Source organism: Halorubrum distributum JCM 10118, assembly GCF_000337335.1.
GTDB classification, from domain to species: Archaea; Halobacteriota; Halobacteria; order Halobacteriales; family Haloferacaceae; genus Halorubrum; species Halorubrum distributum.
Map to the genome: position 1 here is coordinate 1 of NZ_AOJN01000013.1, position 55,787 is coordinate 55,787.

Annotated in this window: 54 protein-coding genes, 1 other RNA gene and 2 pseudogenes (1 of these 57 running past the window's edge); 38 read left to right on the forward strand and 19 right to left on the reverse strand. The window is 69.5% G+C overall.

Features of this window, described 5'->3' with window-relative positions; all coding sequences use genetic code 11:
- Window positions 1–365 precede the first annotated feature (365 nt).
- From C466_RS00700 to C466_RS00710, 3 genes are all read right to left on the reverse strand, one after another.
- Window positions 366–800 (reverse strand): hypothetical protein, encoded by a 435-nt coding sequence (locus tag C466_RS00700; RefSeq protein WP_049902418.1) that lies wholly within the window; start codon window positions 798–800, stop codon window positions 366–368.
- Between the two features lie 560 nt (window positions 801–1,360).
- A complete protein-coding gene (locus C466_RS00705) occupies window positions 1,361–2,203 on the reverse strand; it encodes a BKACE family enzyme (protein ID WP_004597635.1) in 843 nt (280 codons plus the stop codon).
- Window positions 2,200–2,418 (reverse strand): hypothetical protein, encoded by a 219-nt coding sequence (locus tag C466_RS00710; protein WP_004597633.1) that lies wholly within the window; start codon window positions 2,416–2,418, stop codon window positions 2,200–2,202. The genes C466_RS00705 and C466_RS00710 overlap by 4 nt, the downstream gene beginning before the upstream one ends.
- Before the next feature lie 132 nt (window positions 2,419–2,550).
- Between C466_RS00710 and C466_RS00715 the strand changes: the two genes are divergently transcribed.
- The 3 genes from C466_RS00715 to C466_RS00725 all read left to right on the forward strand — a co-directional run bounded on the left by C466_RS00715 (window position 2,551) and on the right by C466_RS00725 (window position 4,148).
- On the forward strand, window positions 2,551–2,898 hold the full coding sequence (locus tag C466_RS00715; RefSeq protein ID WP_004597631.1) for a hypothetical protein: 348 nt from the start codon (window positions 2,551–2,553) through the stop codon (window positions 2,896–2,898).
- A gap of 145 nt (window positions 2,899–3,043) precedes the next feature.
- Window positions 3,044–3,526 carry a TRAM domain-containing protein gene (locus tag C466_RS00720; RefSeq protein ID WP_004597630.1) on the forward strand — a complete coding sequence of 161 codons (483 nt, stop codon included), beginning with the start codon at window positions 3,044–3,046 and terminating at the stop codon, window positions 3,524–3,526.
- Window positions 3,527–3,662: 136 nt separating this feature from the next.
- The gene (locus C466_RS00725) at window positions 3,663–4,148 is read left to right on the forward strand and encodes a Tfx family DNA-binding protein (protein ID WP_004597628.1); all 486 of its coding nucleotides are present in this window, start codon (window positions 3,663–3,665) and stop codon (window positions 4,146–4,148) included.
- A gap of 25 nt (window positions 4,149–4,173) precedes the next feature.
- Here C466_RS00725 and C466_RS00730 read toward each other — a convergent pair whose 3' ends face one another.
- Window positions 4,174–5,217 (reverse strand): succinylglutamate desuccinylase/aspartoacylase family protein, encoded by a 1,044-nt coding sequence (locus C466_RS00730; RefSeq protein ID WP_004597626.1) that lies wholly within the window; start codon window positions 5,215–5,217, stop codon window positions 4,174–4,176.
- A gap of 156 nt (window positions 5,218–5,373) precedes the next feature.
- Between C466_RS00730 and C466_RS00735 the strand changes: the two genes are divergently transcribed.
- Entirely contained in the window at window positions 5,374–6,201 is an 828-nt protein-coding gene (locus C466_RS00735; protein ID WP_004597624.1) for an MBL fold metallo-hydrolase, read from the forward strand.
- Between the two features lie 61 nt (window positions 6,202–6,262).
- Window positions 6,263–7,384 carry a molybdopterin-dependent oxidoreductase gene (locus tag C466_RS00740; protein WP_004597622.1) on the forward strand — a complete coding sequence of 374 codons (1,122 nt, stop codon included), beginning with the start codon at window positions 6,263–6,265 and terminating at the stop codon, window positions 7,382–7,384.
- A gap of 33 nt (window positions 7,385–7,417) precedes the next feature.
- On the opposite strand, the gene C466_RS00745 is transcribed toward C466_RS00740, so the two are convergent.
- Complete coding sequence (locus tag C466_RS00745) at window positions 7,418–9,895, reverse strand: DEAD/DEAH box helicase (RefSeq protein WP_004597619.1); 2,478 nt, start codon at window positions 9,893–9,895, stop codon at window positions 7,418–7,420.
- A 336-nt stretch (window positions 9,896–10,231) separates the two neighbouring features.
- On the opposite strand from C466_RS00745, the gene C466_RS00750 reads away from it, so the two are divergent.
- Entirely contained in the window at window positions 10,232–10,678 is a 447-nt protein-coding gene (locus C466_RS00750) for a DUF5807 family protein (protein WP_004597615.1), read from the forward strand.
- A gap of 19 nt (window positions 10,679–10,697) precedes the next feature.
- On the opposite strand, the gene C466_RS00755 is transcribed toward C466_RS00750, so the two are convergent.
- From C466_RS00755 to C466_RS00765, 3 genes are all read right to left on the reverse strand, one after another.
- Complete coding sequence (locus C466_RS00755; RefSeq protein WP_004597613.1) at window positions 10,698–12,347, reverse strand: long-chain fatty acid--CoA ligase; 1,650 nt, start codon at window positions 12,345–12,347, stop codon at window positions 10,698–10,700.
- A gap of 477 nt (window positions 12,348–12,824) precedes the next feature.
- Complete coding sequence (gene metX / locus C466_RS00760) at window positions 12,825–14,123, reverse strand: homoserine O-acetyltransferase MetX (RefSeq protein WP_004597611.1); 1,299 nt, start codon at window positions 14,121–14,123, stop codon at window positions 12,825–12,827.
- Between the two features lies 1 nt (window position 14,124).
- A complete protein-coding gene (locus tag C466_RS00765; protein ID WP_004597609.1) occupies window positions 14,125–15,417 on the reverse strand; it encodes an O-acetylhomoserine aminocarboxypropyltransferase/cysteine synthase family protein in 1,293 nt (430 codons plus the stop codon).
- A 159-nt stretch (window positions 15,418–15,576) separates the two neighbouring features.
- On the opposite strand from C466_RS00765, the gene C466_RS00770 reads away from it, so the two are divergent.
- Complete coding sequence (locus tag C466_RS00770; protein ID WP_004597607.1) at window positions 15,577–16,995, forward strand: single-stranded-DNA-specific exonuclease RecJ; 1,419 nt, start codon at window positions 15,577–15,579, stop codon at window positions 16,993–16,995.
- A 46-nt stretch (window positions 16,996–17,041) separates the two neighbouring features.
- Here C466_RS00770 and C466_RS00775 read toward each other — a convergent pair whose 3' ends face one another.
- From C466_RS00775 to C466_RS00795, 5 genes are all read right to left on the reverse strand, one after another.
- Window positions 17,042–17,341 carry a hypothetical protein gene (locus C466_RS00775; protein ID WP_004597605.1) on the reverse strand — a complete coding sequence of 100 codons (300 nt, stop codon included), beginning with the start codon at window positions 17,339–17,341 and terminating at the stop codon, window positions 17,042–17,044.
- A complete protein-coding gene (locus C466_RS00780; protein WP_004597602.1) occupies window positions 17,338–17,619 on the reverse strand; it encodes a winged helix-turn-helix domain-containing protein in 282 nt (93 codons plus the stop codon). Before C466_RS00780 ends, C466_RS00775 begins: the two co-directional genes overlap by 4 nt.
- Before the next feature lie 86 nt (window positions 17,620–17,705).
- The gene (locus tag C466_RS00785; RefSeq protein WP_004597600.1) at window positions 17,706–19,223 is read right to left on the reverse strand and encodes a molybdopterin-dependent oxidoreductase; all 1,518 of its coding nucleotides are present in this window, start codon (window positions 19,221–19,223) and stop codon (window positions 17,706–17,708) included.
- Between the two features lie 3 nt (window positions 19,224–19,226).
- Entirely contained in the window at window positions 19,227–20,174 is a 948-nt protein-coding gene (locus C466_RS00790; RefSeq protein ID WP_004597597.1) for a spondin domain-containing protein, read from the reverse strand.
- Between the two features lie 199 nt (window positions 20,175–20,373).
- Window positions 20,374–20,937: a HalX domain-containing protein gene (locus tag C466_RS00795; protein WP_004597595.1), complete on the reverse strand. Its 564-nt coding sequence runs from the start codon at window positions 20,935–20,937 to the stop codon at window positions 20,374–20,376.
- A gap of 188 nt (window positions 20,938–21,125) precedes the next feature.
- Here C466_RS00795 and C466_RS00800 point away from each other — a divergent pair, with 188 nt between their 5' ends.
- Entirely contained in the window at window positions 21,126–21,857 is a 732-nt protein-coding gene (locus tag C466_RS00800; RefSeq protein WP_004597593.1) for an RAD55 family ATPase, read from the forward strand.
- Window positions 21,858–21,884: 27 nt separating this feature from the next.
- Here C466_RS00800 and C466_RS00805 read toward each other — a convergent pair whose 3' ends face one another.
- Window positions 21,885–22,223, reverse strand: coding sequence for a helix-turn-helix domain-containing protein (locus tag C466_RS00805; RefSeq protein ID WP_004597591.1), 339 nt, complete (start codon window positions 22,221–22,223; stop codon window positions 21,885–21,887).
- Window positions 22,224–22,408: 185 nt separating this feature from the next.
- On the opposite strand from C466_RS00805, the gene C466_RS00810 reads away from it, so the two are divergent.
- From C466_RS00810 to C466_RS17250, 4 genes and pseudogenes are all read left to right on the forward strand, one after another.
- Entirely contained in the window at window positions 22,409–22,747 is a 339-nt protein-coding gene (locus C466_RS00810; RefSeq protein ID WP_004597587.1) for a hypothetical protein, read from the forward strand.
- A gap of 364 nt (window positions 22,748–23,111) precedes the next feature.
- The gene (locus C466_RS00815; protein ID WP_004597585.1) at window positions 23,112–23,693 is read left to right on the forward strand and encodes an archaellin/type IV pilin N-terminal domain-containing protein; all 582 of its coding nucleotides are present in this window, start codon (window positions 23,112–23,114) and stop codon (window positions 23,691–23,693) included.
- A 2-nt stretch (window positions 23,694–23,695) separates the two neighbouring features.
- Complete coding sequence (locus tag C466_RS15775; protein WP_004597583.1) at window positions 23,696–24,319, forward strand: archaellin/type IV pilin N-terminal domain-containing protein; 624 nt, start codon at window positions 23,696–23,698, stop codon at window positions 24,317–24,319.
- A gap of 84 nt (window positions 24,320–24,403) precedes the next feature.
- Window positions 24,404–25,108: pseudogene (locus C466_RS17250) on the forward strand (DUF7500 family protein).
- A gap of 769 nt (window positions 25,109–25,877) precedes the next feature.
- Here the strand turns inward: C466_RS17250 and C466_RS00830 are convergent.
- On the reverse strand, window positions 25,878–26,327 hold the full coding sequence (locus C466_RS00830) for a zinc ribbon domain-containing protein (protein WP_004597568.1): 450 nt from the start codon (window positions 26,325–26,327) through the stop codon (window positions 25,878–25,880).
- A 359-nt stretch (window positions 26,328–26,686) separates the two neighbouring features.
- Between C466_RS00830 and C466_RS00835 the strand changes: the two genes are divergently transcribed.
- The 11 genes and pseudogenes from C466_RS00835 to C466_RS00885 all read left to right on the forward strand — a co-directional run.
- A complete protein-coding gene (locus C466_RS00835) occupies window positions 26,687–28,912 on the forward strand; it encodes a BGTF surface domain-containing protein (RefSeq protein ID WP_004597562.1) in 2,226 nt (741 codons plus the stop codon).
- 106 nt (window positions 28,913–29,018) lie between these two features.
- Entirely contained in the window at window positions 29,019–29,375 is a 357-nt protein-coding gene (gene cheY, locus C466_RS00840; protein WP_004597560.1) for a chemotaxis protein CheY, read from the forward strand.
- Entirely contained in the window at window positions 29,375–30,565 is a 1,191-nt protein-coding gene (locus C466_RS00845; RefSeq protein WP_004597558.1) for a chemotaxis protein CheC, read from the forward strand. The genes cheY and C466_RS00845 overlap by 1 nt, the downstream gene beginning before the upstream one ends.
- A complete protein-coding gene (locus C466_RS00850) occupies window positions 30,562–31,149 on the forward strand; it encodes a chemotaxis protein CheD (RefSeq protein ID WP_004597556.1) in 588 nt (195 codons plus the stop codon). The genes C466_RS00845 and C466_RS00850 overlap by 4 nt, the downstream gene beginning before the upstream one ends.
- A gap of 151 nt (window positions 31,150–31,300) precedes the next feature.
- Window positions 31,301–33,295 (forward strand): FlaD/FlaE family flagellar protein, encoded by a 1,995-nt coding sequence (locus C466_RS00855; RefSeq protein WP_004597554.1) that lies wholly within the window; start codon window positions 31,301–31,303, stop codon window positions 33,293–33,295.
- The gene (locus C466_RS00860; protein WP_004597553.1) at window positions 33,285–33,758 is read left to right on the forward strand and encodes a flagellin; all 474 of its coding nucleotides are present in this window, start codon (window positions 33,285–33,287) and stop codon (window positions 33,756–33,758) included. The genes C466_RS00855 and C466_RS00860 overlap by 11 nt, the downstream gene beginning before the upstream one ends.
- Window positions 33,759–34,256 carry a flagellin gene (locus C466_RS00865; RefSeq protein WP_004597552.1) on the forward strand — a complete coding sequence of 166 codons (498 nt, stop codon included), beginning with the start codon at window positions 33,759–33,761 and terminating at the stop codon, window positions 34,254–34,256.
- A gap of 1 nt (window position 34,257) precedes the next feature.
- Window positions 34,258–35,007 (forward strand): ATPase domain-containing protein, encoded by a 750-nt coding sequence (locus tag C466_RS00870; protein WP_004597551.1) that lies wholly within the window; start codon window positions 34,258–34,260, stop codon window positions 35,005–35,007.
- A gap of 71 nt (window positions 35,008–35,078) precedes the next feature.
- Entirely contained in the window at window positions 35,079–36,752 is a 1,674-nt protein-coding gene (locus tag C466_RS00875; protein WP_004597550.1) for a type II/IV secretion system ATPase subunit, read from the forward strand.
- 23 nt (window positions 36,753–36,775) lie between these two features.
- Window positions 36,776–38,512 (forward strand): archaellar assembly protein FlaJ, encoded by a 1,737-nt coding sequence (gene flaJ / locus C466_RS00880; RefSeq protein WP_004597549.1) that lies wholly within the window; start codon window positions 36,776–36,778, stop codon window positions 38,510–38,512.
- Window positions 38,513–38,631: 119 nt separating this feature from the next.
- A pseudogene (locus C466_RS00885) lies at window positions 38,632–39,003 on the forward strand (MarR family transcriptional regulator); the annotation flags it as partial.
- A gap of 386 nt (window positions 39,004–39,389) precedes the next feature.
- On the opposite strand, the gene C466_RS00895 reads toward C466_RS00885, so the two are convergent.
- Window positions 39,390–40,328, reverse strand: a complete 939-nt coding sequence (locus C466_RS00895) for an NAD-dependent epimerase/dehydratase family protein (RefSeq protein ID WP_004597547.1) — start codon at window positions 40,326–40,328, stop codon at window positions 39,390–39,392.
- Between the two features lie 140 nt (window positions 40,329–40,468).
- Here C466_RS00895 and htpX point away from each other — a divergent pair, with 140 nt between their 5' ends.
- Entirely contained in the window at window positions 40,469–41,338 is an 870-nt protein-coding gene (htpX, locus tag C466_RS00900; protein ID WP_004597546.1) for a zinc metalloprotease HtpX, read from the forward strand.
- A gap of 647 nt (window positions 41,339–41,985) precedes the next feature.
- Here htpX and rnpB read toward each other — a convergent pair.
- Window positions 41,986–42,298: RNase P RNA component (rnpB, locus tag C466_RS01290), an RNA gene on the reverse strand.
- 164 nt (window positions 42,299–42,462) lie between these two features.
- Here rnpB and C466_RS00905 point away from each other — a divergent pair.
- Complete coding sequence (locus C466_RS00905) at window positions 42,463–43,065, forward strand: TIGR00296 family protein (RefSeq protein ID WP_004597545.1); 603 nt, start codon at window positions 42,463–42,465, stop codon at window positions 43,063–43,065.
- A gap of 21 nt (window positions 43,066–43,086) precedes the next feature.
- On the opposite strand, the gene C466_RS00910 is transcribed toward C466_RS00905, so the two are convergent.
- Together C466_RS00910 and C466_RS00915 are read right to left on the reverse strand one after the other, a co-directional pair.
- Entirely contained in the window at window positions 43,087–44,247 is a 1,161-nt protein-coding gene (locus C466_RS00910) for a nicotinate phosphoribosyltransferase (RefSeq protein WP_004597544.1), read from the reverse strand.
- Window positions 44,248–44,343: 96 nt separating this feature from the next.
- Window positions 44,344–46,116 (reverse strand): Hvo_1808 family surface protein, encoded by a 1,773-nt coding sequence (locus C466_RS00915; RefSeq protein WP_004597543.1) that lies wholly within the window; start codon window positions 46,114–46,116, stop codon window positions 44,344–44,346.
- Between the two features lie 158 nt (window positions 46,117–46,274).
- On the opposite strand from C466_RS00915, the gene C466_RS00920 reads away from it, so the two are divergent.
- The 13 genes from C466_RS00920 to C466_RS00975 all read left to right on the forward strand — a co-directional run.
- Window positions 46,275–46,853, forward strand: coding sequence for a cysteine hydrolase family protein (locus C466_RS00920; protein ID WP_004597542.1), 579 nt, complete (start codon window positions 46,275–46,277; stop codon window positions 46,851–46,853).
- A gap of 137 nt (window positions 46,854–46,990) precedes the next feature.
- Window positions 46,991–47,545: a hypothetical protein gene (locus tag C466_RS00925; protein ID WP_004597541.1), complete on the forward strand. Its 555-nt coding sequence runs from the start codon at window positions 46,991–46,993 to the stop codon at window positions 47,543–47,545.
- A gap of 126 nt (window positions 47,546–47,671) precedes the next feature.
- Window positions 47,672–47,803, forward strand: coding sequence for an HVO_2523 family zinc finger protein (locus C466_RS17425; RefSeq protein WP_004597540.1), 132 nt, complete (start codon window positions 47,672–47,674; stop codon window positions 47,801–47,803).
- Window positions 47,804–48,005: 202 nt separating this feature from the next.
- The gene (locus C466_RS00930) at window positions 48,006–48,971 is read left to right on the forward strand and encodes a phytoene/squalene synthase family protein (RefSeq protein WP_004597538.1); all 966 of its coding nucleotides are present in this window, start codon (window positions 48,006–48,008) and stop codon (window positions 48,969–48,971) included.
- A gap of 8 nt (window positions 48,972–48,979) precedes the next feature.
- Window positions 48,980–49,189 carry a hypothetical protein gene (locus tag C466_RS00935; RefSeq protein ID WP_004597536.1) on the forward strand — a complete coding sequence of 70 codons (210 nt, stop codon included), beginning with the start codon at window positions 48,980–48,982 and terminating at the stop codon, window positions 49,187–49,189.
- A 67-nt stretch (window positions 49,190–49,256) separates the two neighbouring features.
- Window positions 49,257–50,534, forward strand: coding sequence for a histidinol dehydrogenase (gene hisD / locus C466_RS00940; RefSeq protein ID WP_004597534.1), 1,278 nt, complete (start codon window positions 49,257–49,259; stop codon window positions 50,532–50,534).
- 56 nt (window positions 50,535–50,590) lie between these two features.
- Complete coding sequence (locus C466_RS00945; RefSeq protein WP_004597532.1) at window positions 50,591–51,736, forward strand: mechanosensitive ion channel family protein; 1,146 nt, start codon at window positions 50,591–50,593, stop codon at window positions 51,734–51,736.
- Window positions 51,737–51,811: 75 nt separating this feature from the next.
- Entirely contained in the window at window positions 51,812–52,186 is a 375-nt protein-coding gene (locus C466_RS00950) for a HesB/IscA family protein (protein ID WP_004597530.1), read from the forward strand.
- 88 nt (window positions 52,187–52,274) lie between these two features.
- The gene (locus tag C466_RS00955) at window positions 52,275–52,520 is read left to right on the forward strand and encodes a DUF5816 domain-containing protein (RefSeq protein ID WP_004597528.1); all 246 of its coding nucleotides are present in this window, start codon (window positions 52,275–52,277) and stop codon (window positions 52,518–52,520) included.
- Between the two features lie 103 nt (window positions 52,521–52,623).
- Window positions 52,624–52,962 (forward strand): DUF7116 family protein, encoded by a 339-nt coding sequence (locus C466_RS00960; RefSeq protein ID WP_004597526.1) that lies wholly within the window; start codon window positions 52,624–52,626, stop codon window positions 52,960–52,962.
- A gap of 78 nt (window positions 52,963–53,040) precedes the next feature.
- Complete coding sequence (locus tag C466_RS00965; protein WP_004597524.1) at window positions 53,041–53,241, forward strand: dodecin; 201 nt, start codon at window positions 53,041–53,043, stop codon at window positions 53,239–53,241.
- A gap of 588 nt (window positions 53,242–53,829) precedes the next feature.
- On the forward strand, window positions 53,830–55,074 hold the full coding sequence (locus C466_RS00970; RefSeq protein WP_004597522.1) for an alanyl-tRNA editing protein: 1,245 nt from the start codon (window positions 53,830–53,832) through the stop codon (window positions 55,072–55,074).
- Window positions 55,071–55,787 carry the 5' portion of an AIR synthase family protein gene (locus C466_RS00975; RefSeq protein ID WP_004597520.1) on the forward strand. The gene runs 309 nt beyond the window's last position, so the window shows 717 of its 1,026 coding nt (coding positions 1–717); its start codon is at window positions 55,071–55,073; its stop codon lies off the right edge, out of view. Before C466_RS00970 ends, C466_RS00975 begins: the two co-directional genes overlap by 4 nt.

Consider the following 55,787-nt stretch of genomic DNA (forward strand, 5'->3'; position numbering starts at 1 on the left):
ACGCGGTGAGCGCTCGGAGAGCGCGAACCGCGAGGCTGGGGAGGCGTGAGGTGTGGGTGCTGTGCGGGGCGGGTGGGAATCAAAGGGGCAGCCGTCGAGGCGGGCGGAGGCGAAGTAAGCACCGCAGGAACGAGCGAAGCGAGTGACGAGGAGCACAGCGAGCGTCCGCCCGCCTCGACGGCTGGGGCTTTGTAGGCCGTCATCTCAGCAATCTCAATCATTTATAAACAGCCAACGGCAACACCGAAATTCCACTTATAAATTGCCTCACTCACGACGTACTACACGTACTCCCGCTACCGATCAGGAAACGAGCGCTTTTGCGGTTGACTCAGTCGCGCAACCCCGGAAGTGTCAAATATAGATTATTCCGTACGGAGAGCATATCCAGCAATTCGTCGGACCGCGGTTCCGATGGCAAATCCGAGCGTCCCCACGATCGCCGCAGCGACTGCGCTTCCGATGATGGCGTATCCGATGAGCCGTAGCAGTCCCGGTCTCCCCATAGTTAACGCGATACCACCGAAGTTCAGGATGACTCCGGCAACCGCAGCGAACACGAGCAACCAACTTACTCCGATTCCCCCGTTTGAGTACGCTTGGGCCGCAACGAAAATCGTGAGCAGAACAGCGTACCCCTGCCACCACAGCACCGAATCGAGCAGGCGAACGTCCGCTATTCGTACCACCGCGAAGTAGCAGAGCGACGCAACAAAGAGTATTCCGGCACCGATACTCCACTGTCTCGCTCGCTTTCGATCTTCACCCAGTAGGAGAGTTCGAGTGTCGACGGGGACCATACGCAATCCACCTTTCTAGGCCCGGAAAACTAAGAAATTACGACGTGACTGATTCGCACTCCTCATCGACCGGCTGTTTCAGTCGAAAACACATCTGAAAATCGGACCTCAACGGAAACATTCGTTTATAAATGGCCGCTGGCGGATCGACGGCAAGCACCGCCGAAGCCCCAGCCGGGAGGACCGCGCACGCTCGTTGCGCGCTTCAGTCGCTCGCGATGCTCGCTCCTTCCAGTGCTTACGTCGCCTGCGCGGTCCTCCCGGCTGCCCCTTCGAGTCCCACCCGACCGCGACCGCACAGCACCTCTCACCTCCCCAGCCTCGCCGCTCGCTCGGGGCTCCCTTCGGTCGCCCGCGTCGTCGCCGGCGCTTTGCGCCGGCTGCCCGTGGCGCGTCGCGCCACGCTGCTCGCGGCGTCCCTCGCGCGTGCTCCTCGCGGCCGCCTTCGGCGGCCACTCGGAGGCACGCGCCACCGCGTCGTTCATTTATAAATAGTCGTCGCCGTCCCTCGCTATCTTAAAATATTGTATCGCTATCGACGTTCCTGACCCAAATTCTCGTTATCGACCCCGCAATCCCAGCATCTCGCGCGTCTGCTCGGGCGTCGCCACGGGCCGCCCCAGCTCCTCGGCGAGCCGCGCCGCGCGCGCCACCAGTTGCTCGTTCGTCGCCAGCTCGCCCCGCTCGTAGTACCGGTTGTCCTCCAGCCCGACCCGGACGTGCCCGCCGAGCAGCAGCGACTGGGTCGTCATCGGGAGCTGATGCGGGCCGAACCCGATTACGTTGAACTCGACGCCCTCCGGGAGCGCCTCGACTCGGTTGACCAGGTTCCGGGGATGCGGCGGCGACGTGGTCCCGCCGCCGAACAGGAAGTTGAGGTACGGCGGCTCGTCGAGGTCGTCGAGGATCGCCAGCGACTCGTTGAGGTGGCCGTCGTTGAACACCTCCAGCTCGGGCTTGATACCCCGCTCTTTCATTTCCGCGTGGAGCGACGAGACGAGCTCGCGGGTGTTCTCCGAGGTGAGCCGGTCGTAGCGGTTCAGCGGCCCCATGTCGAGCGACGCCATCTCGGGGGCGGGGTCGGTCCGCAGGGGCTCGTGGCGGAGGGCGTCGGGGGCGGCGGTCCCGCCGGTGGAGTGCTGGAGGACGGCGTCGTCGGTGGCCTCGCGGACCGCGTCCGTCACTTCCTGAAAGCGCTCGGTCGAGAAGGCGCGCTCCCCGTTGTCGCGGCGCGCGTGGAGGTGGAGCACGCTCGCGCCCGCGTCCTCGCAGGCGGCCGCGGCCGCCGCGATCTCTTCGGGCGTCTCCGGGAGGTCCGGGTGGGCCTCCTTCCCGTGGACGCCGCCGGTGAGCGCCGCGGTGATGATCGCGGGCTTCCCGTCGAGGTAATCGTCGTACGTCATCGGTCGGCGTCGGGCGCGTCGTCGGTCGGCGCTGATTCCGGCTCCTCGTAGAACTCGCAGTCCGTCTCGGGGTCGAGTCCGTACCGCGCGTTACAGATGTCCGCGCGCATCGGTTGGACGAACGACCCCGTCACGGTACAGAACGCGCGGGCGGTCTCGAACGACTTCCCGTCGCCCGCCTCGCGGTACGACAAGTACTGGCACGCCTCGTCCATGGCGGACGGAGGCGGGGAAGCGGCTTGAAACCACGCGTTGGAAGCGTCGACCAGACCCAACACCGCCTGGTCCGGCCGACCCACCCCGATCCGACCGACGCTGTTTAACCGACCGCCCGAGAACGGGGGACCATGGAGCCGGTCGACGACTGGCGCGCCGCGATCGAGGAGGCCGGAGAGCTGACCGGCCCGATCGCCGCGGCCATCGTCGACGAACACGGCGACCGCGGGCAGCGCGCCATCGAGGCGGTCGGCGAGGGGCGCGTGAAGCGCTACCGGGATTTCACCGTCGTCGTGGGCCACGAGGACGAGTACGTCGTCGAGGACGGGGAGTGCAACTGCGCGGACGCGACGTACAACCTCGACGCCGACGACCCCGACCAGCGCTGCTGGCACGCCATCGCGGTCGACGTCGCGGACGGGCTCGACGCCGTCGACCATCACGACATGTGGTACTCCGAGGTCCGCGAGTTCCTGTGAGGCCGTCGCGGTCCGCGCCCCGAGGGATCTCTCGTTCGTCTCCGTTTCGAAGCAGCCGCCGCTCGGCCGCGTGAATCGGCCGTTTTCGCAAATTTCGGTCTGAGAGTCGAAAACGTTTACAACCGCGGCCGGTTTCCCCTACGGTATGGCGGACTGTCCACTCGCCGACGACTGCCCCAGCTTCGACGAACGAATCGAGGGGATGGGGTGTCAACACTACGGCAACAAAGGCGGCGCGGAGTGGTGTAACCACTACGACATGCCGATCTACGAGCTGAAACAGCAGCCGGTCCAGCCCGGCGAGGCGGTCGTCGTCGAGGTCGACGACATCCACGAGAGCGGCGCCGGCGTCGGCCGCACCGACGACGGGTTCATCGTCCTCGTCGACGGGCTGCTCCCCCCGGCGCGCGCGGAGGTCAAGATCCACCGCGTGAAGTCGAGCCACGCGACGGCCCAGGAAGTGGTCGAGCGACTCCCCGACGACCCGGAGGACGACGAGGCGCCCGACGGCGAGGCCGCGGACGGCGAGGAGGGAGACGACGACGAGGACGCGGACGACGAGCGGAGTCGCCGCGACCGCACGGACCGCGAACGGCTCGGCAGCCGCGAGAACTTCTGGGGCAAGTGACGGCGTCCCGGGGGAGCCCCGCCCCACGGACAGTCCGGACGCCGTCGATTTCTCGGGCGACCCGCGCCCGATCTCTTCGCTCGCGCCCGCCGCGCGAATCCACCGTTTTTTGAGCGACCGGCCCGTCGGTGGTCACATGGCCGCAGACGACGAGCAGCCGGACCCAGCGGACGTCGATGCCGACTCGATCCTGGAGCGAGCCGGCTTCGACGCCGACGAGAGCGTGCTCACCCGCCGACAGGCGGAGGTGCTGGCGCTCCGCGAGCGCGGGCTCCGGCAGTCGGACATCGCCGACCGGCTCGGCACCTCGCGCGCGAACGTCTCCAGCGTGGAGTCGAGCGCCCGCGACAACGTCGAGCGCGCCCGCGAGACGGTCGCGTTCGCCGAGGCGCTGTCTGCGCCGGTCCGCGTCGAGATCGAGGCCGGAACCGACCTCTACGACGCGCCGAAGCAGGTGTACGACGCCTGCGACGAGGCGGGCGTGAAGGTGAACCAGACCGCGCCCGAGCTGATGAAAACGATCGGCGACCGCGCGGGCGACGCGGTCCGCGGCCGCGAGGTCCGCAACCGCCTCTTCGTCACGGTCGCCGCGGACGGACAGATCCGCGTCCGACATTCGTAACCCCGGTTTCTCGGCCGTTCTCCCGTCACTCCTCGTCGATCCGCTCCGCGACGCCGACCAGCGTCGCGCCCGCCGTGACGGTCGCCTCCCGCGCGACCGAGTAGGCGATCCCGTCGCGATCGGCGCGCGCGACCTGGAGCGTCTCGAACGCCGTCGGGTCGAACACCTCGCCGACGCGCTCGCCCTCCGTCACCCGGTCCCCGACGGCGAGGTCGGGCTCGGGGACGAACAGCCCGGAGTCGTCGGCGATGGCGCGCCCGAGGTGGTTGCGCGCGACGACCCCGTCCCACGCGTCGGGCTCGCCCGCCAGGAGCCCCTCGTGCCGCAGCGCGCCGACCATCCCGGACACGCCCGCCGCGACCGCCTCCGGGACGATCTCCTTGCTGTGCGCGAGCTCGGGCGTGATCGTCGGGATCCCCTCGCGGGTGGCGGCGACCCGGAGCTTCCCGGCGAAGCCGCGCTCGTCCCACTCGGTGTCGGCGTCGTCGCCCGCCGCCTCCGCAAGCAGGAGGTCCGCGCCGAACGCCTCCGCGAGCCCGCGGCAGGCCTCGTCGCCGCGCATGTACACCGTATGCGTCGCCATCGACGGCGACCCGGTGTGGAGGTCGACGATCGCGTCCGCCTCGCCGGCGAACCGCCACAGCCGGGCCGCCATCCGCTCGTGGAGCGACCCCTCCGGGTCGCCGGGCCAGCAGCGGTTCATGTTCGGCTGCCGCGAGTCGAGCGACTCGGGCGTCGTGTACGAGACGCGGTCGAAGGTGAGGGGGTCGGCGACCGGCACCGCCACGAGCGTGCCGTCGAGGTCGGCGGCCGACGGCCCGCCCTCGGCTCCGGTCTCGGACGCCTCGCCGACGAGGCGCTCGTGGAGTCGCCTGAGGACCGCGGTCCCGTTCACCTCCCGGCCGTGTTGGGCCGCTTGCGTGTACACCACGGGCGCGTCCTCGGGCGCGTCGAGTTCGGGGCCGTCGCCGCCGTCGACGAGTTCGCCCTCGCCGTACGCGTGGACGGTCGTCCGGATCGGCACGCCCGAGGGGAGCCGCGCGAGCGTCAGTTCTCGGCTGGTGTGCATGGTCCGGATCGGGGCGGATCGGGGTTATACCTCGGGGGTTCGGTCGCCGTGCGGTTCGGCCGCCGTGCGGTTCGGTCGCCGCGCGGTCGCTCCCGCTCCGACTTCTGCCGCGTCCCGACCGCGGACGCTAAGGCCGTGGCCCGCCGAGCGCGTCCCATGCGGGTCACCCTCCTCGGGACGGGCGACACGACGGGGACGCCGACCGTCGGCTGCGACTGCGACACCTGCGAACGGGCCCGCGAGCGCGGGGTGTCGCGGTCGCGCTTCTCCGTCCACGTCGCCAACGAGCGCACCGGCGAGTCGCTGCTCGTCGACTTCAGTCCCGACTTCAGACAGCAGTTCCTCGCGGCCGACGTCCCCCTCCCGGACGCCGGGCTCGTGACGCACATCCACTTCGACCACCTCGACGGGCTCGGCAACGTCTACCGGCTCGTTGACGGGCTCCCGGTCCACGCGCCGAACGAGACCGACCCCGCGACGGACCAGAGCGTCGCCGAGACGATCCGCGACAAGTACGACTACCTCGAAGACCGGATCGGCGTCCACGCCCGCGACCCGTTCGAGCCGTTCGAGACCTGCGGGTTCGAGGTCCGGTTCGTCCCAGTCGACCACCCGCCGCTTCTGTGTTACGGCGTCGTGATCGAGGATCCGGAGACGGGCGCGACGCTCTCGCTCACCGGCGACACCAGCTACGATGTCCCCGAGCGCTCCCGCGAGGCGCTCGCCGATCCCGACCTCCTGCTCGCCGACGCCATCGTCCCGGCCTCGCTCTGTGAACACCACCCGATCGGCGGGCGCCACGAGGGGCCGGACGGCGTCCCGCGGACGTTCGGCACGAAGCACATGACCCGGGAGGGCGCGCTCGCGCTCGCGGACGACCTCGACGCCGACCGGACGCGGCTCGTCCACCTCGCGCACTTCTACCCCGCCGACGAGGCGTTCGAGGAGCCGCTGGCGGTCGACGGCGAGGTGTACGAGCTGTAGCGGGCGCGGCGGGCCTCCGCGGGCTGTATCCTTTTGGCTCGGTAGCACGTAGCACGCGCAGATGGCCGCGACGGATCGACTCCGGACCGCGCTCGACCGCCTGGAGCCGCCGCCGCGCGCGGTCGACTGGTCGCTGTTCGCGTTCGTCGTCGCCGAGGCGGTCACGGGGCTGGTCTCCTTCACCGTCGGCGTCCCCAAGGGGTGGCCCCTCTTCTGGCTCCACCGCGCCCTCGGCGTCGGCATCGTCGCGCTGCTCGCGTGGAAGCTCGCGCGGGTCCGTCGCCGGCTCACCGACCCCGGCCTCTGGCGGCGGTCGACCGCGCTCTCCGTCCTGACGCTCGTCGCCGCGGTCGGCGCGCTCGCGACCGGGGTCGCCTGGGTGTTCGGCCTCGACGTGCGGCTCTCCTACTGGACCCTCCTCTCCGTTCACGTCGGGTTCGGGCTCGCGCTCGTCCCGCTCGTGGCCGCGCACGCGTCGACCCGGTTCCGGCTCCCGCGCCGCGTCGACTTCGAGCGGCGCCGGACCGCGGTCCGGTACTTCACGCTACTCGCGGCCGGCGGCGCGACCTACCGGCTCCAACAGGGGGTCAACGACGTCCTCGACACCGCCGGGGCCGACCGACGATTCACCGGCTCACAGCCCCGCGAGGGCACCGGTAACGCCGCCTTCCCGATCACCTCGTGGGTCGCAGACGACCCCGACCCGATCGATCGGGACGACTACCGGCTCCGCGTGGACGGACTCGTGCGCGACCCCGTCGACCTAACCGCCGGCGACCTCGCCGCCGGCCACGAGACGGAGGCGCTGCTCGACTGTACGAGCGGCTGGTACACGGTCCAGGAGTGGGACGGAATCCGGGTCGGCGACCTGCTGGATGCGGCCGGCGGGGTCGCGGCCCCGGGGGACGCTCCCGAGGCGGATTCCGACCCCGAGCCGGCTTACGTCCGGTTCACGTCCGTGACGGGCTACCGCTGGAGCCTCCCGCTGGAGGAGGCAGCAGACGCGCTGCTCGCGACCCGCGTCGGCGGCGAGCGACTGAGCCACGGGCACGGCGCGCCCGCCCGACTCGTCGCGCCCGACAGGCGGGGGTTCCAGTGGGTGAAGTGGGTGACGCGCGTGGAGGTCTGCTCGGAGTACGACTTCGGCCAGTGGGTGGTGACGTTGGTGAGCGGGTTCGACTGAGCGGCGATCGCTTCACGACCGCGGAGGGCCCGGTTACTCGTACTCGCTCCCGACGACCTCGCGGATGCGTTCCGCGGTCACCGGGCCGACGCCGTCGACCTCGAGGAGGTCGTCCTCCGGCGCGGTCATCACGGCCTCCACGGTGCCGAAGTGTTCGAGGAGGGTGCGCGCCGTGACCGGGCCGATGTCGGCGATGGCGGAGACGACGTACTCCTGCTGTTCGGCGCGCGTCTTCGTCGTCTTCTCGCCGTGGACGCTCACCTCGCGGTCGCGCGTCTCCTGCTCGCGCTTGGCGATCGTCGCGAGCAGTTCGGTGGTGTCCGACTCACCCTCGGTGCGGAGGACGCTCACGTCGAAGTCGACCGCGAGCGACGCGAGCGCGCCGCGGATCGCGTTGGGCTCGATGTCCCGCTGCCCGTAGAGGTTCGTCCCTTCCACGACCATCACGGGGCGGGCGTACGCCCGCGAGAGCTCGCCGATCTGCTCGAACATCGAGCGGTCCCCGTCGAGCATCGAGTCGACGAAGTCGGCCGCCGACTTGCGCTCGACGGCGACGCGGTCGGAGAGCACGTAGTCGCCGACCGCGAGCGTCTCCAGCCGGGTGACGAGCCCGTCGCGCGTCGAGAGGTCCTTCGCGATCGAGGAGTCGAGCTCGCGCTGATCGACGACGACCTCGACGCCGTCGTCGACGCCGGCGGTCGCGACGACGCCGTCGTCGTCCGCGTCGTCGTCGTCCGCTTCGCCCTCGCCGCTCGCTTCCGATTCGTCGCTCTCGTCGTCCTCGCCCTCCCGCGCCTCCGCCGCGAAGTCGGTGAGTCCGGCGTCGTCGTCGGCGGCCTCGTCGTCGCTGTCCTCGTCGATCGCATCCGCGCTCTCTTCGAGTCCGGCCTCGGCGTCCGCGCCGCCCTCGCTCCCGGATCCTCCGCCGAACGCGTCGAGGCCGGCCTGCCCGTCGTCGCCGACGTTCTCTTCGATGTCGTCTGTGGCCTCCTTCAGCTCGGCGAGCTGGCTGGCCATCTTCTTCTCGCGGCGCCGCGAGATCCAGAAGAACGCCTCGTCGCGGGTGTCCTCGGCCATCAAGACGACCACCTTCCCCTCGGCCTGTCGGCCGGTCCGGCCCTTGCGCTGGATCGAGCGGATCGCGGTCGGGACCGGCTCGTAGAAACAGACGAGGTCGACCTCGGGGACGTCGAGCCCCTCCTCGGCGACGCTCGTGGAGACGAGCACCTCGAACTCGCCGTTCTTGAACTCGTCGAGCGTCTCCTGCTGCTGTGTCTGGCTCATCCCGTCCGAGCCCTCCTTGTCGCCCTGCCCGACGAACTTGCGCACGTCGAAGCTGGCGGAGAGGAACTCCACGAGCGCCTCCGCGGTGTCGCGCGACTCGGTGAAGAGAATGGCGCGCTCGCCGCCGTTGATCCCGAGGGTTTCGGCCAGGAGGATCCGGGCCTTCGAGAACTTCGGGTGGAGCCCGTCGAACGACTCCGCCTTCCGCATCGCTTCCCGAACCTTGGGGTCCGCGACCATGCGCTGGCTCGCCTTCGAGGCGCCCGACGAGCGGGCGGCCTCGCGCTGGCGCTCGAAGTAGCGCCGGACGGACTCGACCGACTGGGTCTCGACCAGCTCGGTCGCGCGCCGGAGCTTCATCACCTCGGCGTGGGTGGACATCCCCTTGTACCCGTCCGACTGGTCGTTGTCCATCATCTGTTTCAGCTGCCCCCGCATCTTGTTGAGATCCTTCTGCGAGAGGTCGGGGTTCGTCGTGTTCGTCACCCCGAGCTGTTTCAGCTTCTCCAACCGGTCGGTGATCACCTCGTTGAGCGCGTCGCGGATGTCGAGGACCTCGTCCGGCAGCGTCACCTGCTCCCACTGAACGTCGGTGTCGTGGGTGTACTCGTCGACGTCGGCGTCCTCCTCGGTCATCACCTCGACGTTGACGAGCCCGAGGTTCTCGCAGACCGTCTCGATCTCCTCGGTGTCGCCGCCGGGCGAGGCCGACATCCCGGTGACGAGGGGATCGGCCGCGTCGGCGTGGTAGCGCTCCGCGATGTAGACGTACGCGTAGTCGCCGGTCGCGCGGTGGCACTCGTCGAAGGTGAGGTGGGTCACGTCGCGCAGCGAGATCCGGTTGCCGACGAGGTCGTTCTCGACGACCTGCGGGGTCGCGATCACGATCCGGGCGTCGTCCCACAGCGCGGCGCGGTCGTCGGGCTTCACGTCGCCGGTGAAGACGACGATCTCGTCGTCCGGAACCGAGAGGGCCTCGCGGTAGAAGTCCGCGTGCTGCTGGACGAGGGGCTTCGTGGGGGCCAAAAAGAGCGCCTTCCCGCCCGCCTGGTGGAGGCGCTCGGCGGTGACGAGCAGGCTGACCGTCGTCTTTCCGAGGCCGGTCGGGAGACAGACCAGCGTGTGTTCGTCGGCGGCGGCGTCCGCCAGCTGGAGCTGGTAGCGGCGTCGCTGGAGGAAGTCGTCGACGAGCAGGGGTCTGTCGATCCCGGCGGCCTCGGTCGCCATCGGCGGCTCTTGGCCGGCACCGGCCTAAAGCCTTCGCGAACCGGGGTGAAAGTTATCGGTCGCCGGACCGCTCCTCTCGGAGCTCCTCGGGCACGTCCTCGTCGACCAGCTGCGCCCACTCCGCGAGCCGGTCGCCGGATCGTGTTTGCGCACTCATCACGCGACGGATCTCCGTGGTGCGTATTAACAGTTGCCCCGATTCTACACGATTTAACATCGGTTCGGTGCGTTCCGCTCTCTGGTCGGCCGCGGGTCCCTTCGGGCCGACCGCGACACGCACCGCTCCCGCTCGGACCGACTCGCACGCCTTTTACCGCTCACGCGCCTCCGGCCGGCATGAGCAACCTCGACGAGTTCCTCGCGGGCGAGCGGCTCGACGACGTGGTCTTCTACCTGAGCGACGCGTACCTCGACGACGACTCCCGGCTGCGCGAGGTCGGAACCGAGACCGACGGCGGCGTCCGCCTGATCCTCGACGGCGAGACCGGGCGCTCCGCGTTCCAGGCCGGCACGGGCATGGGCGCGATGGAGTTCGCGAAGACGGCGATGGACGCGGACGGCGAGATCGCGCGCTCGCTCGACGACGGGGCGTGTCCGTTCGCGGGCGACGACGACGCGGGCGACGACCACGAAGTCCAGTTCGTCTTCGCGTTCGCGGAGGCGCAAAACGAGGAGGTCGGCGGCCTCTACGCGGAGGGCGACGTGGTCCACGCGTACGCCCACTGCACCTGCGGCGAGAGCTACTCGCACAAGTGGGTGATCGGCGAGCGCGACGGCGAGTAGATCGCGGCTGCGGGCGACCTTACTCCTCAGGAGCGTCGTCTTCCGGCACCGCGCCGTCGACGAGCGACTGGTCGCCGTACTGCTCGCGGAGGTCCTTCTTCGAGAACTTCCCGGTGGCGGTCTTGGGCACCTCGTCGATGAACTCCACCGCGTCCGGCACCCACCACTTGGGGTACTCCTCGCGGAGGCCGGTCTCGATCCGCTCGACGATCTCCTCGCGGTCGACGCCGTCGGCCACGACGACGAACGCCACGGGGCGCTCCTGCCAGCGCTCGTGGGGCACGCCGACGACGGCCGCCTCGCTGACGCCGTCGTAGGCCATGATCGCGTTCTCCAGCTCGACGCTGGAGATCCACTCGCCGCCGGACTTGATCACGTCCTTCGTGCGGTCGACGAGCTGCATGTAGCCGTCCTCGTCGACGGTGACCACGTCGCCGGTCTTCAGCCAGCCGTCGACGAACTCCTCCTCGTTGGCCTCCGGGCGCTTGAAGTACTCCTTCGTGACCCACGGGCCGCGGATGCGGAGCTCGCCGAACGCCTCGCCGTCCCACGGGATCTCCTCGCCGTCCTCGTCGATGACCTCGAACTCCAGGCCGGGGGCGACGAGCCCCTGCTTCGAGCGCTTGTTGACCTGCGTGTCGTAGTCGGCGTCGCGCAGGTCGTCCTTGAGATGCGAGACGGTACCGATCGGCGACAGCTCCGTCATCCCCCACGCGTGGAGCACCTCGACGTCGCGCTCGTCGTACCACTCGATCAGCGCCTTCGGCGCGGCCGCGCCGCCGATGATCACGGTGTCGAGCGTCGAGAGGTCGACCTCGTTGCCCCCCTCGATGTACTCGCGGAGCCCGAGCCACACCGTCGGGACGCCCGCGGAGAGGGTCACGCCCTCCTCCTCGATCAGCGCCGCGAGGTCCGCGGGGTCCGGCGAGGGACCGGGGTAGACGTGCTTCGCGCCCGCGGCGGCCGCGGTGAACGGCATCCCCCACGCGTTCACGTGGAACATGGGGACGACGGGCATCACCACGTCGGAGTCCTCCATCGGGATCCCCTGCGGCGTCTGGGAGGCCATCGTGTGGCTCCACAGCATCGACTGGGTGTACTCGACGCCCTTCGGCTTCCCCGTCGTGCCGGAGGTGTAACAGAGGCCGGCGGGCTGGTCGCCGTCGAGGTCCGGCCAGTCGTACTCGGTCGAGTGGTCGCCGATGAACTCCTCGTAGGCGGGCGCGTCGAGCGCGTCGATCCCCTCGGAGCCCATCGCGACGAAGTCGACGCCCTCGAACTCCGCGGCGCCCTCCGCCGCGCCCGCGATCTTCTCCGCCAGCGACGGGTCGACGAAGATGATCTCGTCGTCGGCGTCGTCGACGATGTACTGGATGTGTTCGTCGGGCAGCAGCGGGTTGATCGTGTGGAGCTGCGCGCCCGTGTTCGGGACGCCGAAGTACGTCTCGAAGTGCCGGGTGTGGTTCCAGCAGAACGTCGCGACGCGGTCGCCGCGCTCGATGCCGTAGTCGTCGAGGGCGTTCGCGAGCCGGGCCGTCCGGTCGGCGTACTCGCTGTAGGTGTGCCGCGTGCGCCCCTCGTGGGTGCGCGAGACGATCTCCGTGTCCGGGTACAGTCGTTCGGCGCGCCACATGAACGGTCGCAGGGTCTGCGCGTGTCCGCCTGGCATACCTCACACACCACGGGGTCGGGAACTATGAACGTTATCATCATTGATCGTGAATCTTCGCGGATACTCGGAGAACGCGCGTCCCGCCTCGACAGGTTATTTAAAACCGGTCGGCGGTCGGTCGTCGGTGAGCGTCGCCCGCACCGCAGCCGTTTGCTTATAAATATCACCCGAGAAGTTGCTGTCAAGCACCGCCGAAGTCCCAGCCGCTCGGCCGTACGACGATAGTGTTTATAAATAGCCGATCGACACGAACACCGCCTCGCGACTGCCTCTTCGAGTCCCGCCCCGCACCTCACACCTCCCCAGCCTCGTCGGCCTCCCTTCGCTTCGCTCCGGTCGGCCGACTCCAGCGAGGGACCGAAGGTCCCTCTAGCAGCCGGCGCGTAGCGCCGGCGACCTCGCGCGTGCGGTTCGCGGCGCGTTGCGCCGCTCACCGGCACGCGCCGCCGCACGGATACTATTTAAAAGACGAGATTATCCTCGAAACAGGCTCGCGTGGACGGGCGCGTGGTCGGAGCTCGGTCGCGGGTCGTCGCCGTCGTCGCCGCCCTCGTCGGAGACCGCGCGGCCGTCGACGCCGTCGGCGAGGAAGTCGCGGACGGGCGGACCGACGTGTTCCGGCTCGACGAGGAACGCGTCGTGGCCGTGGTCGGAGTCGATCACGTGGTGCGCCACCGGGACGCCGGACTCGCGGAAGGCGTCGGCGAGGGAGGCGGACTGCTCGACGGTGAAGTGCCAGTCGGCGGTGAAGCTCAGCAGGAGGGTCTCGCCCTCGAAGGCGGCGAGCGCGTCGGCGTCGGCGCCGTGGCCGGCGGCGAGGTCGTACTCGTCCATCGCACGCGTCAGGTAGAGGTAGCTGTTCGCGTCGAACCGGTCCCCGAACCCCTCCGCCTGGTAGTCGAGGTACGACTCCACCTCGCGGTACGGGAAGAAGCCCGCCGTCGGCTCCGGCGGCAGCCCGAGGTCGCCGTCCTCGCGCGTCAGGGAGTCGCGGCCGGCCGACCGGCGCCCGAACTTCCGCTCCATCGACGCCTTCGAGAGGTACATGATGTGCCCGATCTGGCGGGCGATCGCGAGCCCCTCGGTCGGGTCCGGCCGGTCGTCGCCGTAGTAGTCGCCGCCGTTCCAGTCGGCGTCAGCGCGGATGGCGCGGCGCGCGACCGCGTCGAGCGCGAGGCACTGCGCGTCGAGTCGCCCGGCGGTCGCGATCGCGACCACGCGGTCGACGTCGTCCGGGTACCGCTTCGCCCACTCCAAGGCGTTCATCCCGCCGACGCTGCCGCCGACGACCGCACGGAGCCGCCCCACGCCGAGGTGGTCGAGCAGCCGGCGCTGCGCGCGCGCCCAGTCCTCGACCTGGACCGGCGGGAACGCGGTCCCCCAGCGGTCGTGGTCGGGCTCCTCGCGCAGGTCCAGGTCCGCGGGGCGCTCGCTGGCCGGGCCCGTCGTCCCGTAACAGGAGCCGGGGACGTTCGCGCAGACGACGTAGTACTCGGTCGTGTCGATCGCCTTCCCCGGGCCGACGACGTCGTCCCACCACGCGCGGGCCTGCCCGGCCTGTCCGGCCCCGGTGGTCTCGGCGTCGCGCTCCGGCTCGGGCGACCGCGCGACGTTCTGGCTGCCGGTGAGCGCGTGGCAGACCAACACGACGTTGTCGCCGTCGAACTCGCCGTGGGTCTCGTAGGCGACCTCGAAGTCGGGGACCGACTGCCCGCACTCGAAGGTGAACTCGCCGAGCGAGGCGACCCCGTGGTCGGTCGGGACGGCGCTCATCTCAGCTCCCCCCGGCGGCGCGCTCGCCCGCGGCCAGCCCCGCGTCGAGGTCGGCGATCACGTCGTCGGCGTCCTCGATGCCGACCGAGAGCCGGAGCATCTCCGGGTGGACGCCCGCGTGTCGCTGTTGCTCCTCGTCCATCTGCGCGTGCGTCGTGGAGGCCGGGTGGATGACGAGCGTCTTCGCGTCGCCGATGTTCGCGAGGAAGCTGGTCAGCTCGACCGCCTCGCAGAACGCCTTGGCGGCCTCGTAGCCGCCGTCGACGCCGAACGTGACCATCCCGCCGAAGCCGTCGAGGTACTCCGCGGCGTTGCCGTGGCTCCGGTGGTCGTCGAAGCCGGGGTAGCTCACCCAGTCGACGCGGTCGTCCTCGCGGAGGAACTCCGCGACCCGCCGCGCGTTCTCGCAGTGGCGCTCCATCCGCAGCGGGAGCGTGTTGAGCCCCTGGATCGTCTGCCACGCGTCGAAGGGGGACTGCTGGCCGCCGGTCGGCCGCACGCCGCGCTGGCGGACGACGTTGGCGAAGGCGGCGTCGCCGAACTGCTCGACGAAGTCGATCGGATAGGCGGGCGACTCCCCGTCGAGCTCGTCGTAGTCGGCGTCGGGGTGGTCCCACGGGAACTGCCCGCCGTCGACGACGACCCCGCCGACGGTGGTGCCGTTGCCCGTGATCCACTTCGTCGTCGACTCCCAGACGACGTCGGCGCCGTGTTCGAACGGGCGACAGCAGTACGGCGTCGCGAACGTGTTGTCGACGACGAGGGGGACCGCGTGCTCGTGGGCGATCTCGGCGAGCCGCTCGAAGTCGGGCGTGACGAGCGAGGGGTTCGCGATCGTCTCGACGTGGACGAACGCGGTGTCCTCGTCGACGGCGTCCGCGTACGCCTCGTAGTCGAGCGTGTCGACCAGCCGCGCCTCGATCCCGCGCCGGTTCGCGATGCTCGTGAGGTACGCGGCCGTCCCGCCGTACATCTCCGAGCTGGCGACGACGTTGTCGCCCGCGCTCGCGAGGACGGTCGCGATCGCGTCGAACGCGGCCATCCCCGACCCGGTCGCGACCGCGTCCGACCCGCCGGCCAGATCCGCGATCTGGTCTTCCAAGACGTTCACCGTCGGGTTCGAGAGCCGGGAGTAGACGTGGCCCTCCGCCCGGAGCGCGTACAGCTCCGCCGCCGTGTCCGCGTCGTCGAAGACGTACGACGTGGTCTGGTGGATCGGCGTGGCGCGGGCGCCGGTGGCCGAATCGGGCTCGGCGCCGGCGTGGAGGCTCCGGGTGTTGAACCCACGTGTCATGTTTGTTGCTCATACGTCTGCGTACTTCTATAACCGTCAGTTACGGCAATTGATGCCCCTTCGACGTTGACTCCGCCGCGGCCACGACTCCACAGCGTTGTGCCGCGTCCGTCGCTCCGAAGCGTGCGTTTATGCCCGATCGGGCGTCAACCGGTGGTAATGGCAGTCGCCGCCCCAGTCCCCGACCTCGCCGACCGCGCGACCGACTGCGCCGACCGCCTGCGCGAGGCCGGCCGGGCCCTGCTCGCGTCGCACATCGACGCCGACGGGATCACGAGCGCCGCGATCGCCTCGTCCGCGCTCGCCCGGGCCGGGATCGACCACGAGGTCGTCTTCGAGAAGCAGCTGGACGCCGACTCGATCGCCGGGATCGCCGCCCGCGAGTTCGACGTGGTGCTCTTCACCGACTTCGGCTCCGGCCAGCTCGACGTCATCGCCGACCACGAGGAGCGCGGCGACTTCGTCCCCGTGATCGCCGACCATCACCAGCCCGCCGACCGCGACACGCGGTACCACCTCAACCCCCTGCTGGAGGGGATCGACGGCGCGAGCGAGCTCTCCGGCGCCGGCGCGAGCTACCTCCTCGCCCGCGCGCTGGAGGGCCCCGACGGCGACAACCGCGACCTCGCCGCCCTCGCGGTCGTCGGCGCGGTCGGCGACATGCAGGACTCCGACGGCGAACTCGTCGGCGCCAACGAGTCGATCGTCGCCGACGGGGTCGACGCCGGCGTCCTCGAGGCCCGGACCGACCTCGACCTGTACGGCAGACAGACCCGGCCGCTCCCGAAGCTGCTGGAGTACGCCTCCGACGTGAAGATCCCGGGGATCTCGAACGACGAGGCGGGGGCGATCTCCTTCCTCACCGGCCTCGACGTCGACGTGAAACGCGACGGGGAGTGGCGGCGCTGGGTCGACCTCGACGGCGAGGAGCGGCAGGCCCTCGCGTCGGCGCTGATGCGCCGCGCGGTCGCCTCCGGCGTCCCGTCCGACCGGATCGAGGCGCTCGTCGGCACCTCCTACACGCTGGTCGACGAGGAGCCCGGCACCGAGCTGCGCGACGTCAGCGAGTTCTCCACGCTGCTCAACGCGACCGCGCGCTACGAGCGCGGCGACGTCGGCCTCGCGGTGTGTCTCGGCGACCGCGGCGACGCGCTCGCGGAGGCGCGCCGGCTGCTCCGCACGCACCGGAAAAACCTCTCTGAGGGGCTCCAGTGGGTCAAAACCGAGGGCGTCACCCACGAGGACCACCTACAGTGGTTCGACGCGGGGTCGCGCATCCGCGAGACCATCGTCGGCATCGTCGCCGGGATGGCGGTCGGCTCCCCCGCAGTCGACCGCTCGAAGCCGGTGATCGCGTTCGCCGAGGAGAGCGCCGAGGAACTGAAGGTGTCCTCGCGCGGCTCGCACGCGCTCGTTCGGCGGGGGCTCGACCTCTCCGCGGTGATGCGCGAGGCGAGCCGGGCCGTCGGCGGCGACGGCGGCGGTCACGACGTGGCCGCGGGCGCGACCATCCCCATCGGCGAGCGCGACGCGTTCCTCGCCGAGGCCGACCGGATCGTCGGCGAGCAGCTCTCGTAAGCCGGTCCGGCCGTCGCTCCGGAGTCCGAAACGACCCGTCCGCCCGTCACTTCAGCGTGGCGTAGGTCAAAAGCGACACCGCGAGCAGCTCCAGCACGCTCATGGCGAGCACGACCCGTCCTACGAGCGGGTCCATCGCGTACAGCGTCCGCATGTTCGCGAAGAAGAACGCGATCGAGACCAGGTTCTCGACCAACAGCACGGCGCTGAAGCCCACCAGCCCCAACAGGAGCGTCGACCCGAACTCGCGGTAGTTGCGGACCCATACCGCCGCCAGCACCGCCAGCAGCGCGCTGTTGACGGTCCCGATCAACACGGCGATCCCGGTGGGTGACGCCGGGTTCATTCGGCGTCCACCTCCGCGGTGATCTCCTCGAACGCGTCGGTGTGGCGCTCGAAGCGGTCGGTCAGGAAGTAGAGTTTGCCGTAATCGTGATCGCTCGGTTCGACGACGTCGTGGTCTCGTAACATCTCGAGGTGGTGGGTGATCGTGTTGTAGTCGACGTCCAGTGCCTCCGCGAGCTCGTTCGCGTTCCGGGGGCGGGCGCGGAGTTCCCGGACGATCCGGACCCTGTTGGCGCCACCGCGGCTCGCGACGAACAGGTACCACAGGGCCTTCTCCATTTGGCGTACTGGTGTGTCGAGTAGGTGCTGAAAGTCGTTTCGGCCGGGTAGCCGCTCCGCGCTCGTCTCGGACCGCGGGGGCCGCGTCAGCCGACCGTCCGACGCACCCACCCCGACGCGCCGCTCGGGACGGACCCGGACTCCTCCCGCGTCTGGAGGGTCCCCTCGCCGTCGACCGCGCGGACGACGACCTCGCGCTCCCCGTCGGCCTCGAAGACGTGGCGCCACTGCCGCCAGACGTCGGCGTCCGGGAGCGCGTCGGAGAGCTCGGCGTCGGTCCACGTGTCGCCGCCGTCGGTCGACACCTCGACGCGCTCGACGCCGGGCGTCCCGGCGTAGGCGTGGCCGGCGAGCTCGATCCGGCCGTCGCCGAGCTCCGTGACCCCCTCGTCCCAGAGCTTGGCGACCGTCTTCACCTCGCCGGTCCCCTCCCAGCCGCGCTCCTCCCAGTAGCCGTCCTCCTCGACGTTCAGGAGCTCGATCTCCGAGAGCCACTTCACGTTCGTCTCGCCCCAGTGGCCCGGGATCAGCACCCGGACCGGGTGGCCGTGACTGGTCGGGAGCTCCTTGCCGTTCATCCCCCACGCGAGGAACCCCTCCGCGAGGACGTCGACCGGGAACTGGACGTAGTAGCCGTCCTCGCCGCGCAGCATGGCGCAGTTGCAGTCGCCTTGGGGGTCCACGGATTCGAGCAGCGGGCGGATCGGCGTCCCCGTCCAGACCGCGTTGCCGATGCGGCGGCCGTTCAGGTCCTCGCCGACGCACCGCAGCGTCACCGCGCGGTTCTCGGCGGGCCGGTCGATCAGCTCGTCGAAGGTCACCGTCCGCTCGCTCCCGGTCTCGCCGGTGAACGTCAGCGACCACTCGTCGGCGGTGACCTCGGGGTCGAACTCCGCGATGTCGACGTTGTAGAACTCCCCGATCGGCGTCACCATCCCCTGGAGGTCGTCGCTCTCGAACGCCAGCGCGGCCGAGTCCAGCTCCTGAAGCCGCGCGGCCGCGCCCTCCGAGCGCGGGGCGTCGGGGAGCGGCTCCGCGTCCGACGCGAACGCCCGCCGGCCCACCGCGGTGGCGGCGACGAACCCGAGCGCCCCGGCGACGACCCCGAGCGTCCGGCGGCGCACCGCGTCGACGACGGCCGGCGCGTCCCTCGCCCCGGCCGAGTCGCCGCCGGACGGCGCGGCCGACGAGGGGAGCCAGCCGATCCCGACCGCCGCCGCCGCGGGGAGCGCCGCGCCGAGCGCGCCCAGCGAGACGCCCGTCAGGGCGGCGGCGAGCAGCCAGGATCCCCCCCCGGCGACCGCCGCGCCGGCGGCGCGCCGGTCGGTGCGCGTGGCGATCCGAAGCCCCGCGAACGCGACCGCCCCGAACAGTCCGACGGCGATCGCGAGCGCCAGCGCGATGTGGATCAGGTGGCCCGCCTCGCCGAGGGTCTCGATCGTCGCTGTCACGATCGGCCCGGGGGTCAGGTTGACGACGGTCTGGTCGATCGGCCTGACGACGAACGACGGCGTCCACCCCGCGACGAGGTACGAGCCGGCGATCGCGGCCGCGCCGGCCGCCGCGGCGAGGAGCGTTTCTCGCCGCTCGGTAACGTTGCTCATACGCTATGTGGGGGTCACGGTCACTTGAACTACGTCCTCGACGGCCGGGTACTCGTGGCCGTCGTCGACGTCGCTCAGCCGGCGGACGACGCCGTCCTCGTCGGCGCCTTGGTCGGGTGCGTCTTGGGCCGGTGCCTGATCGGGACCGGTTCCGGGCGGTTCCGCGTTCGGCTCCGTCCCCGCGTCGAACAGTGCCACGGCGTCGGTGACGTCACCGTCGACCGGGTCGCCGTCCTCGGGCCAGAGCCCGATCCCGCCCTCCTCCGTCGAGACGAACACGTCGTTCGAGGGGACGAACATCGAGGCGACGGAGAGTCGCTGCCCGGGCGCGACCTCGGTCTCGAACTCGAAGGCGCCGCCGGGCGCGATCGGCGGCGCCCCGGGGACCGACCCCATCGGATCGTTCGGGTCCGCGACAGTGTCGTCGGGCGTGTACGCCCCTGACCGATGGACCTCCGTCGCTCCGTCGAGCTCGTCGACGAGCCCCTCTTCCCCCTCGAACCCGGTCGGCGGCCCGGCCTCCGCGAGCGCTTCGAGCCCGATCGACGCCGACTCGCCGAGGTCGAAAATCGGGTTCTCGCCATCGTGGACGGCGTACGCACCCGGCGTGATCCAAACGGCCCCGCCGGTCGAGGTGTCCGCGGGATAGAAATCCGGGGGCGCGACGTTTTCGATCCGGATCCGAACCGCGACGGACTCCGCCATCCCGTCGTCGCCGTCCGTCTCGTCGTCGCCGTCCGTCTCGTCGTCGCCGTCCGTCTCGTCACTTCCGTTCATTCCGTCATCTCCGTTCGTCCCATCTTCGCCGTCCATCCCATCTTCGCCGTCCATTCCATCTCCGCCGTCCATCTCCCCGTCGCCCCCGCCGTCACCGAGGCAACCGGAAAGCGCCAGCGCCACGAGTCCGCCGCTCGTCATCAGGAACCGCCGCCGTGTGTCGTGTTCCGTCATGTCTCCGCCGAGGGAGATGACGGGGATATAAATTTTTCAACTACCGGACAACTTCGGTCCGAAGTCGGATCGAGATCCGTTCAAAATTCGTTCCGGATCCGACCGCAGTGGGCAGTTTCTGTGGTCAGTCGCTGTCAACGGAGAGCGAAACGAATCGGGTGCCGGCGGTCGGAGCAGTAGCGAGGCGGTCGGCGCCGCGTCAGGCCTCGCCGAGGTCGCGGAACATCGCGCGGTAGTCGTCGGTCGACAGCGACTCGCCGAGGTCGTCGATGTCGGCGTCGAGCTCCTCCAGCCGCTCGACGAGGTCGGCGTACGCCTCGTTCCCCTCGCGCTGCGCGGCCGGCTTCTGCGAGCTCAACACGGCGCGCTTGCTGGCGAGCGCGGCGGCCTCTTGGACGAGGTCGTCGTACTCGCTGCGCGTCAGGAGCGTGTCGATGGCGGCGAGCAGCTTCGTGCGGCTCACCGGCTTGGTGAGGTAGAGGTCGAACCCCATGTCGATGATGTCGAAGTCGGGCTCGACCGCGGTGACCATCGCCACGCGGCAGTCGTACCCCTCCCCGCGGATGTGGTCTAAGACGTCGTCGCCGCTCCCGTCGGGGAGTCGGCGGTCGAGGAGCACCACGTCGATCTCGGCGTCGACGCGGTCGATGGCCTCGGCCGCGGTCTCGGCGACGTCGACCGCGTACCGCTCCTCTAAGAAGCCGGCGTACAGCGCCGCGATGTCTGGCTCGTCCTCCACGACGAGTATCGACGGGTCGCTCACCGTCGATCACCGCCGGGAGCGACCGGACACGCTTCACCGGGCATACACGAACGGGCGTTGTGTCGAGAGATAAAACTGTCGCCGTCCGTTCGCCCGATGTCACCGAGCGTTGCTTCTCCCGGACCGACCCCTCCGCTCCGACGCACTGAACCGTCTTTTATATACTCCGACCGACAAGGGGGAGACGAATGTCAGAACTCGTCTCCACCGGGGTCGAGGGGCTCGACTCCATTCTCACCGGCGGCATCACCCAGCGGTCGACGGTCCTCGTCTCGGGGAACCCGGGCACCGGCAAGAGCATCTTCGGCATCCAGTACCTCCATCACGGCGTCTCCGAACACGGCGAGCGCGGCGTTTACGTCTCCTTCGAGGAAGACGAGGCCGACATCCGCGGCGCGGCCGAGTCCGTCGGCTTCGAGGGGTTCGACGAGATGGTCGACGACGGCGACATCGTCATCCTCGACAAACGCGAGATGCTGCGGGAGACCGACTTCTCGACCGCGGTCGATCGCCTGCTCGACACCGTCGAGGACGGCGACTTCGACCGGCTCGTCCTCGACTCGCTGTCGATGTTCCAGCTGTTCTTCGACGCCGAACAGGAGAAGCGCACCTACCTGCTGAAGTTCTCGGACATCCTCAAGGCCAACGGGCTCACCTCGCTGCTCATTAACGAGCAGGGCGCCGTCTTCCCCGACACCGAGGTCGGCCTGGAGAACTTCCTCACCGACGGGAACATCTACTTCATCCAGACGCCGACCGACTCCGGCGTCAACCGCTACGTCTGGGTGGCGAAGATGCGGAAACAGGACATCGACACCGACATCTTCCCGATGGAGATCGGCCAGGGCGGGATCACCGTCCACGAGCGCGCGGGCGGCTTCTCGATGATGGGCGGTTCCGACGACCAACCGTCGTTCTAGACGGGCCGGGGCCGGCCGGCCGCCTCTTCACTCCCGCGACGAGAGGTCGCGCCAGACATCGTCGAGGCGGTTCTTCACCGCCGACCGCTCCTCCACCTCGACGGTGAGCCCGTCGCGGAAGTCGACCTCCACCCCGTCGACCTTCCGGCGATACACCTTCACGCGCCGGTGTTCGTCCGAGAGCGGCCGGTCGTGTAGCTCCAGAAGATCCGCCTCCTCCAACTCGTTGATCCGTCGGTAACACGTCGCGATCGGGACGTCCAGCTGGTCGCTGAGGTCCTGCGCCGACTTCGCGTCGCCAGTCGCCGTCAGGATGTCCGTGTTGTATTTGTTACCGAGTACGGTGATCAGATCGTCCCCCACCATTCACGTTATCGAGATTGATTTTTATGACTTATAAGGATACCGGTGATTACCCCGGACGGCAAACGTCTCGATCCGGCGTGCCGTACGGGGTCGAGGGCGGTTCCTCGACGCGAATCGCCGCGCCGTGTTATCGCCGCTGATACCCGCCACCGTGGGTTTATTATCCGCGTTCGAGCAGGGGCGGTATGGAGCTCATCGAGGGGTTGTACCTGATGACGACCACCGTGCTGGCCGGCGCGAGCGCGACGCTCGTCGCGTTCGCGGTCGCGGCGTACCGGTCGTCCGGTCGCACGGCGATGGCGTACTTGGCGGTCGGCTTCGGCCTCGTCGTCGTCGCGGCGATCGGAACGCCCGCGGCCGCCTTCCTGACGGGATTCGGTAACGCGGAGGCGCTACTGTTGGTCAACACGGGACTGCTCGCGGCGTCGATGGCGCTCGTCGCCGGGAGCCTCGCCGTCTACGAGCCGGGAACCCAAGAGTTCGTGATCCCCGAATCGGAGCTGTCGCGGCTGCGCGATCGGTAACATGAGAGAAGCGGAGACGCGCAGAGACGGAACACCAGCCACAACGCGTGCTGTAACTCTCTCGGCCGCGGTCGCCGATTATCCGGTCCGGTCTTTCTGGTAACGTCGATCGCGCTGTTCGGTTTCCCTCCGTACTTTCGTCGGTGAGTGACTACGACGGACGCGGATCCTCAGATCCAACGCTGAGAACGTCTCGCGCTTTTCGTTAATTAGTTCTGTAATTATCTGGCCAAAATAAACACGAAAACCGCACGACGTGAGTTGTTTATCAATACAGATAACCGGAAACGTGATCTTAAGTAGGAATTCCCCATCGCTATCGATAACGCCCGCCGGGCAGGCCGGGGGCCGACGCAAACAACCAATGTTCGAAGCAATCACGGACGAGGAACAACGCGGTCAAGTGGGGATCGGGACCCTCATCGTGTTCATCGCGATGGTGCTGGTGGCGGCGATCGCCGCCGGCGTTCTGATCAACACTGCCGGGTTCCTCCAGACGCAGGCAGAAGCAACGGGCGAAGAAAGTACGAGTCAGGTCAGCGACCGGCTCCAAATTGTGAGCACGTCTGGCGACGTTGACAGCAATCAAGAGATCGAGAACGTGACGTTTGTCGTCGCCACGTCGCCTGGCTCCGGCGCAGTCGATCTTAATCAGACCAGTGTCGAATTTGTTGGTGAGCAAGGCCAAGATCGATTCGAAATCGACTGGAATGAGGTCGGAACTGGTATTATCGGAGCCAACGGAGGCGTTCTGACCGACAGTAGTGACCGGGCCGCATTAGAATTTGACATCGATTCTACCTCAGGATTCAGTAGTTACAGTGATTCCCTGAGCGAAGATGAGTCGGTGAGTGTAACCTTCACTACTGCATCGGGTGCTTCAACAGTCAAAGAGATCCGTGTTCCGACGACAATCACGTCCGATGATAGTTCAGTGAGGCTGTAACAATGTTCGAAGCAATACTTAGTGAGGATGAGCGCGGTCAAGTTGGGATTGGAACTCTCATTGTGTTCATTGCGATGGTGCTAGTGGCCGCGATTGCCGCTGGTGTCCTTATTAACACTGCTGGGTTCCTTCAATCACAGGCGGAAGCGACTGGTCAGGAGAGTACTGATCTCGTGTCTGACAGGATCGAAGTTGTGAGTACAACTGGAATCGTTACCAGTAATGCTGACGATGGCGACCTACAAAGCATTAGAGTTGTTATCACGACTGCTCCAGGTGCAGATGATATCGATCTCAATGAGACAGTTATCCAGGCTGTCGGCCCTCAGGGTGAAGAGACTCTGACGCTGGCAGACACCGTTGACGGTAGTACGACAGCTGGTTCTTTCAACATTGACGACAGCGAAATTACCAGCCAAGATAGTGCCGTACTGAACGACGCAAACGAGGAAACAACTATCGTCCTTGATCCAGCCTCCGCTCCATTTGGTGATGGGGCAGGGACTGTGTTCGGTGAGGGTGATAAAGCAACCCTGGACATAATCTCACCTGCGTCTGCGGTGACACAGGTAGAACTCCGCTCGCCTGACCTATACAATAACGACAACGAAGCGGTCCGGCTCTAACGAGTCTCGAACAGCGCGGTAACCACAACGTCGGCGGCTCGGCCGCCCGCAACACCTATTTTTCGGCGCGCGCTACCACAACCCATGAGCGACGACGACGCGGTACCGGCCGATCCGGAGGAGCTCGACTTCACCGACGACGAGAACGTCGTCGAGATCGGGGAGGGCCGCTACGTCGTCGGGACGAACGGCCGCCCGAACGTCGGTCGCTCGCGCGGGCAGCGCCGCGCGCCGCCCGACCTGTCTCTTATACACATCTNCGCTCAGAGATGTGTATAAGAGACAGGACCCGGCGTCGGCGAGCGCGGCCAACAGGGTGGCGGGCATCCCGGCGACGGACAGCAATCTGGTGGGCAACCGCCCGGCGGCGGCCAACCCCCGCCGAACGCCGCGCAGGGGAATGGCAGGAGCCAGTCGGCGACGGGCGGCAACGCGGTGGACCGCCAGTCGGTGAGCCGGTGGCTGGCGAACTCTTTCGACGGCGACGGGTTCGACTACGGAATCGACGCGACGCTCCACGCGAACGGCGACACCACCCGCCAGCGGATGGTGTCGAACGACGTGACGGCGACGTTCGACACGCTGATCACGTGGTTCGCATCCAACGCGGGCCCGAGCTCGCCGACCCCGGAGGCGATCGGGCTGCTGCTCGCGGCCTCCGAGACGACCGTCGACATCCCGCCGGTGATGATAAAGCGGTTCGCGGCGAGTCAGGGGCTCTCCGCGAGCGACAGCATCGGCGACCTAGTGCGTGCCGCCGAAGATGAAGGTGGCTTCCGACTCGAGTAAGTTGCCCCTGTTCCATCGTTAGATTCCTATGAGCTGACAGCGATTCCCTGGCGGTTTTTCCGGTGGAAACCGCTCAAACCCGATATATCCGCGGTGTTACACCGACTGCGTCCCGCCGAAGTACCACCTCTCAAAACGGGTGTGACACTCCCGCTACGGTTGATTGCGTCAGCGCGACGCGGCGATCCGCTCTTCGTCCGATGCTGTCAGTCGCCGCGTCGCCGAAAACCGCCAACTGGCTGCGGAGGTCGACGTCAGAGTCCCGACACCGAGTCGGTCGCCCGCTCGCCGGAGGGGCGGGATATGTCACAGAAAGGAGATCGCAGATCCGCTCGAACACCCCCGGTAGTCCCGGGGTGTTCCGGCAGAACGGACTCAGCAGGTCACGTGTCGTAGGTATTTGTTTGGTGAGTAGCGGATCTGTTCTCGCTGAGAGGGGACCCGTGACATTCTCGTTTTCCCGGCTGTGACGGCGCGTCTCGACAGATCCGGGCTGCGAGCAAGCGCTCAGTGACGGTGCCAAAGCGGCGCTGGCGCGGGATGACACGCGTCCAGCCACAGACATACTGCGGCGGGGCAAACGGGTGTAAATCGGGCCGTCATCGGCCAGTTCTCCGTCTGGACGGCTGAAGTGACGGACACCATCTGCCCGCATCGGTTCACAGCGAGGGTGCCCTCGCTCACGGCGGAGCGTCCGGATTACTAATTACTCACCAGTGTCTCACCGGCGATGGTTCACAGCACGCGTCTCACAACGGCGCCTCTCGGCTCACAACACCACGAACAGCGCGATCCCGATCAGCGCGAAGACCGCGTAGATCCCCGCCATCACCTCGCGCTTGAGCGGGCTGCCGAGGGGTTCGGCGGTGAGTCGCCGGATCGGCGGGAGGATCGCGATCCCGGCGAGGATCAGCGGCCACGACTCCGGTGCCGGCACCCGCGTGAGCGCGATGACGACCGTGCCGTACCCGACGACGTACGACCCCCGCCGCCAGAGCTGCTCGCGGTCGGAGAGCTCCTCCATGGACGGGAACGCGTCGCTCGCGCTCGACTCACCTCCCTCGGACCCGCCGCCGCCACCGCCGGCGACCTGCTCCGCCTGTCGCTGGACGTACTCGTCGAGCTCCTCGGCCGCGTCCTCCGTCTGCGGGGCGCCGCACTGCGCGCAGTACCGCGCCTCGTCGTCGACCGGTGCGTCACAGCGGGGACACGATGGCATCTTGGCGTGGATCGGGCGCCGGCCGGGCTTAATTCTTCGGACCGAGGACTCCGCTCACGTCTTGCGATTCCCGCCTTTTCTCCGCTGTCTTCCCGTTCGCGTTACACGTCCTGATAATCGGGTGGGTACGCTTTAGTCGGTGACTCGCCGAGTCGATGCTAACCAGCCGCGGGCCGTCGTCCGGCCCGCACTCGTTGACCACGCCCTCATGACGATAGACCACGACGACGCGCCCGACGGACGCGGCCGAGCCGCCCGCAAGCCGCTCGGCGGCGCCCGACAGCGACGGAGCGGTCGACTCCGGGTCTGACCGGCGGTTCCGACTCGAGGAGATCGGCCCGTCGGCGTTCCAGGCGAGCGTGATCGCCCTCGTCGTCCTCGTCGCGCTCGCCGGCGTCGTCGCGACCGCTCCGGCCGCGGCGGGCCTCTCATCCGATTCGTCCGCTTCCTCAGTCGCCGCCGGACCGACGGCGGCTGCCGCGGTCGAGGCCGCCGGTCCGGTCGGCCTAGCGGACCGTCCGGAGGTCAGCGGCGGATTCTCCCGTTCGACGTACACCGGCGTCGCGGGCGATCCGGTCAGGATCAGGTACACCGCCGACAACCCTGACGGGCCGACGTACCTCCTCATCGGCGGGAACCGGCTCAGCGACACGGGGCAGTCGGTCGGCTTCGTCGACGTCGTCAAGATCTCGGGGACGAGCGAGACCACGATCAACACGCGGACGCTCGGCACCGACGCGAGCAACGTCGAGAGCTGCGGTCTCGAAGACACGACGTGTGACCTGGAGTTCGTCGACGAGAGCGGCGACACGGTCGCCGAGAACCTCAGCGCGCTCTCGAGTTCGACCGGCGCGGGCGGGCTCGCCCGGCCCTTGGTCCCGCATCGGTATCGGCTCGCGATCACCAACGGGACGTTCGTCGTGGACGACTCCGGCGTGGTGACGCCGACCGAGAGCGCGGACCAAGCGGACCTCGTGTTGGAGAAGCCGGAGTTCCGCGACGACGTCGAGGTGTTCACCAGCATCGACCCGGGCGCGCTCGACGAGGAACCCGAGTCCGAGTCGCTCGAACGGATCCGAGCGAACGGGCTCGACCGGACCGCGGTGACGAAGGGCAACCGGATCGTCCTCGGGTTCGAGGCGACGGGAATCTGGGGGGCGCTGTCGCACTTCGCCGGAGAAGGGGAGGAGCTCGAACCGGGCCAAGAGATCGATACTAAAGTCCTGACCGACCTGCTGGACGCCGAGGAAGGGGTGTCGCTCCGAGTCCGTGAGACGAACCCCGGCCGGAACGAGCCGCGCTCGGAGCTCGACCTGTCGCAGGCGGACCCGGAAGACGTCACGCTCTTCGTCGCGGACGCGACGGAGCTTGACACGCCGGAGGCGCCCGGCCGCTTCTACCTCGTCATCGACACGAGCGACGGCGGCGCCTTCACCGAGGACCCCGAGCCGGGCGACGAGTTCGCCGTCGAGTTCGCGCTGGAGGGCACCGAGGGCGAGCGGTACGCGTTCGCGGACGGCGCGGAGCCGCCGGCGGCGTTCAACGCCACTTCGGCGACCGACGACGGCGTCTCACAGCAGTTCCCCTACTGGGAGGCGTCGGACGGGACGGCGCGCGCCGAGGCGACGTTCACCGTGCGGGAGCGGTTCCTCCGGTACGACCACGTCACCGACGACGGGGAGCTCCTCGTCGAGGTCGAGGACGGACAGCTCACAGGAACGACCTCGCTGCTCCCGGTGCGCGAGATGTCCGCGACGTTCGTCAACGACGCCGGCGACGCCCCGTTCCGGACGGAGTCGCCGCTCGAGATCTCTGACGGGAACTTCACGGTCGACGTCGATCTCGACGAGGTTTCCCCCGGAACGCGCCTGAACTACGAGCTGTACGAGGGGTCCAGGCTGCGCGACAGCCGGACGGTCATCGTCGTCGGGAACGCCGACAACCCGGACGAGCTGGTGATCGACGACGCTCCCGAGAACGTCACCGTCACCGAGGGGGAGAACCTCTCCGCGCTCCGGGCCACGGCGCGCAACGCGGGCGGGCTCACGGGCGAGGGAGAGCTCACCCTCACCGTCGACAACGGCAGCGAGGCCGGGTCGTGGGGCGTTCGGCTCGACCCGGGCGAGTCCCGAACGTACGGGTTCGGCTCGGTGACGCCCGACCTCGACCCGGGAACCTACGCGTTCACCCTACGGCTCGACGGTGACACCCACGGCGGGACCCTCGTGGTCGAGTCCGATCCGGCGACGACGACGATCGACGACGACGACAGCCAGCCGGACGCCGACGGCAACGGGTCCGACACCGATGACGACGGAACCGGCGACGACGGGGCCGACGGCAACGAGACCGCTACCGACGATGACGGCGACGACGCGACGGCCACCGACGACGGCGACGACGAGACCCTCTCGGACGAAGCGAACGGCTCCGACACGGATTCCGGCTCCGACTCGGGCGACGTGCCCGCCGACGACGGCGAGGCCGACAGCGTGGGGATGCTCCCGCTTCCGTTCGGCACCCGCGAGGCGCTCGGTGGCACCGTGCTCGTCGGCGCGATCCACCTCCTCGGCCACTGGGTCTGAGACGCACTCCCCCCGCCGCCGGGACCGGCCGCACCCCGCTCCGTTCTCATCGCTGAGAACCGCGGGGGAGCGATTAAGTGTTCGCTGTGCCCCGCTTCAGACAACAATGGCTACGCGGGTACTCATCGCCGACGACTCGGAGTTCATGCGGAACCTCCTCCGGGAGATCCTCGAAGGGGAGTTCGAGATCGTCGGGGAGGCGGAGAACGGCGTCGAAGCGGTGAACATGTACGAGGAGCACGGGCCGGACCTCGTGATGATGGACATCGTGATGCCGATCCGCGACGGGATCGAGGCGACGACGGAGATCTTAGAGGAGAACCCCGACGCGACGGTGATCATGTGTACCAGCGTCGGGCAGGAGGAGAAGATGAAGGCGGCGATCAAGGCGGGCGCGGAGGGGTACATCACGAAGCCGTTCCAGAAGCCGAACGTGCTCGACGCCATCGGTTCGGCGGTATAATGCGCGTCGACGTCCGCGCGCTCGGCGCCTGTAACCGCCTCGCAGAGCGGGGGGCCAAACAGGCCGCCGGCGCGCTCTCGGACCTCACCGGGACCGACCTCGCGGTGGAGGTGACGGGCGCGAGCGTCGCCAGCGGCGAGGACCTCGCGGAGTCGTTCGCGGGCCGGGAGTCGATCGGCGTGAGCGTCGGGCTCCGCGGCGGACTGGACGGCGAGGCGGTCCTCGCGTTCGACGCCGCCAACGTCGACGCCCTGCTCTCGCTGCTCCCCGGGGGGCAGTCGATGGAGCGGAGCGCGGTGACGGAGGTCGGCAACATCGCGCTCGGCGGCTTCCTCGACGGGTGGGCGAACTACCTCGGCAAGGCGATCGACATGTCGCCGCCGCGGTACTTCGAGGCCGACGGCGCGGCGGTGTTACCGGACGGCGCGCTCGCCGGCGACGGCGTGTTCCTCTTCGAGAGCCGCCTCGACGCGACGACGACCGACCTCGACTTCTCCATCTACATGCTGCCCGACTCGGGGCCGTTCCGCGACCTCATCGTCGGGAAGACGGCGCCCGCGGCGACCGCCGGCGGCGAGGCGGACGGCGGGACGGCGAGCACGGCCGTGCCGTACGAGTCGCTGTCGACGTTCTCGTCGCTGGCGAAGAAGGGGTCGGCGAACGCCGCCGACAACATCGCGATGATGACCGGGCTGGAGACGACCGTCGACGTGAGCCGGCTCCGGTTCGTCCCGCTCGCGGACGTGCCCGCGGAGGTCGGCACCGAGCCGCACGCGGGCACGGTGTTCGAGCTTCAGGGGGAACCGAGCGGCTACCTCGCGATCCTCTTCGAGGAGTCCTCGGCGGCGGCCGTCGCCGACGCGATGCTGCCGATGGAGCCCGACGAACCGCTCGGGGACATGGCCCAGAACGCGCTCTGCGAGCTCGGCAACGTGATGACGAGCGGGTTCATCGACGGGTGGGCGAACGTCCTCGGCACGTCGATCACCCACTCGCCGCCGGAGTTCGTCCACGACATCGGCGCGTCGACGATCAGCCCGCTCGTCGCGAAGCTGAGCGAGCGGCAGGACTACGGGTTCGTGATCGACACCGCCATCCAGACGGAGGGGATTCAGGCGCGCTGTGACGTGTACGCGCTCCCCGACGAGCGCGAACTGGCACGGGCGCTCGACCGGCTCTCGGGGCCGTGACCCGCTCGCTCTCCGACGATCGGCCGGACGGCCCGGCGGACCGAACGGAGAGCGACGGGGACGCGGTCGCCGACGCGGAGCCCGCGGCGGTCACCGGCGGCGCGGTCCCCGACGACCCCGGCCGGATCAAGGTCGGCGTGGGCGAGCTCGCGGTCACGAGCGACGACGCGGTCCTGACGACCAGCGGCCTCGGCTCCTGCGTCGCGGTCGCGCTCGTCGACCAGCGCACGGGCGTCCGCGGCCTCCTCCACGCCATGTTACCAGCGGGCGAGGGGCGCACGACGGCCGTCTCGCGGCCCGCGAAGTACGTCGACACCGGGGTCGACTCGCTGATCGGGGCGCTTGACGACGCCGGCGCCGACCCCCGCCGCCTGGAGGCGCGCGTCGCCGGTGGCGCCGAGATGCTCGATCTCACCGACGCGGTCGGCCCGCGGAACGTCGAGCGGGTCGGCGAGGTGCTCGACAACGCGGGCGTCCCCGTCGTCGCCAGCGACGTCGGCGACGCGGTGGGCCGAACCGTCCGGTTCGGGCCGGACGGTCGCCTCGTCGTCCGGGCCGCGGACGGCTTCGAACGAGCGATCTGACCGTCGATCGGGAGCGGATTCGTTTCCGATCGCTCCCCGATTTCCCCGTCTTCACCCCGATTAAACCCCGATACTCTCGCCGCGCAGTGCTTTCTCACGGCTGATATTTTGAGGGGTGAATTGAAGTGGGTTCTGCGGGTCGTACACGGTAATGGGCCTCGAACTACCGGTGTGGGGAGCTCCAACCGCCGCCTGGGCAGTCGCCACGCTGGGGCTCGTCGGTGCGAGCGTCCTCGACAGGTTCCTCGACGACGACGGATCCGACGACGACGGTTCCGGAGGTATGGACGGCGACGACGATCCCTTCGGCGGCGACATGGGCGGCGGAGGGATGGGTGGCGGCATGGGCGGTGGCGGCGGTGGCGGCGGTGGCGGTGGCGGCGGCGACGGCTTCGACGACTTCGACGGCATGGACGAGTGGGACGACGAGTTCGACGACGGCGGCGGCGGTGGCGGCGGCGGCGCGGCCACCGACGAGCTGGAGAACCGGCTCGACGAGCTCGAAAACGAGGTCGCGTCGCTCTCCTCGACGGTCTCGACGGTCCGCTCGGAGAACGAGGAGATCTCGAACGCCGTCGACGACATCGAGGAGGACGTCCGCAACCTCCTCGATATCTACGAGATGGTCACCCGCGGTATCAACCCGTTCGTCGACGACGGCGGCGGCTTCGACAGCGTCGCCGGCGGCGGCGAGGGCTCCTTCGGCATCTTCGACGACGAGGACGGCGGCGAGGAGGAGGATCTCGACGAGGACGTCGCGAACGCCGACGCGGACGGGTTCTTCGACGACGACCTCCTCGACGAGGAGGAAGAGGCCGACGGGTTCGACGACTTGGACGACGACCTCGACGGTGACGACGAGTTCGACGACCTCGACGGTGACGACGAGTTCGACGACCTCGACGGCGACGACGAGTTCGACGACCTCGACGGCGACGACGAGTTCGACGAACTGGACGACGACAGCACGGACGACGCCGCGTCCGAGACCGAAACGGCGGACGACGGAGACGATATGAACGACGATGGAAAGAGTTTCAGCGAACTGAAAGAAGAGTACGACTCCGGGGAGGCCGACTGGGCCGAGGAGGGCGACGACGCCGCGGACGAGGACCCGTTCGAGGACGGGGACGACTCGTTCGCCGACCCCGGCGACGAAACCGACTCGCTCGACGACGCCGACGACGGCTTCGGGGGCGACGACCTCGGCGGCGCCGAGGACGACGGCGTCGACTTCGACGAACCGGCCGACCCCGAGCTGACGGGCGGTACCGATCCGGAGCCGGCGGGCGGTACCGAACCGGCGGGCGGTACCGATCCGGAGCCGGCGGGCGGTACCGAACCGGCGGGCGGTACCGATCCGGAGCCGGTGCCCGACCGCCGGCCCGGCGGCGACCCCGCGGAGGCCTCCGGCGGCTTCGAGTACGTCGGGAAAGACGACCTCTCGGAGGGCAACGGCCGCGGTAAGCCGTACCTCACCGAGCTGCCGGGCGACTACGTCGGCGACCTCCTCGTGATGGAGTGGCTGGAGTTCCTCGTCTCCGAGAGCGACGTCACCGACGCGGTGCGCGCGATCAACTACTACGAGCGGATCGAGTGGATCGGGCCCGACGCCGCCGGGCGGCTCCGGGACTTCCTCTCCGGGTTCGGGACGATCGACCGCAACCTCGTTGACCGGCCGGGCACCGACCGCCTCGTCCGCGAGCACCACACCCGCAGCCTCCGGTACGTGACCCAGCTCAACGGCACCAGCAGCCACACGGTCCTGTTGGACCGCTGGGACGATCTCGCCGGCGGCTCGCTCGTCGGCGGCGGGCCCGTCAATGGGCGGCGGGGCGGCCGCCGCGGCGGACGCGTCGACTCCGGCCGCAACGGCCACAACCGTCGCAACGACCGCAACGACCGGCCGGGATCGAAGCGGAACGGTCACGACGAGGCCGGCCGGCGGGACGCGCCCGACGAGCGCGAGCGACGCACGAACGGCACGGACCACGGCGGCGCGGGACGCGAGGCGGACGCGGACCGCCGCGACGGCCACCGCGACGACCGGCGCGACCGGAACGGTTCCACGCGACCGATGAACGATCCGAATCCCCGTTCCGACCGCGCCGATCCGGCCGACGGAGGGTGGGGAGATGGGCGTTAGCGTCTCGGCGTCCACGGCCATCATCGTCGCGGGGCTGTTCTTCGCGTTCACGACGTTCTACCCCGTGGCGGCCAACGGGCTCGACCGCGTCTCCGACGCCCAACACGGCATCAACGAGCGCGCACTTGAGCGGCAGAACACCGACTTCGCGGTGACGAACGCGACCTACGACGCCGGCACGGAGACCCTCACGGTCAACGCCACCAACGATGGGTCGGTCGGCCTCGTCGCGGACGACGCGACGCTCGTCGTCGGCAACGAGTACGTCGACGTGGGCGGGGCGAACGCGTCGACGACCGTCGACGGCGACGCCGACACCGCGCTCTGGCTCGGCGACGAGACGCTCACCGTGCGGGTCGCACAGGGCGACACGACCACGACGATCGACGACGGCACGCGGGTCGTCTTGGTCGTCGAGTCCGGCGTCCGCGACGCCGCGACCGTCACGGAGGTGAGCGCGTAGATGGCCAGCGTCCCCGTCTCCCACCTCATCCTGTTCATCGCGAGCCTCGTGATCGCCGCGGGCGTCGTCGGCACGATCACGACCGGGGTCGACCGCGTGAGCGCGGCCGTCGACGACGCGGGGCTCGATGCGACCGAACAGCTCCGGACCGACGTGACGATCATCTCGGACCCCAGCGCGGGGGTGTACAACGCGAGCGGCGACCAGAACGTCACGCTGTTGATAAAGAACACCGGCACGTATCGGTTGGCGCCCGACGGCTCCGACCTCGACGTCGTCTTCGACGGCGCGTACGTCCGGCCGGGCGCGCTCTCCGGGGAGCTCGTCTCCGCGGACGGCGCGAACGCGTGGAGCCGCGGCGACGTGTTGCGGCTCACGATAGACGTGAGCGAGATCGAGGGGCAAGACGGGGGGCTCGTCGACGGCGACCACCGCGTCTACCTCTCCGTGAACGGCGACGAGGAGCTGTTCCAGTTCCGCGTGGAGGGGGGTAACTGAGATGCCCCACGACAACCTCCTCTCCCTCGGTCTCGGCGACCGCGACCGGCTCAACAAGGAGCTGGGCGGTGGCATCCCCCGCGGCAGCATCGTCCTCATGGAGGGCGACTACGGGGCGGGCAAAAGCGCCATCTCCCAGCGGTTCGCCTACGGGCTCGTCCAGGAGGGCGCCTCCGTCACGATGATGTCGACGGAGCTCACCGTCCGCGGGTTCATCGACCAGATGCACTCGCTGGAGTACGACATGGTGAAGCCGCTCCTCCAAGAGGAGCTGCTCTTCCTCCACGCCGACTTCGACTCCGGCGGCGCGTTCTCCGACGGCGACGGCGAGCGCAAGGAGCTGCTCAAGCGGCTGATGAACGCCGAGGCGATGTGGAACTCCGACGTCGTCTTCCTCGACACGTTCGACGCCATCTTCCGGAACGATCCCACCTTCGAGGCGCTCGTCCGGAAGAACGAGGAGCGACAGGCCGCCCTGGAGATCATCTCCTTCTTCCGCGAGATCATCTCGCAGGGGAAGGTGGTCGTGCTCACCGTCGACCCCTCGGCGGTCGACGACGACGCGATCGGCCCGTTCCGGTCGATCGCCGACGTGTTCCTCCAGCTGGAGATGATCGAGGTCGGCAACGACATCCGCCGGCAGATCAACGTGAAGCGGTTCGCGGGTATGGGCGAACAGGTCGGCGACACGATCGGGTTCTCGGTCCGTTCCGGAACCGGAATCGTCATCGAGAGCCGCAGCGTCGCCTGACACATGACCCGCCGACGCACAGCCGGTCCGCGAGCGCGGACCGCGACCACCACGACGACCGGGCGTAGGACATGACCGAACACGGAACCGCCAAACCGTCCGAAGAGCTCCGAAAGGCGGCCATGCGGCGGCCGCACCTCCGGGAGCACCTCCGCGAGTTCAAACAGATCACCGGGGAGTTCCCGCAGTTCATCGAGGAGCCGAAAGACGAGTACGAGTCCGCCCGGCCGAACGTCATCTACCCGGTCGGCGGCCCCATCTACAGCCACATCTACGGTGACCTCGGCCAGGACACGAAGTACTACGCCATCGAGCCGGAGGTGTCCGGTCCGCAGGCGGAGATACTCAACGAGGTGAAAAACCGGCTGCTCACCGTCAGCGGCCAGCACACCGCGCCGGAGAACGAGGCGGAGTACGACGACCTCATCGAGGAGCTGCTCGAGGAGGTGACCCACGTCGACGACAGCGCCACCGGCTGGCGCAGCGGGCTCTCGAAGCTCAAGAACTTCGGCAAGCTGTCGGTCACCGAGGAGACGTACGAGAACATCCGCTACCGGCTCAACCGCGACATCGTCGGGCTCGGCCCGCTCGAACCGGTGATGCGCGACCCGGCAAACGAGGACATTCACGTCATCGGCCCCAAGGAGTGTCACGTCGATCACGGCACCTACGGCATGCTGGAGACGACCGTCGACTTCGGCACCCCGAAGGAGTTCGACAACTGGCTGCGCAACATGGGCGAGCGGATCGGGGACCCGCTCTCCGACTCCGACCCCATCGTCGACTCCACGCTGCCCGACGGGTCGCGTATCAACATCATCTACTCCGACGACGTCTCGCTGAAGGGCTCCTCGCTCACGATCCGGCAGGGCGAGGAGGTCCCCCTGTCGATCAACCAGATCACCAACTGGGGGACGCTCTCGCCGGAGCTGGCGGCGTACCTCTGGCTCTGCCTGGAGAACGAGCAGACGGTGTTCGTCGTCGGGGAGACGGCGTCCGGGAAGACGACGACGCTGAACGCCATCCTCTCGTACATCCCGGACGACTCGAAGATATACACCGCGGAGGACACCGCCGAGGTCATCCCGCCGCACAGCACCTGGCAGCAGCTGTTGACCCGCGAGGGCGGCGGCGAGGGGAGCTCTGACGTCGACATGTTCGACCTGGTCGCCGCCGCGCTGCGGTCCCGCCCCGACTACATCATCGTGGGCGAGGTCCGCGGCGCCGAGGGGCGCATGGCGTTCCAGGCGGCCCAGACCGGCCACCCGGTCATGCTGACGTTCCACGCCTCGGACATCGTCTCGATGATCCAGCGGTTCACCTCCGAGCCGATCAACGTCCCCGAGACGTTCATGGACAACGCCGACGTGGCGCTGTTCCAGAACCGCGTGAAACAGGGCGACCAGGTGCTGCGCCGGGTGACGAGCGTCCAGGAGATCGAGGGGTACTCCAAGGAGATGGAGGGGGTCGTCACCCGCGAGGTGTTCAGCTGGGACCCCGTCGAAGACGAGATCGTCTTCCAGGGGATGAACAACTCCTACGTGCTCGAAGAGCAGATCGCGACCCTGCTGGGGTACGCGGACACCCGCGACATCTACGACGACCTCGACTTCCGCGCGGAGCTCATCGAGCGGATGATCCAGGAGGGAATCCTCGGCTACCACGAGGTGAACGACGCGATCAACGCCTTCCAGCGCGACGGCGTCGAGGGGCTCCCCTTCGACATGCACCGGAACACGAGGTAGCGACGATGGGGTGGATCTAACCGATGGCGGTGAAACAGTTCGGCGACGGGCTCGCGACGGCCGCGCAGCTGACCTCGGAGGTGATGGAGTCGTACGAGCAGCTCGACATCTCCAAGGGGAAGTACGTCGGCCTCGTGTTGCTGCCGGCCCTGTTCGTGTTCCTCGGCAGCGTCGTCGGCCTGGTCGCGCTCCCGCTCCCGTTCGCCGCCCGAGTTCCGATCCCGATGTTCGGCGGGCTCGTCCTGTTCGCGGCCGTCATCTACCCGAAGATCTACCTCTCCAGCCTGGAGACGAAGATCGACAACCAGCTGCACCTCGTGATGACGCACATGACGGTGCTGTCGACGACGAACATCGACCGGATGGAGGTGTTCCGGACGCTGGCGAAAGAGGAGGAGTACGGCGTCGCCGCCGAGGAGATCGGCCGCGTCGTCCACCTCGTCGACACGTGGAACCAGAGCCTCGACGACGCGTGTCGACGGCGCGCCCAGGAGGTCCCCTCCGACGCGATGGCCGACTTCTTCGACCGCCTCGGCTACACGATGGGCGCGGGCCAGTCGCTCGAGGAGTTCCTCGTCTCCGAGCAGGACGTGATGCTCGCGCAGTACGAGACCCGCTACGAGTCCGCGCTCTCGAACCTGGAGGTGATGAAGGACCTGTACATGTCGATGATCCTCTCGATGACGTTCGCCCTCGTGTTCGCCGTCGTCCTCCCGATCCTCACCGGTAACAACCCGACCGCGACGGTGGCGGCCGTCATCGTCCTCTTCGTGTTCGTCCAGCTCGGCTTCTACGCGATGATCCGCGCGACGTCGCCGTACGACCCGATCTGGTACCACCCGGACGAGCGGGCGCCCGGCGACCTGAAGCTGTGGGGGTCGCTGATCGGCGGCGGCGGGCTCTCGCTTTTGCTCATCGGGATCACGGCCGCCGGGATGTTCGGGTACGGTCCCGGGCTCCCCGGCCTCCTCTTCTTCCTCGACGACGTTCGGCTCCCGCTGTACCTGGCGGTCCCCATCTCGCCGCTGATCATCACCGGGGTGGTGCTCCGGACCGAGGAGCAGGCGATCACCGCCCGCGACGGCGAGTTCCCGTCGTTCGTGCGCGCGCTGGGCGCGACCGAGAGCGCGAAGCAGTCGACGACCACGGACGTGTTGACCACGCTGCGCGACAAGAACTTCGGCGAGCTCTCGGAGTCGATCGAGCGGCTCTACCGCCGGCTCAACATGCGGATCAGCACCGAGGGTGCGTGGCGGGCGTTCACGCGTGACACGCGTTCGTATCTCATCCAGAAGTTCTCCGAGATGTACCTCGTCGGCCGTCGGATGGGCGGGGACCCGAAGATGCTCGGCGAGCTGATCTCGAAGAACATGAACGCCGTCAACCAGCTACGCGAGCAGCGCCGCCAGGCGGCGATGACGTTCATCGGGCTGCTGTACGGGATCACCGCGGCCGCGACGTTCGCCTTCTTCATCGGGCTGGAGATCGTCGCGATCTTGGCCGACCTGACCTCCGACTTCGGGCTCGACCAGATGGACATCGGCCAGATCGTCTACCCCGGCGCCTACGACATCCCGCTCATCGAGTACCTCCTCCTGACGGTCGTCCTCTTCAACGCCGCGCTCTCCTCGCAGATGATCCGCCGGATCGACGGCGGCAACCCCGCGAACGGCTACATCCACTTCGTCCTCCTGACGTGGCTCGGCGCGGGCACCGCCATCGCGACGCGGACGCTCGTGAACGCAATCTTGTCGATCTGAACCGCGGAGTCGGCGGCGTCGACACCGCTGTCGACGCCTCACGACGCACGGCGAACGGATTCGATACGGCGACCCACAGTATTATGACTGACACTGACGTACGGTTACGTACGTTTACAATGCCGGTCGACTTCGAGAGCTACCGTCCGAGCGACCTTCCGGACGAAGACACCAACGGGCGTCGGATCCTCGAGTTCCTCGCTCGGAACCCGGAGCTGGGATTCCGGCCGAGCGAGCTCGCGGAGGAGCTCGACATCCCCCGCGGGAGCGTCGGCACGACACTCAGGCGACTCGAACAGCGGGGGCTCGTGCGGCACAAAGGCGAGTACTGGGCCATCAACGCCGAGGCGTACGACGCCCACACCGCGGCCCAGATCGGTCTCCGCGCGGTCGCGGACGCGTTCGCGGGCGACGGCTACGACCGGACCGACGACTGGGACGCCGACCTCCCGGATCTCGACGCGGACGAGTCGGGAGACGAATCGACCGACGGCTGCTGTATCGACGCGGAACCGTCGTCGTCGCGTCGGATCCGTTCGGCAACGCGCCGCGACGGCCCTACCTGATCGTCAGCGACGGCTCCCACCCGTTCGCGGGTGCGCAGTACATCGGCGCCGGTATCTCGACGAAAGAGTACGACGCGTCGGTCCCGCTCGCCGGCGCGTTCGTCGAGGGAGGACTCGACCGAGAGTCGTTCGTCGCTCCGTGGGCGGCCGTGTCGCTGCGGGAGGCGACCGTCGACCGCGCGGTCGCCCGGGTCGAAGACGACGTCACCGAGACGACAGTTCGTCGGCTGGTTCAGTTCGTCGGCTATTCCGGTGGGTAAGGGGCCGTTCGGTCTAATTTCGGTTTGGTACCGCGAAGGGGATTCCTCGGCTCACTCCTCGAACAGCGTCGGCTCGGCGACCGCCTCGTCGGCCGCGTCGCGCCACGAGCGCGACGGCGTCCACCCGAACAGCCGCGCCGCCTTCTCGATCGCGTAGGCGCCGCGGTCGTCGCCCTCGGTGAGTTCGCTCTCGTCGACCGCGCAGTCGTCGGGGATCTCGCCGTACGACTCGCGCAGGAGGTCGAGCAGGGGCCGCCCGAGCGCGTTGTCGGCCGCGACGCAGTTGACCGCCTCGTGGGTGCCGGGGGCGACGGCGGGGTCGTCGCCGAGGAGGTCCGCGAGCGCGGCCGCGACGAGGTCGGCGACGTCGCGGGCGTCGACGTACGACCAGAAGTTGCCGGCGCCGGCGTCGAGGTCTTCGACGTACTCGTCGGCGCGGCAGGCGTACGCGCCGGGGTACTGGATCCACGACGGTCGGAGCGAGACGGCGGACACGCCGTGGCGGCGCGCGACCGCGCCCGCCGCCGCCTCTGCCGTGACCTTCGAGAGCCCGTAGGGGTCCTCCGGGCGGCGCGGGTGTTCCTCGGTGACCGGCAGCTCCTCCGGGAACGGCGTCGGGTCGGCGAAGAAGAAGCCGTAGGCGCCGTCGCTGGAGGCCTGGACGACCGGTGCGTCGGCCCGGCCGGCGGCGTCGAGGACGTGCTTCGCGGCGAGCGCGTTCGTCTCGAACACCCGGCCCTCGGGGTGGGTGCCCGCCACCGGGATCGCCGCCCAGTGGACGACCGCGTCGGGGTCGACGGCGGCGACGACGTCGAGCGCCTGGTCGCGCTCGGCGAGGTCGGCCGCGCGGAACGAGACGTTCGGGGCCGGGTCGACGCCGAGCCCGGGGTGGTCGTAGTCGACGACGACGACCTCGTAGTCGCCGGCGAGGCGGTCGACGACCCAGCGCCCGGAGGCGCCGCGGCCGCCGGTGACGAGGACTGTCTCCATGTCCGTCCCTCGGGGAGCGCCCGAAAAAGGGCGTTGTTCGTCGGTTCGCCGCGGTCGCCGCTCGTCGAAACGGGCGTCGATCGGCGACCACGGCCTCCCGCTCCGGCAACCTTTAACGCGCCGAGCGGTAACTTCCGGGTATGGACTGGAAGACAGACTGGGGGTTGCGTGGACGGATGGCGTTCACGATGTTCCTCCTGTTCGCCCTCTACGTCGTGTTCGTCGGAGCCCTGACGGTGTACTTCGGCGACTTCCTCTTCCCGCTTGTCATGCTCGGCGGGTTCGCGGTCGCTCAGTACTTCTTCAGCGACAAGCTGGCGCTGCGGAGTATGGGCGCCCGCGAGGTGAGCGCGGACGAGTACCCCGACCTCCACCGCCGGATCGAGCGGCTGAGCCAGCAGGCCGACCTGCCGAAGCCGACCGTGGCGGTCGCGAACACCCGCGTGCCGAACGCGTTCGCCACCGGCCGGAATAAGAAGAACGCGACCGTCGCGGTGACGACCGGGCTCTTGGAGAGCCTCGACGAGGACGAGCTCGACGGCGTGCTCGCCCACGAGCTCGCCCACGTCAAGAACCGCGACGTGATGGTGATGACCATCGCCTCGTTCCTCTCGACGATCGCCTTCTTCATCGTGCGGTGGGGCTGGCTGCTCGGCGGCGACAACCGGCAGGGCGCGCCCGTCATCGTCGCGATCCTCGTGTCGCTCGTCGTGTGGGTCGTCTCGTTCCTGCTCATCCGCGCGCTCTCGCGCTACCGCGAGTACTCCGCGGACCGCGGCGCGGCGCTCATCACCGGGAAGCCCGGCGCGCTCGCCTCGGCGCTGATGACGATCGACGGCCGGATGGATAAGGTGCCCAAGGAGGACCTCCGGGAGGAGGCGGAGATGAACGCGTTCTTCATCATCCCGATCAAGGCCGGCTTCGTCGGCAAGATCGCCTCGACGCACCCCTCGACGGAGAACCGCATCGAGAAGCTCCGCGAGCTCGAAAAGGAGATGGAGACGGCCTGAGACGGATCTGAATCGGAATTTTCGATTGGTTATTTATAAGCTGTTGAGAGTGGGTAGGTGACGAACACCGCCGAAGTCTTCGCCGCTTACTTATAAGACGTTGCGCCGAGGTCGGCGACGAATCCCGCCGACGCGCCAGCCGCTTATTTATAAGACGCTGCGAGCAGATTGGAGACGAACACCGCCGAAGCCCCAGCAGCGAGGGCGGCGCACGCTCGCTGCGCTCCTCGTCGCTCGTTTCACGCGCTCCTGCGGTGCTTACGTCGCCTGCGCCGCCCTCGCTGCTGCCCCTTCGAGTCCCGCCCCTCCGGAAGACGTTCCTGCTCGCTTCGCTGCGCGGGCTGCGACTTCCGTGCTCCCGCTCGCTTCGCTCGCGGGAACGCACNGTCCCGCCCCTCCGGAAGACGTTCCTGCTCGCTTCGCTGCGCGGGCTGCGACTTCCGTGCTCCCGCTCGCTTCGCTCGCGGGAACGCACAGCACAGCACCTCACGCCTCCCCAGCCTCGTCGACCACCCTTCGCTTCGCTCGGGTGGTCGACTCCCTCGCGCGTGCTGCTCGCGGCCGAGAGGCCGCTCGCAGGCACGCGCCACCGCCTCGTTTATTTATAAGTGATCCCATGATAGCTGCGCCGCTGGTCGGTGTGAGCGGACTGAGGGGAGTAAGCCCCCTTCGGTTCGTCCCGACATTCGGCTGAGCGTCCGCGCCGCGGCCGGACTACCTTGTGGCGCGGACTTGCACCGGCGAGGATTCGCCGTTCCATCCGTTCCCGCCCGTCGGCTCTCGACGGGTTAACTCCCTTCCCTCGCGGGTCGGTTCGCGCGTCTCATCGATCGGGGCGGGGGGTGTCGTTGCTGTTCCAGAGCCAGCCGTCTCCGACTCCGGGCGTGTGCCCGGTCGCCTGTCCGGCCGGTGGGGGGACTTTCCTCATGCCGGAGGCACGGGAGTCGGGCTCCCTCTGTCCGCTCCGTCCTTTCGCCCGCCGGCGAATAAGCGGTTCGGTCGGGCGCGTCTTCGGGCGGGGCTTCGGGCCGGGTAACGGCGGCTTTCGGGTGAGACGCCGCGAACGCCGCGAGAACGCAGTCACAAGGGAAGCGTTCAAGTCGTCAGCACTGTAATGGACTCTCATGTCCGAGGCTCAGACCGTTCAGCTGTCGTACGACGACGGTGCACGAGCGGTCGAACTCGCGCGGGAGGCGGTCGAGTCGTTCGTTCGACACGGGCAACGCGAACAGCCCGGCAGCATGCGGGAGGCGTTCTACGCCCGCACCGGGGCGTTCGTTCGATTGGAGTCCACCAGGGGCCGCGGCCGCCTCCGCGGCTGCGCCGGCGCCTGGGACACCTCAGATCAGCTCGGCCACGCGATCGTCGAGGCCGCTATCAAGGCGGCCTCGGGCGACTCCTGCGGCTCCGAGGTCGAGCCGAAGGAACTGGACAACATCACCGTCTCCGTGTTCGTCGTCTCCAACACCGTCCTCACGAACGACCCCGCCGAGGACCTCGAGGTCGGCACCCACGGCGTCGCCGTCGACAGCGGCAACGCCCACGGCTGGCTCTACCCGACGGTCCCCGTCGAGAACGGCTGGTCGGCCGCGGAGTTCCTCTCGCGCACCTGCCGCAAGGCGAAGCTCTCGCCGACCGCGTGGCAGGAGGAGGACACGATGGTGACGCTCATCGAGGGCCAGGTGTTCCGAGAGCGCGCCGACGGCGGCGCAGTCGAAGAGCTGTAGCCAGCCGCCTCGTTTTCCTTTTCAGCCGTCGTTCCCGTACCCGACCGCCGCCGCGTCCGCGAGCGCCCGCTCCGTCGCGGCCGACAGGTCGAACGCGTCCTCGGCGACGACCTCGCCGTCGCGGATCACGGGCTCGAAGAGCGACTCGGCGTCTTCCGGTCCCGCGCGGTCCGCGAGCCCGACCGCGTGGGCGCCGTCGGCGGTGCGGTACACGTCCTTCGCGTTCGAGAGCTTCCCCCGCTTGGCCGCCGGCTCGCCGTCGACGGCGACGAGGTCGAGCGCGAAGTCGACGGGGTCCGCGTTCGAGACGTACCCGCCGACGCCGAACCCGTCGACGACGTCGCGCAGCTCTCTGAGGTCGGACGGGCCGAGCCCGCCCGAGACGTACACGTCGACGTCCCCGTGGCCGCGCGCGTCGAGCTCCCACCCGACCTCGCGGACGATGTGTCGGAAGTCGCCGCGCCGGGAGCCGGTCGTGTCGAGGCGGACGCCGTCGAGGTCGTCGCCGAGCGTCTCGGCCGCGCGAAGCACCTCGTCGACCTCGTCGGAGTAGGTGTCACACAGCGCGATCCGCGGCGCGTCCGCCGGAACGCCCTCGTCGTAGGCGCGCCACGCGGCCTCCTGCTCGCCGCGGCCGAAGCAGATGGCGAGCGCGTGCGGCATCGTCCCCGACGCCTCGCGCCCGATCAGGTCGCCGGCGGCGACGTGCGAGAACCCGTCGAACCCCCCCACCAGCGCCGAGCGCTCGACGGCCGCGGTCATCGCGGGGTGGACGTGGCGCGCGCCGAACGAGAGCACCGACGCGTCCGGCGCGGCGACCCGGCAGTCCAGCGCAGCGGTCGCCATCCCGGAGGCGTGCGAGAGGAAGCCGAGCAGCGACGTCTCCAGCCGCGCGAACTCCAGGTACGGCCCCTCGATCCGCATCACCGGGCCGCCGTCGAACAGGCGCCCCTCCGGGACCGCGTCGACGTCGACGTCGCGGCCGGCGAGCAGCTCGACGGCGTTGCCGAGGCCGGCGAACAGCTCGAACTCCCCGTCCGGGAACTGGTCCGCGGTCACCTCGGCGACGACGCGGGGGTTCCGGTCGGCCGCCTCCAGCGCCGCCTCGGTCCGCTCGAAGTACGCGTCGGTCGCGCGCCCCTCCCGGACCGCGGCCGCGTCGACGATGTCGAACTCGCTCATGCCCGTCGGTTCGGCCGCGGGGACGAAAAGCCACCCGTGTCGCGGCGGGGGCGCGAGGAGCGAGCGTCCGGGACTCCCGGCCGAGCGGGCGGCGCGCTACGCCGAGCGCCGCGCGAACAGCCCGACCGCCGCGAGGGCGACGAGCGCCGCCGCGACGCCGAATCCGGGCGTGCTGTCGTCGGTGTCGTCGCTCCCGTTCCCGCTGTCGCTCCCGTCCGCGCCGTCGCTCCCGTCCGCACCGTCGTCAGTGTTGCCGTCGGTGCCGTCGTCCGTGTTGCCGTCGCTTCCGTCGTCGCCGCCGTTCGCGTCACCGTCGTCGCCGCCGTTCGTGTCACCGTCGCTCCCGTCGGCGTCGGGGAGCGCGAGGTCGGCGTCCGGGCGGAGTTCGAGGACGCCCTCCGGCGAGGGCGCGTGCGTTATCGTCACGCTCGTCTCGTCGCGCTCGACGCCGTACGCGCCGGGGAAGTCGCTCTCCGACCCGATCTCGTACACGGTCCCCTGCGCGTACTCGCCGTCGCCGTGCGCGGTCAGCATCCGCACGTAGGCGTCGCGGAACGCCGCGGCGTCGTCCTCGGTCTGCCACTCGGTCGCCCAGACGTAGCCGTCGCGGTCGCCGTTCCGGTAGGGGTACAGCTCGTCGCCGGCCCAGCCGTCGGTCACGGGGTGCGCGTAGTTGTAGGTCGCGCGGGTCTCGAGTTGGGCCTCCGCGTCGAGGTGGATCTCGACGTTCTGCCGGACGGTCGCGTCGGGCTCTAACACCGCGTGCCGGTACTCCAGGCTCTGGTACCAGAACATCACGAACATCGACGCCTCGCCCGTGGTCTCCGCGCCCTCGACGCCCTGGTCCGGGTAGGTCTCCCAGCCGCCGGTCGCCGCGTCCTCGAAGGTGACGTTGCCCTCCTCGTAGTCCGGGTTCCGGTGGATGACCTCCGCCGTCGACGCCGGCGGGTCGTTCATCGTCGCGTTGACGGCCGCCCACCCGCCCTCGTCGCGGAGCTCGCGGACGTACAGCGCGCCGTCGCCGTACGGCTGGAGGACGGTCTGGAGGATGCCGAAGTTGAAGTCGGCGCCGTCGCCCCCGCCCCCGTCGCTCTCGGGCGCCTCGGCGCAGGTCCAGTTGTCCGCGCAGCGGGCCGCGTAGCGCTCCTCGACGTGGACCGCCTCCCCCTCGATGATCCCGTCGACCGCGAGGTCGCCGTCCTGGGTCGCGCCGACGTAGCGCGGGGCGGTGAGGTCGTGGTACTGGTCTTGCATCGCGTGGAGCAGCTCGTGCGCGAGCGTCGAGGGGTCGATGTCGGGGGACTCGCCGTCGGGGACGACGATGACGATCCGGTCCTGCGACGGCGAGTAGAAGCCGGAGACCGCGCCGCCGAACACCGAGTCGATCTCGTCGTTGGCGTCCGTCTCGTCGCCGACGACGAACAGCGCCTCCCACACCTGGTCGTTCCAGCGCCGGAACGCCTCGGACCCGTTGCCGCTCGCGGTGTCGTTGGCGTACTCGCTCCGAGTCACCGTCTCGACCGGGACGTCCTCTTTGAAGGGGCGCTGTCGGACGTGCTCGACCCGGGCCATCGTCAGGTCCGTCAGCGCCTCCAGTTGCGTCTCGTTGAGCCCGTCCGTCTCCGCGAAGCCGACCGACTCCTCGTAATGGGTCCCGTTCCAGCAGCCCACCAGTTCGGTGCCGTCACCCGGATCGCACTCGTCGGCGGACGCGGACGGCGCCGCGCCCGCGCCCGGTCCGCTGCCGGACGCGGGGGGGACCGCGCCGGCGTCCGGAGCGGCGGCGACGCCGGCAGTGAGGGCGACACACAGGACGGCGACCGCGGCGACGGCCGCGGCCGCGGTCGAGAGGGTGAGAACCCGTCGCATACGAATTTGATCGGCCCCCCGAATAAGTAGTTTGTCGGTTCCTTCGGCGCCGCGGCCGGCGGATTTTTCGGCGCGGGTCGCCGGCCGCGCCGAGCGCGTCGTGGGCGCGGCCGGCGTCCGCACGACGGTTTTTGAGGAGCGCGCCCGAACGCCTCGGCATGGCGTTCGATCCGACAGCAACCGCGGTGGTCGTCGTCGACATGCAAAACGGGTTCTGTCACCCGGACGGGAGCCTCTACGCCGAGCCGAGCGAGGCGGCGGTCGAGCCGGTGACGGCGCTCGTCGACCGCGCCCGGGAGGCCGGCGCGAGCGTGGTCTACACCCGCGACGTCCACCCGCCCGAGCAGTTCGACGAGACCCACTACTACGACGAGTTCGACCGGTGGGGCGAACACGTCGTCGAGGGATCGTGGGACGCCGAACTCGTCGGCGACCTCGACGTGCGCGACGGCGACCACGTCGTCGAGAAGCACACCTACGACGCCTTCTACCAGACCGACCTGGAGGGGTATCTCGACGCGCACGGCGTCGACGACCTGCTGATCTGCGGCACGCTCGCGAACGTCTGCGTCCTCCACACCGCGGGCAGCGCGGGGCTCCGCGACTACCGCCCGGTCGTCGTCGAGGACGCGCTCGGGTACATCACCGAGGAGCACCGCGAGTACGCCGTCGACCACGCCGACTGGCTGTTCGGCGAGACGGCGACCCGCGACGAGGTCGCGTTCGCGTCGGCGTAGCCGGGACCAGCGACGTTTGGGACCGGCGACGTTTGGGACCGGCGGCGCCTCGGGCCGACGGCTTTTCCGGCCGCCGAAATTATCGCACGCGGAAATCGGCGTGTAATCCTTTTTACCGCTCGCCGGAACCGCGAGGTATGGACATCTCTCGGCGGGGCGTGCTCGGCGGCCTCGGCGCGGCCTGCGCGGTCGGCGCCGTCGGCTTCGCGGGCGCGGCGACGGTGACGGACGGCGAGGCGGTCGGCGGGCTCGGCGGCGACGGGCCGGGCCCGACGGGCGGGGGTTCTGACGGAGCCGACGACGGCCCCGAATCGGCCGCGGTCGACCCGGACGCGCCGTTCGAGGCGCGGCTGACCGGCGCCGACGGGGCCGACGCGCTGCTGTTCGACGCGAGCGACCTCGACCGCGTCAAGGGCGTCTTCGCCGAGGAGGGCGAGTACCTCGTTCAGGTCGTGCTCCCCGACGCGGGCGTCGAGACGTTCCGGACCCGGCTCGACGAGGCCGGCGCGACCGACGACCCGGCGGCGTTCGTGGTGTCGATGACGCTCGACGGGACCGAGGTGCGGCGCGTCGAGCTCGACGGCGAGACCGTCGACGCGCTCACCGGGTCCGACTGGGAGGGCGTGTTGACGCTCCCGTTCGGCGAGGAGCGGGTCGCCCGGTCGGTCTACGACCGGCTGGCCGACAGCTGATCGGACTCGGAGCCGGGCGACAGCCAATCGGTTCGCGGCCGACAGAGCCCGGACGACTGACTGGTCAGGTGTCGCGGCCGCCGGACCGGAGGACAGGGTTTTGCCCCTCGACCGCGTGGCTCAGCCGTGAGCGACGAACCGGGGAACGACGGCGGCCGCCCGTGTCCGGTCTGCGAGACGCCGATGTACCACCGGCACTGTAAGTACGTCTGTCCGGCTCACGGCGTCGTCTACGACTGTAGCGACACGTTCTACTGAGCCGCCGATCGCCTCGCGCGCCGTGTCCAGTCGCCTCGCGCCGGGTCCGGTCGCCTCACACGCCGGGTCCGGTCGCCGGAGTTAACAGGGGTGACGGAGAACCAGACTGGGTCGTGCGAACTGTTATGTTCTTGGAGGCCGACCTTTCTTCCATGATGGGCGACCCGTACGTGATCCTCCACGCCGACCCTCCGAGGTCAGCATGGTAGAGCAAAAACAGGTTGCCCGGAGCAAGCGGATCCAGCGCCGCACCGGGAAGACGTTCCACGTCGCCACCCGGCTGCTACCCCAGCGGATCCGCCATCCGACGTACGTGCTGTACGGATTCTTCCGCATCGCCGACGAGGTCGTCGATGCCGAAGACACCGGAACGCCCGCCGAGCAGCGGGCCGAACTCGACCGGCTCCGGGCGGCCGCGCTCGGCGAGGAGCCGACCGACGACCCCGTCTTAGAGGCGTTCGCCGAGGTGTGCGAGCGCAACGACATCCCCGACGAGGACGTCCACTCGTTCGTGGACGCGATGGCGAGCGACATCGACACCGACCGCTACGAGACGTACGCGGACCTGGAGGCGTACATGGACGGCTCCGCGGCCGCAGTCGGTCGGATGATGACGGCGATCATGGACCTCGATCCGGAGGAGGAGGCCGAGGCGCTCCCGCACGCCACGAAGCTCGGCGAGGCGTTCCAGATGACGAACTTCCTCCGCGACGTCCGCGAGGACGTCGTCGAGCGCGACCGGATCTACCTCCCCTTGGAGACGCTCCGGCGCCACGGCGTGAGCGAGGAGCAGATCCTCGAGCTGGAGTTCGACGAAAACGTCGCGGCCGCGATCCGCGAGGAGATGGCCCGCACCGAGCGGCTCTACGAGGAGGGCGTCGCGGGGATCAAGTACCTCCCCGAGGACTGCCAGCTCGCGGTGCTGCTCTCGGCGGTGCTGTACGTCGACCACCACCGCCTCATCCGGAACCGGGGCTACGACACCGTCTCGACCACCCCCGAGCTGTCGCTCACCCGGAAGCTGTCGCTGCTCGTCCGCACGCGCTGGAAGTGGCAGTGGAACAAGGACCCCGAGGCGGTGTTCTACGACATGTTAACCGACTTCGAGCCCCGCCGCGACCGCCACGGGCACGGCCCCCACGGCGCGGGCGTCCCGCAGACGGACTGAGCGGCCGCATGGACCGCTCCCGGTTCGTCTCGCTCGCGTTCGCCGCCTTCGGTCTCGTCTTCGTCTCCTTCATCCTCCGCGGCACGACGCGGCTGGTGGCGCCCTACGAGGTCGCCGTCGCGGTGTCGGCGCCCGTGCTCTTCGCGGCGGCCGCGCTCCTTGCCGTCCTCGTCGTCCTCGCCCTCCTCGACGTGACCGGGATCCGTCGGCTGGGGTGAACGCCTGCCGCTCCGAGCGCGTCGGCCGAGTCGGAACGCCCTTGCCCCGCCGCCCCCGACGACGCGTATGGACGTACGAACCGTCGCGGACCTCTCGCCGGCCGAGCGGCGCGCCCTCTTCGAGCGCGACGCCGGCGTCGAGGGGGTCCGAGAAGACGTGCGGGAGATCGTCGAGCGGGTCCGTGAGGAGGGCGACGTCGCGGTCCGCGAGTTCGTCGAGGAGTTCGACGGCGTCGCCGTCGGGAACGTCGACATCACCGACGACGCGGCGCGGGCGCACGAGGAGCTGGCCGACGCGGACGACCCCGTCCTCGACGCGGTTCGGGAGGCGGCCGCGAACGTCCGCGAGTTCCACGAGCGACAGCGCCCCGACGACTGGCGCGACGACTTCGGCGGCCGGGAGCTGGGGCGGCGCTTCCGCCCGATCGATCGGGTGGGGGTGTACGTGCCCGGCGGCGCGGCCGCGTACCCCTCCAGCGCGCTGATGGGGATCGTCCCCGCGGTCGTCGCCGGCGTCGACCACGTCGCGGTCGCCACGCCCCCGGCGGAAGACCTCAACCGGGTCACCCTCGCCGCGATCCACGAGGCGGGCGCCGACGCGGTGTACCAGGTCGGCGGCGCGCAGGCCATCGGCGCGCTCGCGTACGGGACGGAGACGGTGACGCGGGTCCAGAAGGTGGTCGGCCCGGGCAACAAGTGGGTCACCGCCGCCAAGTCGATCGTCCAGGGCGACGTCGAGATCGACTTCCTCGCCGGCCCGAGCGAGGTGCTCGTCCTCGCGGACGGGACCGCGGACCCGGACCTCGTGGCGGCCGACCTGGTCGCGCAGGCCGAACACGACCCGAACGCCTCCGTGGTTGCCGTCACCGACGACGCCGACCTCGCCGAGGCGGTCGCCGAGGCGGTCGACGCGCAGGCGGCCGAGCGCGAGCGCGAGGAGACGATCCGCGCCGCGCTCGACAACGAGGCGTCCGGCGTCCTCCACGCGCGGTCGATGCCCGAGGCCGTGCTGTTCGCCGAGGAGTACGCGGCCGAGCACCTCTCGATCGTGGCCGAGGACGACGAGGCGCTCTTAGCCCGGATCACGAACGCCGGCTCGGTGTTCCTCGGGCCGTACTCGCCGGTCGCCGCGGGCGACTACGCGGCCGGCACGAACCACGTGCTGCCGACGAACGGCGGCGCGAAGCGGTACGGCGGGCTCTCCGTGGACACCTTCCTCCGGTCGTCGACGGTCCAGCGGCTCGACCGCGACGCCCTCGACGACCTCTCGGAGACGATCACGACCCTCGCAGAGGCCGAGGGGCTGGAGGGACACGCCGAGAGCGTCCGGAAGCGGTTCGAGTAGGTCGAGCGGTCGGCTCCGCAGAAACGGTTATCTCGCGCCGTCGCGTCCCGGATGACATGTTACCGTCGCTCGCGGCGCTGTTCGAGGGGTTCACGGCGGTCGAGGCGACGGTCGCGGTCCTCGCGGTCTCGATCGCCGCCGCGGTGGCGATGGAGTTCGTCGTCCTCCGGTTCGCCCGCCGATACGTCTCGCACACGGACACCGGGTACGACGACATCGTCATCTCCTCGCTGCGCGCGCCGCTCGTCGTCACCGCCGGGCTCGCCGGCGTGTTCGTGCTCACGCAGGTGCCCGCGGTGCGCGCGTCGGTCGTCGTTGAGCCGCGGCTGCTCGACGCGGCGTTCGGGCGGCCGTCGCTGTCGGTGATCGTCCTCGTCTGGGCGTACGCGGCCAACGCGGTCGTGAACCGGGTCGTCGCCGCGGTCAACGAGGAGGGCGGCCGGTTCGACTTCGCGCCCGTCTTCTCGAACGTTTGGACGCTCGCGGTGCTGGTGGGCAGCGTCGGCACGCTGCTGTGGCTGTGGGGCATCGAGATCACGCCGCTGCTGGGTGCGGCGGGGGTCGCGGGCATCGCGGTCGGCTTCGCGGCGAAGGACACGGTGGCGAACTTCTTCGGCGGGATCGCGCTGTACTTCGACGACACGTACAAGATCGGCGACTACATCGTCTTGGACGACGGCACCGCCGGCACCGTGATCAAGGTCGGCGTGCGCTCGACGACGCTGCTCACCCGGGACGAGGTGCTGGTGACGGTGCCGAACGCGGCGCTCAACGCCTCGAAGGTGACCAACGAGTCCGCCCCGCAGCGCCGCCGCCGCGTGCGGGTCCCGATCGGCGTCGCCTACGGGACCGACGTGGACGAGTTCGAGGCGCTCGCTCTCGAGGTCGTGGAGGCGGAACCGCTCGTCCTCGACTCCCCGAAGCCGCGGGCGCGGTTCCGCTCGTTCGGGGACTCTGCGCTCCAGTACGAGATCCTCTGTTGGGTGAACGGGCCGACCCGTCGCCGCCGCGCGCAACACGAGCTCAACCGCGCGCTGTACGTGGCGCTCTGCGACGCGGGGATCGAGATCCCCTTCCCGAAGCGGGACGTGACCGTCGCGGGCGCGGTCGGCCCGACGGACGGCGGCCGCTCGGCCGTCTCCCCCGACGGCGAGTCCGATGCGACCGTCGACCTGAGCGACCTCGCCGACGAGGCCCCGTGAGCGGTCGAGCCCTCGTCGCTCGCACCGACCGGTCCCGCCGGCAGGGTTTTGAGTGTCCGTGCCGAACGCGTTCGCATGAGTACCGAACCGGCCGACACCGGGACCGAGGGGAACGACCCGGCGATCGAGGTGACTCCGGACGCCGCGGAGGAGGCGCTCTCGCTCCTCGACGGCGAGGGGCTCGACACCGACGTCGCCGGATTACGGCTGTTCGTCCAGCAGGGCGGCTGCGCGGGGCTGTCGTACGGAATGCGCTTCGACACCGAACCGGAGGACGACGACCTCGTCGTCGAGCACCACGGGCTCCGGGTGTTCGTCGACCCCGCGAGCAAGAACTACATCGGCGGGAGCACGCTCGACTACGAGCACGGCCTCCAGGCCGCCGGCTTCGAGGTCGAGAACCCGAACGTCGTCTCCGAGTGCGGCTGCGGCGAGTCGTTCCGGACGTAGCGGGTCGCGGTCCGATTCTCCGATTTTCTCCGGTTTCCTCCGACGCGCGAGTCCGCCGCTTAAGTCGCTCGGGCGGGTACGGGACGCCATGAGCCTGGAAGCGTCGACGACGCCGAGCGGCGAGCGGGTGTACACCGACCGGTCGCGCACCGAGCGCGGCGCGGACGGGCCCTTCTACCTCGTCTTCGAGGACGAGGCGGGCGAGTCCCGCTGGGGGTTCCGCTGCGGTAACTGCGGGTCGTTCGACACCGCGATGGACACGATGGGCCGGATCCAGTGTACCGAGTGCGGCAACCTCCGGAAGCCGGACGAGTGGGACGCGGCCCACGAGTGAGCCGCGTTCGCTGCGCTCCGGACGGGTCCCGACGGCGCCGCCGATTCTCTGCGTTCGAAATCGTGAGAAAGTTTATCACGGATGGTGCCGAACTTCGAGGTAGATGGCCACTGCGAGCATCCCCCCGACGACCGAGGCCAGAGACGTCTTCCGCGAACTGGGATACACCGTCTCCGAGGACGGACGCGAGTTCGTCGCGGAACGCAAGTGGCGGCGCGTGTTCGTGACGGTGCTGTGTATGGACGACGACGAGCTCGACCCGTATCTCGCAGACGGGGGCGACCCGGCGCGGCTTCGGTGTTTCGTCACGTGGCGCGACCGCGCGAACGATCTCCAAGAGCGGCTGGTCGACGCGAAACCGCCCTACGACTGGGCGGTCATCGGCATCGACCGCGACGGCGAGGACTTCGCGGTGATGGAAGGCGCGCCCGGCAGCCCGTAGTCGGGCGACGAGTCCGCCCGTCCGCGCCCTCCGCGGACGCGTATTTTTATCCCCCCGTGCGTCCTACCAGCACGTGACATGGTGTTCAAGAAGATCACGCTGATCGGGACGAGCGACGAGAGCTTCGACGCCGCGGCCGACGAGGCCATCGACCGCGCCGAGGACACCCTCGAGAACGTCTACTGGGCGGAAGTAGAGGAGTTCGGGGTCGAGCTTCAGGGGGACGCCGAGCGCGAGTACCAGGCCGAAGTCGAGGTCGCGTTCGAGCTTGAGGGCTGAGCGAGACGCGGTTTTCGATCTTTTATCAGTAGCCGTGAGCCGTGCCGGCGTCTGTTTATAAGGACCTATTCGCGGATCGTCGACGAACACCGCCGAAGGCCCAGCCGCTCGCTTATAAATTAACGATCACGGATCGACGGCGAACACCCCAATGCCCCAGCCAGGAGGGCGGCGCACGCTCGCTGTCGCCCGAAAATCTTCGATTTTCGGGATGACGAGAGAGCTTCGCTCTCTCGAACCACGCGCTTCACTCGGTCGCTCACTCCGTTCGCTCCCTCGTTCCAGTGCTTGCTTCGCCTGTGCCGCCCTCCTGGCTGCCCCTTTGAGTCCCACCCGCCCCGCTCCGCACAGCGCCTCACACCTCCCCAGCCTCGTCGGCCGGCCTCCGCTTCGCTCCGGCCGGCCGACTCCCTCGCGCGGTGCCGTCGCCGGCGCGTAGCGCCGGCTGCCAGAGGGACCTTCGGTCCCTCGCTGTTCGCGGCCGCCGGGGGCGGCCGCTCACGGGCACGCGCCGACCGCCACCGCCGTTCATTTATAAATGCTCCCGCGGCGGCCACCTATTTATTCGACCGCGCCCACGACCCGGCAATGACCGCGTCACGCGCGCCGGCCGAGCCGACGGTCCGGGAGTTCGAAGCGACGGTCGAACGCGTCGACGACCGCGAGGTCGTCCTCGACGAGACGTACTTCTACCCCGAGTCGGGCGGCCAGCCCGCCGACCGGGGGACGCTCGACGGCCACCTCGTCGACGGCGTGGTGGAGCGCGACGACGAGGTCGTCCACGCGCTCGCGAGCGACGGCGAGGTCGACCTCGAACCGGGCGACGAGATCACGGGGCTGATCGACGACGCGTTCCGTACCTACTGCGCCCGGGCGCACACCGCCTCGCACGTGCTGTACGGGGCCGCGCGCCGGACCGCGGACGACCTCGGCTACGCCGGCTTCGACATCTCCGAGACGAAGGTCCGCGTCGACCTGACGACCGCCGAGCCGCTGGGCGACGACGACCTGATCGAGTTAGAGCGGCTCGCCAACCGCGCCGTCTGGGACTCGCTTCCCGTCTCGTGGGCGACCCACTCGGCCGACGAGGCCCGCGAGATCGACGGGATCGCGTTCAACACGAAGACCGAGGAGGGCGCGATGAGCGGCGGCGACGCGGTCCGGGTCGTCACCGTCGGCGCCGAGGGTGACCCCTGGGACGTCGCCGCCTGCGGCGGCACCCACGTCGAGAACACCGCGGAGATCGGTCCGATAGCGGTACTGGAACGGTCGAACCCCGGCGAGGGCGTGACCCGCGTCGAGTTCGCGGTCGGCCCGACGGCCATCGACGAGCTCGGCGCGGTCCACGCCGCCGCGCTCGACGCCGCGACGACGTTGGACGCGCGCGTCGGCGACCTCCCGGACGCGGTCGCGCGCCTCCGCGACGAGGCCGACCGGCTGGAGGCGGACCTCCGGGACGCCCGCGAGGAACTGCTCGGCGCCCGCCTGCGCGAGCTCCCGACGACCGAGATCGACGGCGCCCGCTGGGCGGTCGGCACCGTCGACGACGCCGAGCCGAACGAGCTCCGGGACCCCGCGACCGAGGCGGTCGGGAGCGACGACGACCTCGACGCCCTCGCCGCGGTCGGCGCCGGCGACGCCCCGTTCGTCGTGGTCGCGGTCACCGACGCCGCGGACGGTGACGCGGCCGCCGCCGAAATCGACGCGGGCGAGGTCGTCGGCGCGGTCACCGACGAGTTCGGCGGCGGGGGCGGCGGCGGCCCGACGTTCGCGCAGGGCGGCGGCCTCGACGCCGACCCCGAGGCCGTCGCGGCGTGGCTCCGCGAGCGATGACCGGGAAGCTGGGTCCCGACGCGCTCGCGACGGCGCTCGCGGCGACCGGCGCGGCCGACCCGGCGGTGACGCAGGGGCCAGCGTACGGCGAAGATGCGGCCGCGATCGACTTGGCGGGTGCCGGGGAGACGCTCGTCGTCGCGGCCGACCCCCTGTCGCTGGCCGCGGAGTCGGTCGGGACGCTGGCGGTCCACGTCGCCTGTAACGACGTCGCCGCGAGCGGCGCGGACCCGCGGTGGCTCACGCACACGCTCTTTTTGCCCGACGACGACCCCGACCGCCTCCGGACGGTCGTCGACCAGGTCGACGCGACCGCGCGCGACCTCGGCGTGTCGGTCGTCGGCGGCCACACCGAGGTGCTCGACGCGCTCTCCCGCCCCCTCTGCTCGATGACGGCGATGGGGACGACGGACCGCTTCGTGTCGAGCGGCGGCGCGGAGCCCGGCGACCGGCTCCTGCTCACCAAGGGCGCGGCGATCGAGGCGACCGCGATCCTCGCGACCGACTTCCGCGAGGAGTGTCTGAGCGCTGGGGTCCCAGCCGCCACGCTCGACGCGGCCGCCGAGTTCCTCGGCGAGGTGAGCGTCGTCCCCGACGCGGCCGCGGTCCGCGACGCCGCGACCGCGCTCCACGATCCGACCGAGGGCGGCGTGGCGACCGCGCTCGTCGAGATGGCGTCCGCGAGCGGGGTCGCCTTCGCCGTCGAGCGCGAC

What these genes read in the sequence shown, in the direction of transcription:
- C466_RS00700 (WP_049902418.1), bottom strand. Translation starts at nt 800, where the DNA reads ATGGTCCCCGTCGACACTCGAACTCTCCTACTGGGTGAAGATCGAAAG.
- C466_RS00705 (WP_004597635.1), bottom strand. Translation starts at nt 2,203, where the DNA reads ATGACGTACGACGATTACCTCGACGGGAAGCCCGCGATCATCACCGCG.
- C466_RS00710 (WP_004597633.1), bottom strand. Translation starts at nt 2,418, where the DNA reads ATGGACGAGGCGTGCCAGTACTTGTCGTACCGCGAGGCGGGCGACGGG.
- C466_RS00715 (WP_004597631.1), top strand. Translation starts at nt 2,551, where the DNA reads ATGGAGCCGGTCGACGACTGGCGCGCCGCGATCGAGGAGGCCGGAGAG.
- C466_RS00720 (WP_004597630.1), top strand. Translation starts at nt 3,044, where the DNA reads ATGGCGGACTGTCCACTCGCCGACGACTGCCCCAGCTTCGACGAACGA.
- C466_RS00725 (WP_004597628.1), top strand. Translation starts at nt 3,663, where the DNA reads ATGGCCGCAGACGACGAGCAGCCGGACCCAGCGGACGTCGATGCCGAC.
- C466_RS00730 (WP_004597626.1), bottom strand. Translation starts at nt 5,217, where the DNA reads ATGCACACCAGCCGAGAACTGACGCTCGCGCGGCTCCCCTCGGGCGTG.
- C466_RS00735 (WP_004597624.1), top strand. Translation starts at nt 5,374, where the DNA reads ATGCGGGTCACCCTCCTCGGGACGGGCGACACGACGGGGACGCCGACC.
- C466_RS00740 (WP_004597622.1), top strand. Translation starts at nt 6,263, where the DNA reads ATGGCCGCGACGGATCGACTCCGGACCGCGCTCGACCGCCTGGAGCCG.
- C466_RS00745 (WP_004597619.1), bottom strand. Translation starts at nt 9,895, where the DNA reads ATGGCGACCGAGGCCGCCGGGATCGACAGACCCCTGCTCGTCGACGAC.
- C466_RS00750 (WP_004597615.1), top strand. Translation starts at nt 10,232, where the DNA reads ATGAGCAACCTCGACGAGTTCCTCGCGGGCGAGCGGCTCGACGACGTG.
- C466_RS00755 (WP_004597613.1), bottom strand. Translation starts at nt 12,347, where the DNA reads ATGCCAGGCGGACACGCGCAGACCCTGCGACCGTTCATGTGGCGCGCC.
- metX (WP_004597611.1), bottom strand. Translation starts at nt 14,123, where the DNA reads ATGAGCGCCGTCCCGACCGACCACGGGGTCGCCTCGCTCGGCGAGTTC.
- C466_RS00765 (WP_004597609.1), bottom strand. Translation starts at nt 15,417, where the DNA reads ATGACACGTGGGTTCAACACCCGGAGCCTCCACGCCGGCGCCGAGCCC.
- C466_RS00770 (WP_004597607.1), top strand. Translation starts at nt 15,577, where the DNA reads ATGGCAGTCGCCGCCCCAGTCCCCGACCTCGCCGACCGCGCGACCGAC.
- C466_RS00775 (WP_004597605.1), bottom strand. Translation starts at nt 17,341, where the DNA reads ATGAACCCGGCGTCACCCACCGGGATCGCCGTGTTGATCGGGACCGTC.
- C466_RS00780 (WP_004597602.1), bottom strand. Translation starts at nt 17,619, where the DNA reads ATGGAGAAGGCCCTGTGGTACCTGTTCGTCGCGAGCCGCGGTGGCGCC.
- C466_RS00785 (WP_004597600.1), bottom strand. Translation starts at nt 19,223, where the DNA reads ATGAGCAACGTTACCGAGCGGCGAGAAACGCTCCTCGCCGCGGCGGCC.
- C466_RS00790 (WP_004597597.1), bottom strand. Translation starts at nt 20,174, where the DNA reads ATGACGGAACACGACACACGGCGGCGGTTCCTGATGACGAGCGGCGGA.
- C466_RS00800 (WP_004597593.1), top strand. Translation starts at nt 21,126, where the DNA reads ATGTCAGAACTCGTCTCCACCGGGGTCGAGGGGCTCGACTCCATTCTC.
- C466_RS00805 (WP_004597591.1), bottom strand. Translation starts at nt 22,223, where the DNA reads ATGGTGGGGGACGATCTGATCACCGTACTCGGTAACAAATACAACACG.
- C466_RS00810 (WP_004597587.1), top strand. Translation starts at nt 22,409, where the DNA reads ATGGAGCTCATCGAGGGGTTGTACCTGATGACGACCACCGTGCTGGCC.
- C466_RS00815 (WP_004597585.1), top strand. Translation starts at nt 23,112, where the DNA reads ATGTTCGAAGCAATCACGGACGAGGAACAACGCGGTCAAGTGGGGATC.
- C466_RS15775 (WP_004597583.1), top strand. Translation starts at nt 23,696, where the DNA reads ATGTTCGAAGCAATACTTAGTGAGGATGAGCGCGGTCAAGTTGGGATT.
- C466_RS00830 (WP_004597568.1), bottom strand. Translation starts at nt 26,327, where the DNA reads ATGCCATCGTGTCCCCGCTGTGACGCACCGGTCGACGACGAGGCGCGG.
- cheY (WP_004597560.1), top strand. Translation starts at nt 29,019, where the DNA reads ATGGCTACGCGGGTACTCATCGCCGACGACTCGGAGTTCATGCGGAAC.
- C466_RS00845 (WP_004597558.1), top strand. Translation starts at nt 29,375, where the DNA reads ATGCGCGTCGACGTCCGCGCGCTCGGCGCCTGTAACCGCCTCGCAGAG.
- C466_RS00855 (WP_004597554.1), top strand. Translation starts at nt 31,301, where the DNA reads ATGGGCCTCGAACTACCGGTGTGGGGAGCTCCAACCGCCGCCTGGGCA.
- C466_RS00860 (WP_004597553.1), top strand. Translation starts at nt 33,285, where the DNA reads ATGGGCGTTAGCGTCTCGGCGTCCACGGCCATCATCGTCGCGGGGCTG.
- C466_RS00865 (WP_004597552.1), top strand. Translation starts at nt 33,759, where the DNA reads ATGGCCAGCGTCCCCGTCTCCCACCTCATCCTGTTCATCGCGAGCCTC.
- C466_RS00870 (WP_004597551.1), top strand. Translation starts at nt 34,258, where the DNA reads ATGCCCCACGACAACCTCCTCTCCCTCGGTCTCGGCGACCGCGACCGG.
- C466_RS00875 (WP_004597550.1), top strand. Translation starts at nt 35,079, where the DNA reads ATGACCGAACACGGAACCGCCAAACCGTCCGAAGAGCTCCGAAAGGCG.
- flaJ (WP_004597549.1), top strand. Translation starts at nt 36,776, where the DNA reads ATGGCGGTGAAACAGTTCGGCGACGGGCTCGCGACGGCCGCGCAGCTG.
- C466_RS00895 (WP_004597547.1), bottom strand. Translation starts at nt 40,328, where the DNA reads ATGGAGACAGTCCTCGTCACCGGCGGCCGCGGCGCCTCCGGGCGCTGG.
- htpX (WP_004597546.1), top strand. Translation starts at nt 40,469, where the DNA reads ATGGACTGGAAGACAGACTGGGGGTTGCGTGGACGGATGGCGTTCACG.
- C466_RS00905 (WP_004597545.1), top strand. Translation starts at nt 42,463, where the DNA reads ATGTCCGAGGCTCAGACCGTTCAGCTGTCGTACGACGACGGTGCACGA.
- C466_RS00910 (WP_004597544.1), bottom strand. Translation starts at nt 44,247, where the DNA reads ATGAGCGAGTTCGACATCGTCGACGCGGCCGCGGTCCGGGAGGGGCGC.
- C466_RS00915 (WP_004597543.1), bottom strand. Translation starts at nt 46,116, where the DNA reads ATGCGACGGGTTCTCACCCTCTCGACCGCGGCCGCGGCCGTCGCCGCG.
- C466_RS00920 (WP_004597542.1), top strand. Translation starts at nt 46,275, where the DNA reads ATGGCGTTCGATCCGACAGCAACCGCGGTGGTCGTCGTCGACATGCAA.
- C466_RS00925 (WP_004597541.1), top strand. Translation starts at nt 46,991, where the DNA reads ATGGACATCTCTCGGCGGGGCGTGCTCGGCGGCCTCGGCGCGGCCTGC.
- C466_RS00930 (WP_004597538.1), top strand. Translation starts at nt 48,006, where the DNA reads ATGGTAGAGCAAAAACAGGTTGCCCGGAGCAAGCGGATCCAGCGCCGC.
- C466_RS00935 (WP_004597536.1), top strand. Translation starts at nt 48,980, where the DNA reads ATGGACCGCTCCCGGTTCGTCTCGCTCGCGTTCGCCGCCTTCGGTCTC.
- hisD (WP_004597534.1), top strand. Translation starts at nt 49,257, where the DNA reads ATGGACGTACGAACCGTCGCGGACCTCTCGCCGGCCGAGCGGCGCGCC.
- C466_RS00945 (WP_004597532.1), top strand. Translation starts at nt 50,591, where the DNA reads ATGTTACCGTCGCTCGCGGCGCTGTTCGAGGGGTTCACGGCGGTCGAG.
- C466_RS00950 (WP_004597530.1), top strand. Translation starts at nt 51,812, where the DNA reads ATGAGTACCGAACCGGCCGACACCGGGACCGAGGGGAACGACCCGGCG.
- C466_RS00955 (WP_004597528.1), top strand. Translation starts at nt 52,275, where the DNA reads ATGAGCCTGGAAGCGTCGACGACGCCGAGCGGCGAGCGGGTGTACACC.
- C466_RS00960 (WP_004597526.1), top strand. Translation starts at nt 52,624, where the DNA reads ATGGCCACTGCGAGCATCCCCCCGACGACCGAGGCCAGAGACGTCTTC.
- C466_RS00965 (WP_004597524.1), top strand. Translation starts at nt 53,041, where the DNA reads ATGGTGTTCAAGAAGATCACGCTGATCGGGACGAGCGACGAGAGCTTC.
- C466_RS00970 (WP_004597522.1), top strand. Translation starts at nt 53,830, where the DNA reads ATGACCGCGTCACGCGCGCCGGCCGAGCCGACGGTCCGGGAGTTCGAA.